Below are 57,171 nucleotides of genomic sequence, written 5' to 3'. Positions count from 1 at the left end.
GGGAATCCGGGAGTGACGCGGTATTCGCGGCGGACGGTTCGGGGCGGCCGCAGTATCTGGTCGGGGTGTGGCGGCGCGCGGCGCTGGAGACGGCGCTGGATCGACTCGACTCATTCGTCAATCGGCCGATGAAGGCATTGGTGCCGATCGACACCGCCATGGTGACACTCGACGGCGTACAGGACTGCGATACCCCGGATGATGTGCGGGAGGCGCGCACCGGGGCGGGGCGGACTGCTACGCCTATGGCCCTGGACGAGGCCCGGGATGAATTGCGCCGGAACATCTCCCGACTACCCGTGCGGCGCGTGGGTGTACGCGCGGCACGCGGTGCGGCCCTGGCCGAACCACTGTGCGCGGTCGAGGCGCTGCCGCGCTTCGATGTGAGTGCCATGGACGGCTATGCGGTGAGCGGGGACGGACCGTGGCAGCTGCGCCGCGATATCGGCTTCGCGGGGGGACAGCGGCCGGTGGGGCTGCTGCCCGGTGAAGCGGTGCGGATCGCCACCGGGGCGCATGTACCGGACGGCACCGACACGGTGGTTCGCGATGAATTCGTACGCGTCGATCCCGACGACCTGCTACATCGCCTGCCCGACAGCCCGATTCGCGATGACGTGCGGCGGCGCGGCGAGGACTGGCAGCCGGGCGCCGAACTCGCGCCCGCCGGTACCCCGGTGGGGACCGCGCTCAGCTCGGTGGCGGCCAGCGCCGAGGTGACCATGCTGGCGGTGCGCGGACCGGTGCGGGCGCGAATCGTCATGACCGGGGACGAGATTCGCAGCGAAGGCCCGCTGCACTCCGGACAGACCCGCGATTCGCTCGGGCCGATCCTGCCCGATCTGCTCGCCTGGTACGGCATCGCCACCGTGGACCGAGTCCACCTACGGGACACCGCGAATGCCTTCGACGAGGTCTTCGACGCCGCCGCGGACTGCGATCTGCTGGTCATCGTCGGCGCCACCGGCGGCGGCGCCGCCGATCAGCTGCGCGCCGCCCTGGATCGCGCACAGGCCCGGGTACTGCTCCGCCGCCTGCGCCTGCGCCCCGGCGGCTCTACGGTGGCGGCGCAATTGGCCTCGGGCCCAATGGTGCTCGGCCTGCCCGGTAATCCCTACGCCGCCGTGGCAACCCTGCTGGCGCTGGTGCACGCGGTCATCGAGGGGCTGACCGGCGCCGCTCCCGCGCGCACGATCACGGGCCCGCTGGCCAATGCCGCCCAAATCTCCGGGCCCGCACCGCGAATCGTCCCCGCGCGCACCAACCCCGGCGGCGGATGGATCGGCGACCCGGGTATCCGCACCGCTCACCTCGCGGGTCTGCTGGACCGCGACGGCCTGGTCATAGTCCCCGCCGACGCCGCCGACGACGACCGGGTGGAGTTCATCCCGCTCCCCCGCTGACACCTCCTTCGTCATCCCGGCATGTTCACCCTCCTTCGTCATCCCGGCATGCTTTTGGCCGGGATCCACACCGCATCAGTGGATCCCGGCCAAAAGAGCGCCGGGATGACGAGGTTGGGCCGTCGCCTAGGTCGGGATGGGTCGGCCGATACGGCCGAGTTCAGCCGTTCAAGCCGAAGGTCAGCCGTTCAGGCCGAGGATGGCGAGGAGGTGGCCGGGGTGCGGGCCGGTGTCTATACGGCCGGTTTGCGCATAGACCTTACGGCGCAGGCCGGTAACGGGATTGCGCAGATGCAGGGTCCACACGTGCGGGGCGAAGGCCACGCCGCCCTCGGCCCAGGCATGGCGGAATTTGGGAAATTCGCCGAGGTCGGCGAGCAATTCGGTGAAGCCGGTGACATCGCCGGAGCGGCCGATCAATCCGCGCATCCACCGAACCACTTGGCGCACATCATGTTCCCAATCGACCAGGACCCTGGCGGCCAGTTCATTGCCGAAGAACCAGCGCAACATATTTCCGTCTTCGCCCACACCCGGGAAGGCATCTTCCCAGCTGTCGTTCCAGGCGAGCACATTGGCGCGCACATCGAGATAGGCGGCGAGATTCGGGCGATGCAGGTCCAATACCCGGCGCATATCGGGGGTAATGGCCGCGCGCAACTGCTCCACGGCAGGCATCTCGCCCGTACCGAGTCCGGCGAGATCGGTCAATTGGCGATGGTCGGCGGAGCTGAGCGGATCGAGTCGATCAAGATAGCGAGTAAGCGCTTCCACAACTTCGCGAGTCGGATTTCCCCGCTCACCTTTCTCCAAATGCGTTATGTAACTAGCACTTACGCCCGCATTGAAGGCCAGCCGTTCGCGGGAGACCCCGCGGCCGTCGCGTAACCGGCGCAGCAGATTTCCGAAAGTGGGTGCTTCGAGCTCCCGAGATTCACGTCCGCAGGCCATATCGGCGACCACCGCATCTCCCTTCAGCTTTGCCCGGCGAACGGCGTCTCGTTCGAGATGCCGCCGGGTTGCCCCCACTGGTGGATGCTCGCACAAATCCGGTCGGCCACGCGTAGGCGCGACTATCCCTGTTTGTATATGTCACCGATCCTGATCGGAATTCCCGTCATGCCCCCAGCGCGAGACGCGGATGTTCCGGCGTGGATTCCACGCGGCGCGCGTGCACCGGATCCGATGCGGGCACGGCCGCCGGCAAACGGCGCGTGTAATCCTCTCCAGGATTACCGAAAACGTCAGTCACCGGGCCGCTTTCCACCACACTTCCCGCCTTCAGGACTACCACGCGATCGGCTATCGAGTTGATCACCGCGAGATCGTGACTGATGAATAGGCAGGCGAATCCGTATTCTGCGCGCAGATCGGTGCTCAGCTCCGGTACCTGCACCAGCGAATTCGACCGGGGCAGAACCGATTCCCGTTACCGGCTACGAAGGCCCCGGGAGGTTCAGCCGATCGGTGATCCCGTCGAGCAACGCCGCGAGGGTCCAGGCGACCGGATCGGCCGGGTCGGCGGGATCCGCGCGATTGGGGAGGGTGCGGTTGGTGAGCCAGCGGGCGAAGGCGGGGTGGGTGCCGGAGTCCAGGATGGGCTGGAGGAAGGGGGCGGCGGCCTCGCCGAGTTGGGCTTCGGTGTGCAGGCCGGTGCGCGAGCGCATGCGCATTTCCTCGGCCACTTGCAGGGCGGTGCCGATGAGGTGGCCGTCGATCGCCGCGGTAATGCGGGTCATATCGTCGGCCGAGATGCCGAGCGGCTCCAGGAGCGCGAAGCGGAAATTGAAGTAACGCAGCGCATTCGGGCCGAAGGGCGGGCGAGTGTGGACCAGGTGGCCGAACCACAGGTGACGCTGGATCACCGCCCACGTATCCAACGACAGGTGCTCCAGCGTCGGACGCCAGGATGCGGCATCGGAGGTCGAGCGGGGTACAGCGGCGCCCGCAGATTCCGGCTGTGCGTCGGAAGCGGTTGGCGGGAGCGGGATTTCGCCATACACGGCATCGATCATGAGGTCGACCAGACCGTCTTTGCTGCCCACGTAGCGGTAGAGGGACATCGGGGTCGACGCGCCCACCGCGGTTGCCACTCGGCGCATGGTGAGCGCTGCCGCACCTTCGGCGTCCGCGATCGCGAGAGCGGCGCGCAGGATATCGGCGCGGTTCAGCGTCGTGGTGGGGCGGCCCGGCGGTTCGGGCAGCGTCCAGATCAGCGGACCCGGCGGGGTCGTCTCCTCGGTCATGTCACCTCCTTGCGAGGAATTCAACCATTCGCGTACAACGTACACATGATGTACAACGTACACGAACCGCGAGTATTGGTGGTCGGCGGCGGCCTGGTCGGACTGTGCGCCGCACTGTTCCTACGCCGACAGGGGGTCGAGGTGACGGTGGTCGAGCGGCGCGTCACCACCTCGCCACAGCCCAAGGCGCGGCGAATCAATATCCGGACCATGGAGCTGTTCCGGCAGCTCGGGATCGCCGATCGAGTCCTGGAGGCCGCGCGCGATCTCGGAAAACGTTATCCTGCAGGCGCTTTCATCGACGATGGCAGGCCGCACACCATGGAGCGCCTGGATGTATCCGGTCAACCGGGTACGCGGCTGCCGCATACTTTCCTGACACCGGACCGTTCGACGCTCGATCTCATCGGTACCGAATTCGTTCTCTTCACCGGTCCCGCCGGTACCGCGTGGCGTGCGGCGGCCGACCAGGAAGGCATCGACAGCTACACGGTCGATGAAACCTACCGCAAAACAGTCGGTCTCAATGCCGACGGCGCGCTACTGGTGCGCCCCGATCAGATAATCGCCTGGCGCGCACCGGAATTGACCGCCGATCCGGGTGCGGCCCTGCGCACCGCGCTGGAGCTCACCCTTTACGCTCCCGTCCCGCATCCACCGCCCTCGCGATCCGCTTAGCCCGCGTCTCCGGTCGCCGCGATGATCCCGGCGGGAATGGGGATATACGCGCCACCGCCGGCGGCCGAGTGGATCACACCTTCCGATCGGCGCATGCCCGCCACCCCATTGGAGGGCTCGCGACGGACGCGGGATATTCACCAGCGATCTGACAGCAATCGGATTTCGGGTCGATCCCCTGTTAACAAATGTAAACCGCGAGAGAACCAGCCGTTTCCGAAGCATCACCGCGAGCGGCCGAAAACCCGCGCATAGCCTCGATATTTACCCTCTCGAAGCACATCCGCGCAGGTGAGGCCGGAACCTGCGACCCCGCGCCGCTATCGGACAGTGACCATAAGGTTGCGCCGACCTCACAGCTCACAACGACCCCCAGCGCACTGTGAGAGAACCGTTTTGCGACCCGCCCGCACGTCTTTACAGTCGAGCCAGCAGCCCGGTTCTTCGCACTCGATAGGGGCATCATGGCTAACTCGCACACCGGAACCTCCTCCGGCGATGCACTGCTCCGATTGGGTAAATACTTCCATCGCGGTGAGATCTCCGGCGATCAGCGCACCCTGCATCAGGTGGGTGGGCGCGAGGCCGACGAGTTCTATCGCGATCGCTGGTCGCACGACAAGGTGGTGCGCTCCACGCACGGGGTCAACTGCACCGGATCGTGTTCCTGGAAGATCTACGTCAAGGACGGCGTGATCACCTGGGAGTCACAGCAGACCGATTACCCGTCCGTCGGCGCGGACAAGCCCGAATACGAGCCGCGCGGCTGCCCGCGCGGCGCCTCGTTCTCCTGGTACACCTATTCGCCCGCCCGCATTCGGTATCCGTATGTGCGCGGTGTGCTGTTGGAGCTGTACCGCGAGGCCAAGACCCGGCTCAAGGATCCGGTGCTGGCGTGGGAATCGATCGTCGAGGATCCCGAGACGGCCAAGACCTACAAGTCCGCGCGCGGTAAGGGCGGCTTCGTCCGCGCCGAATGGTGGGAGGCCGCCGAGATCGCGGCCGCCGCGCATGTGCACACCATCAAGAAGTACGGGCCGGACCGGGTGGCCGGGTTCTCCCCCATTCCGGCCATGTCCATGGTCTCGCATGCCGTTGGCGCACGGTTCATTTCGCTGATCGGCGGCTCCATGCTGTCGTTCTACGACTGGTACGCGGACCTGCCGGTGGCCTCCCCGCAGGTATTCGGCGATCAAACCGATGTGCCCGAATCCGCCGACTGGTTCGATGCCGGATACCTCATCATGTGGGGCTCCAATGTCCCGGTCACCCGCACCCCGGACGCGCACTATATGACCGAGGCCCGCTATCGCGGTCAGAAGGTCGTGGTGGTCTCCCCCGACTACGCCGACAACACCAAGTTCGCCGACGAATGGGTGCCCGCGCGCCCCGGCACCGATGCCGCCCTGGCCATGGCCATGGGCCATGTGGTGCTGCGAGAGTTCTTCGTGGACAAGCGAACCGAGCGTTTCGACAACTACATCAAGCGCTACACCGACCTGCCGTACCTGATCGCGCTGGACGATAAGGACGGCGTCGCGGTACCCGGCAAGTTCCTGACCGCCGCCGACCTCGGAATCGCCGGGGAGAGTGTCGAATTCCAGCCGGTACTGCTGGACGCGGACGGAAATCCGCAGGTGCCCAATGGATCCCTCGGCCACCGCTTCACCGATGCGGGCGCGGGCCACTGGAACCTCGATCTCGGGGATGTCGATCCCCTGCTGACCCTGCACGGCCGCACCGATGATGCTGCGGCCGTGCAGTTCCCACGATTCGACGGGCCGTCAGCGGAGGTACTCACCCGCGGCGTGCCGACCACCGTCATCGCGGGTAAGCGGGTGACGACGGTGTTCGATCTGCTGCTGGCGCAGTACGGTGTCGCACGGCCGGGCCTGCCCGGCAGTTGGCCGACCGGATACGAAGATCCGAGCGAGCCGTACACCCCCGCCTGGCAGGAGACGATCACCGGCGTGCCCGCCCGGCAGTGCGAGCGCATCGCGCGCGAATTCGCCGATAACGCGGACCGTTCCGGCGGGCGTTCGATGATTCTGATGGGCGCCGGAACGAATCACTGGTTCCATTCGGATCAGATCTACCGTGCCTTCTTCACTTTGACCCTGCTCACCGGATGTCAGGGCGTGAACGGCGGCGGCTGGGCACATTACGTCGGCCAGGAGAAGTGCCGGCCCGTAACCGGCTGGTCCACATTGGCTTTCGCCTCCGACTGGCAGCGGCCGCCGCGTCAGATGCAGGGCACCGTGTTCTGGTACCTCACCAACGACCAGTGGCGCTACGACCCGTTCACCTCCGAAGCCTTCGCCTCACCGCTGGGCAGCGGCAAATTCGCGGGGCGCACCGCGGCCGACAATATCGCGCTCGCTTCCCGTTTGGGCTGGATGCCGTCCTACCCCACGCTCAACCGCAATCCCCTCGACCTCGCCGATGAGGCCGAGGCCGCGGGTAAGTCGGCCGCCGACTATGTGGTCGACGGATTGAAATCCGGTGATCTGCGTTTCGCCTGCGAGGATCCGGACGCGCCGGAGAACTTCCCGCGCGTGCTCACGGTGTGGCGGGCGAATCTGCTCGGCTCCTCCGGTAAGGGCAATGAGTACTTCCACAAGCATCTGCTGGGCGCGGACTCGAACCTGCAGACCGGTGAGGCCACCGGGGTGCGCCCGCAGGAGCTGGTGTGGCGCGAGGACGCACCCACCGGGAAGCTGGATCTGCTGCTGTCCCTGGACTTCCGGATGACGAGCACCACCCTGTTCTCCGATATCGTGCTGCCCGCCGCCACCTGGTACGAGAAGCACGACCTGTCCTCCACGGATATGCATCCGTTCGTGCACGCCTTCACCCCGGCCATCTCCCCGCCGTGGGAGGCGCGCACCGACTTCGAGGCGTTCCATCGCATCGCACGCGGATTCTCCTGGCTGGCCGAGAAGCACCTCGGTGTACGCAAGGACATTGTGGCCGTGCCACTTCAGCACGACACCGCCGACGCACTGGCCCAGGCCGGTGGCCGGGTGCTGGATTGGAAGAAGGGCGAATGCGAGCCCATTCCCGGTGTCACCATGCCCAAAATCGTTGTGGTCGAGCGGGATTACCCGAATGTCGCGGAGAAGATGGCCGCGCTCGGGCCGCTCGTGGAGCGGATGGGACTCACCACCAAGGGCGTCACCACCGTTCCCGATGCCGAGGTCGAGTACCTCAAAGGCATGAACGGCACGGTGATCTCCGGTGTGGCACAGGGGCGTCCGTCCCTGGCCAAGGATACGCACGCGGCCGAGGCCATTCTGGCGCTGTCTGGCACCACCAACGGCCGCCTCGCCGTGGAGGGCTTCCACGAGCTGGAGAAGCGCACCGGCACCCAACTCGCCGACCTCGCCGCGGAACACGAGGGTAAGCGAATCACCTTCGCGGACACCCAGGCTCGCCCGGTACCGGTCATCACCTCACCGGAGTGGTCCGGTAGTGAGACCGGCGGACGCAGGTACTCGCCGTTCACCATCAATACCGAGCGGCTCAAGCCGTGGCACACCCTCACCGGGCGGCAGCACTTCTACCTCGATCACGACTGGATGATCGAACTCGGTGAACAGCTGCCCATCTATCGGCCACCGCTCGATATGACGGCGCTGTTCAGCGAGCCCGGTATCGGCGCGGTGAACGAGAACGGTGTCACCGTGCGCTATCTGACACCGCACTCCAAATGGTCGATCCACTCGGCGTACCAGGACAACCTGCATATGCTGACGCTCTCGCGCGGCGGTCAGGCCATCTGGATGTCCGAGATCGACGCCGCCAAAATCGGTGTGGCCGACAATGATTGGATCGAGGCGGTCAACCGCAACGGTGTGGTGGTGGCGCGCGCCATCGTCTCGCACCGGATGCCCGAGGGCACCGTATTCATGTACCACGCCCAGGACCGCGCGGTGAATGTGCCGCGCATCGAAGGCCCCGCCGAGAACGCCGAGGGCGCGCAGGAGTTCAAGGGCCGGGGCAAGCGCGGCGGTATCCACAACGCGCTCACCCGGATCATGATCAAGCCCTCGCACCTCATCGGCGGCTACGCCCAGCAGTCCTTCGCGCTGAACTACCACGGCCCCACCGGAAATCAGCGCGATGAGGTAACCACCATCCGCAAGCGCAATCAAAAGGTGGAGTACTGAGATGAGCGCGATGAGGCCACACTGCACCGTCGGCAAGCGCAATCAAAAGGTGGAGTACTGAGATGAGCGCGATGAGGTCACACTGCACCGTCGGCGAGCGCAATCAAGAAGCGGAGTACTGATATGCGCGTCATGGCACAGCTGGCGATGGTCATGAACCTCGACAAATGCATCGGCTGCCACACCTGCTCGGTCACCTGCAAACAGGCGTGGACCAATCGCGCGGGCACCGAGTACGTGTGGTTCAACAATGTGGAAACCCGTCCGGGACAAGGCTATCCGCGCCGCTATGAGGATCAGGAGAAGTGGAAGGGCGGGTGGACGCTCAACAAGAAGGGCCGCCTCACCCTCAAATCCGGATCCCGGGTGATGCGGCTGCTCAACCTCTTCGCCAATCCGGATCTGCCGACGGTGTCGGACTATTACGACCCGTGGAGCTACGACTACGACAATCTGCTGTCCGCCCCGCAGATGGACACCACCCCCGTCGCCCGCCCCAAATCCCTTATTACGGGCGAGAATACGGATGTCACCTGGGGCGCGAACTGGGACGACTCCCTCGGGTCCGGACCCGAACAGGTCGGCAAGGACCCGCTGCTGGCCAAGCTGTCCGAGCAGGTGAAGCTCGAATTCGAGCAGACCTTCATGTTCTACCTGCCGCGCATCTGCGAACACTGCCTGAACCCGTCCTGTGCGGCGGCCTGCCCCTCCGGTGCGATCTACAAGCGCTCCGAGGACGGCATCGTGCTGGTCGACCAGGACAAATGCCGGGGCTGGCGGCAATGCATCAGCAGCTGCCCGTACAAGAAGATCTACTTCAACCACAAGACGGGTAAGGCGGAGAAGTGCACCTTCTGCTACCCGCGCGTGGAGGTCGGCATTCCCACGGTGTGCTCGGAGACGTGCGTCGGACGACTGCGGTACATCGGCGTCATGCTCTACGACGCGGACGCGGTGCTGGAGGCGGCCTCGATCGAGAACGACAGGGAGCTGTATCCGGCACAGCTCGGGGTGTTCCTCAATCCGCATGATCCGCGGGTGATCGCCGAGGCCGAGGCGGCCGGCATCTCCCCGGATTGGATTCAGGCGGCACAGGATTCACCGGTCTACAAACTCATCGTCGACTACAAGATCGCGCTGCCGCTGCATCCGGAGTACCGCACCATGCCGATGGTCTGGTACGTGCCGCCGCTCTCACCGGTGGTGGATACGCTCACCCAGACCGGACATGACGGTGAGGATGCCTCGAACCTGTTCGGCGCCATCGACGCACTGCGCATTCCGCTCGAGTATCTGGCCGAACTCTTCACCGCCGGTGATGTGGAACCGGTCCGGGACTCGCTGCAACGCCTGGCCGGTATGCGCTCGTTCATGCGGTCGATCAACCTCGGACAGGAACCCGATATGGGGATTCCGGACTCGGTGGGCCTCGAGCCCGAGGAGATCGAGGCCATGTACCGGCTGCTCGCCATCGCAAAGTACGAGCACCGCTACGTGATCCCCAATGGCGCGACTTCCCGTGCACACGAACTCGATTCACTCGCCACCGGATGTTCGCTGGATACCGACGGCGGACCGGGTATGACCGCGCTCGATGTGGTGGTCGAGAAGTTCCAGCTCTCGGACACCAATGGCGCCGCACCGGAGGAGAAGTCGAGCCGCATCAACCTGCTCAACTGGGACGGTAAGAGCGCCGACGGGCTGCTGCCGACCCGCACCGGTGACTCCACCGATGATGAAGCGGGCGAACCGATTTCGACGGGTGCGAGCCGATGAGCCTGCTGAAACTGCGCCGCCGCCCCGAACCGGTGGTCGCGCTCTCCGAACGAGACCGGCATCTGGTGTGGCGGCTCGCCGCCCTACTCCTGGACTACCCGCACGAACGCACCCTCGCCATGCTCGACGATTTGTCCAGCGCCACAGCGGAATTGCCCGATACCGTGCGCCCGCATATCGACGGTTTCCTGGACCATCTGCGCGCGAGCTCCCCCATCGCCCTGGCTCAGCAGTATGTCGAAACCTTCGATATGCGCCGCCGCGCCAGCCTGCACCTGACCTTCTACGCCTACGGCGACACCCGCAAACGCGGTATGGCGCTGCTGCGCTTCAAACACGCGTACCGGCAGGCGGGCGTCGAACTCGGCGACGAGGAACTCCCCGACCACCTGCCGGTACTGCTGGAATTCGCCGCCACCGTCGACCCCATCGGCGGCGAACGCCTGCTCGGTGAGCACGTCCCCGTGCTGGAGCTGCTGCGACTCTCGTTGTCCGACAGTGGATCTCCGTACGCGGGCATTCTCACCGCCGTCACCTCCACGCTGCCGCCGGTCACCACCGCCGACCGCCGTCGCATTGCCGAACTCGCCGCCCAGGGTCCGCCCGAGGAAGAGGTCGGCCTGGAACCCTTCGCCATGGACCCCCTGGCCTTCGCCGGATCGGAAGCCCGCCGATGACCCCCGCCCTCTGGCTGACGCTGCCCTACGTCGCCTTCACCTCATTCCTGCTCGGTCACCTGTGGCGCTACCGCAATGACCAATTCGGCTGGACCACCCGCTCCTCCCAGGTCTACGAATCCCGCCTGCTGCGCCTGGGCAGCCCGCTGTTCCACTTCGGCATGCTCGGCGTCATAGGCGGGCACGTGCTCGGCGTCCTCATCCCCGAGTCCTGGACCGATGCGGTCGGCATCTCCGAACACCTCTATCACGTGGTCGCCGTCTCGGCGGGCACCGTCGCGGGTATCGCGGTCATCGCCGGTATCGGCATCCTGCTCTACCGCCGTGTCACCGTGACCGCGGTCCGCAAGGCCACCACCCGCAATGACCAGCTCATGTACGTCCTGCTGGCGGGGGCGCTCATCACCGGCCTGCTCAACACGGTCGGCAGCAACCTGCTGTGGGGCACCTATAACTACCGCGAAACCGTCTCCCCCTGGTTCCGCAGCCTCTTCACCCTCCATCCCCACCCCGACCTCATGGTCGGCACCCCGTGGACCTTCCAGGCCCACGGCCTCATCGTGCTGACCCTCATCGGCATCTGGCCGTATACCCGCCTTGTCCACATGTTCAGCGCCCCCATCGGCTACCTGACCCGCCCCTACGTCGTCTACCGCAGCAAGGAAACCAACGCCGCCGACAAACGCCGCTTCGCCCGAGCCTGGGACGCCCCGGTGTTGCCACCCCGCTGACCGGGGCGAAGGGCGGTATCGGCGGATCTCATTTCGATAACCGGGGGCACACAGTAGGGTGAAGGTAGGCGGTGTTGACCCGAGTCATTCGGATACGGCAACCCGGCGCGGCCCGGGAAGTTGGCAAATGAACTCCACTAGACAGACCACACTGCGCGACGAGCAGAGTGAATTCGGTGCGGCGCGCGCGGCTGAGAAGGCCGCATGCGCCAAGCAGAACGCACTGGCTCGGCACACGGTCGCCGGCCATGCGCTCGATGCCGCCGACTGCGAGTACCTGCTGCAGATGCTCGGTCTGGATGCCGCGTCGATCAGCGAGGACGGGCTCGCCAGGGAGTGATCCCGCGGGCATCCGCCGAAACCGGTAGAGATTCTACCATTCGATACTAGAATGGTAGACAGCGCCTCGTGAAGCTGAGGCGAGCCCGGGAAGGCGGATGCCATGAGCTTGAACATCAAGAACGAACGCGTTCACGCCCTGGTTCGTGAGGCAGCCCAGCGGACCGGGATGTCCCAGACCAGCGTGGTGGAGGAGGCGTTGCGGCGTATGTTGCGAGACCTGGATGCCAAGCCCGAAATCCGGGTGGACCTGCAACGGGAGCAGATCGCGGTAATTCTCGCCGACCTGGATGCCCGGCTCACCCCCGAAACCCGGCTGCTACTTTCCACCGACGATCTCTACGACGATGCGGGGCTGCCGGCGTGATCGTCGACGCGTCGGCCCTGGTCGCCATTTTGCGGGGCGAACCGGAACGCGACGAATTCCTCGCGGCCATCACCTCGGCCGAGCGGCCACGCATGTCCGTGGTCAATCACCTCGAGATGGCGATCAAGGCGGACCGCCATCCCGACCCGGTGGTCGCACGCCGTGCCGACGAACTCGTCCGAACGCTCCGAATCGAGCTCGAGCCGGTATCGGTCGAACAAGCCGCGATCGCCCGCGCCGCCTACCGTGACTTCGGTAGGGGCAGCGGACATCCGGCTCAGCTGAACTTCGGAGATTGCTTCGCATACGCGCTGGCTTCCGATGCGGGCGAACCGCTGCTGTACAAGGGAAATGACTTCGGGCATACAGATATTCGCCCCGCACGGTGAATAAATCGGTGGCCGTGCGGAATTCCGCACGGCCACCGCTTTCACCTGCTACTCAGCCAGCCGCGAGCTTGGCCAGGTTGGGGAAGTTGCTGATCTCCCAGCCGCCGTCGACCACGAGTTCGGTGCCGGTGATGTAGGAGGCGTCGTCGCTGGCCAGGAACAGGCAGGGGGCGGCTATCTGCTCCGCGGTGGCGGCCGCGCCCATCGGGATGCGGTCCAGGAACATTTGTTTCGCGGGTTCGTAGCCCATGACCGCCGCGGTGAGCGGGGTATCGACCAAGCCGGGCAGGACCGAGTTCACGCGGATTCGGTGCTGCGCCAGCTCGAGGGCGGCGTTCTTGCCGAACATGACCACGCCCGCCTTACCCGTTGAGTACGGGCTGCCGCCTGGCATGGGGACGCGGCCGTCGAGGGACGAGACATTCACGATGGCGCCGCCACCGGTCTCACGCATGAGCCTGGCTTCATGTTTGGTGCAGAGGAAGACGCTCTTCTGCACCAGGTCGATTGTGAAATCCCAATCCGCTTCGTCGAGATCGGTGACGGCACCGATTCGGGAGCCGCCCGCCACATTGAAGGCCACGTCCAGGCGGCCGAAACGCGCTGCGGCAACGGCGATTCCGGCGGCGACCTGTGCCTCCACCGTCACATCCGCCAGCACCGGGACGAACGCGGCGCCGAGTTCGGCGACTTTCTTGTCCAGGCCCGGCTCATCGATATCGAGTCCGACCACCGAGGCGCCCTCGGCCACCAGCGCGGTGGCGATGGCCGCGGCGATACCGGATGCCGCGCCCGTCACGACGGCGACCTTGCCGTCGAATCTTGCTGTGCTCAAAGCGATCTCCCTGTTATCCGCGGCGACCGGCACGCAGGAATTCCCCGGTGCGCTGTGTGCCGAGTGCCGGGGACTTCTCGCCCAGCCCGAAGACGTACTCACCGTTCACCAGCACGGCGGTCACGGTGTTGTCATTGCGATTGACCATGCGAGAGAGGTTGTCGTACTCGGGAATCGGGTTCTCCGCGTACGCGTCCAGGCTCTCGTCCAGATACATCGGATCGATGATCAGCACATCGGCGCGATCACCCACCCGCAGGTGTCCGGCATCCAGGTCGTACCAGTCGGCCAGCTCACCGGTGACGCGGTGCACGGCGTGCTCGATGGTCATGAACGGCTTCCCTGCCTGCTGCGCCCGGTGTACCCGCTTGAGCAGGCGCAGTCCGAAGTTGTAGAAGGCCATATTGCGCAGATGCGCCCCCGCGTCCGAAAAACCCAGCTGCACACTGGGATCCGACGCCAGCTTGTCCAGGACCTCCGGGCGGTGATTGGAGATGGTGGTATGCCAGCGCACCTTGGGCCCGTACTCCACCACCAGGTCCAGGAAGGCGTCCACCGGGTGCACGCCGCCGCGATCCACGCCGACCTGACCGAAGGTCTTGCCGACCACGCTCTCGTCGGGGCATTCGGTGATCTCGGCATCGAAGAAGTCCCGGTGCCAGACCCGCGGACCCCACTTCTTGTCATAATCCTTGCGGAACCAGCGCCGGTACTCCTCATCGGCGAGCAGTGCGCGCCGCTCCTCGATCTGATTCGACAGGTGCAAAGCCGCCGCGCCGGAACCGAATTCCTCGAAGACCGGCAGATCGATACCGTCGGAGTACACCTCGAACGGCACCGGCAGATGCTGCCAGCGGAAGTCCCCGCCGAGCCGGTTCAGGATCTTGCCGATCAGCGGGAAGATCCGCACCACACCGGGAATGGCCTTGATATCGGCGGCCGAGAGCAGGCTCACCTTCAGATTCGGCCGGAAGATGCCCAGGCTGCTCGCCGCCATGGCGACCAGGCTCTGCGGGCGCGCCACATCGGGACCACCCTGCAGCGCCCGCTTGCGTTCGCGCAGAATGCGATTCAGCCGCCGCCGCTCCTTCTGCTTGGCATAGGTGGAGGGCAGTGTGCGCGACCGGCACACCTCACCGTCGAGCTTGTCGAAGAGCAACTGCTGCGAGGACATGCCCACGAACCCGGCGTCGAGGGCCTCGGTGAGCTTCTGCTCCATGGCCTTCAACTCCGACTCGGTCGGGGTCACATCCGGATCGGTGGAGCGCTCCAGCCCCATCTGCGCGGCCCGAATATCCGAATGCCCGATGAAGGCGGCGAGATTCGCGCCCAGCGGCAGCGACTCCAGCGCGGTCACATAGCTGTGCGCACTGTTCCAGGTCTTGAGCCCGTCCACCGCCGACACCACGAACTTATGCGGAATCGCCTCCACCCGGCCGAACAGGTCACCCGCGTCCGAACCGTCCACATGGATGGTGGAGAGCGAACAGGAGCCCAGCACAATGGTGGTGACGCCGTGCCGCAGCGACTCCGACAGCGTCGGGTCCAGCAGCACCTCCACGTCATAGTGCGTGTGGATATCCACCATGCCCGGCAGCACCCACCGCCCGGCCGCGTCGATCACACGGCCGCAATCGGTTTCGTCGAGCGGTTCGGCACTGACCGCGGCCACCCGGCCGTCGGTGATACCGATATTGCGAATGGCGGAGGGCGCGCCGGTGCCGTCGAACCAGCGCCCATTCTTGATTACGGTGTCGTACACGGTCTTCACTCCCCGAGGGATAGTTCGCGACGCAGCACCTTGCCGGTCGCGTTGCGCGGCAGGGCATCAGCGGTGATCAGCCAGCGCGCGGGCACCTTGAAGTAGGCGAGCCGCTGCGCCACATGGTCGCGCAGTTCATCCTCGGTGACCGAATCCGGTTCCGCCACAACGATAATAGCGGCGACCTCCTGACCGAGATCCTCGTGCGGAACACCGAGCACCGCGGATTCGCGCACCAGCGGATGTTCGTCGAGCGCGTTCTCGATCTCCGCCGGATACACGTTCTCGCCGCCACGCAGAATCAAATCCGAACGGCGACCTGCCATTTGCAGGCGTCCGTCGACCAGCATGCCGAAATCACCGGTACGCAGCCAGCGCTCGGCGTCGATGGAGGCGGCGGTGGCGGCCGGATCGTTGTAGTAGCCGAGCATGACGTACGGGCTGCGTACACAGATCTCGCCCTCGGTGCCGTCGGGCACCGGATTGCCGTCCGCGTCCCGAATCTGTACCGAGACACCGATGATCGGCCGCCCCACCGTCTCCGGATTCGCGGCCAGATCCGGCGGCGTCGCGACGGTGGCCGCGGTACCGCTCTCGGTGCAGCCGTAACTGGTGGTCAGCGCCACCTGCGCCACCGGCACCCGCTCACGCAACCGGTTGTGCAGGGCGGGCGAGGACGGCGCGGTATTGAGCGAGAGCGCCGCCATCGAGCTCAGATCGAAGCGCTCCACATCCACATCGAGCAGCCGACTGGCCATGGTCGGCACCGCCGCCCAGTTGGTGATGCGCTCGGATTCGATGAGCCCGAGAATCTTCTCGGCCTCGAAACCGCCGCTGTGGAAGATGACGGCGTCACCGGTGGTGAGCCGCGGAATCACCAGATTGTGCAGGCTCGCGATATGGAACAGCGGCGAGGTGTTGAGGTAGCGCCGATTCGTCGGCGACCCATCCCACTGCTGCCCGCGGAAACCCGCCGCCAGCGCATCGGTGAAGCGGTGATAGTCGCTGATGGCCACCATATTCCGCTGCGAATGCACCACGCCCTTGGGGCGACCGGTGGTGCCGCTGGTGTACAGGATGCAGGCCGGATCCTCTTCGCCCACTTCGGTACTCGGGTACTCGCCGGCGAATTCCTTGACCAGCGCCGGAAGGTCGTTCGCCATGGTGAGCACCGGCATCGACGCACCCGCCGCGGTCAGCAGCGCCGCCCGCTTGGCATCGGCGATCACCACACCCGGCGCGGTGTGCTCGAGACCGTAGGCGATCTCCTGCGGCGCCCACCAGGCGTTGTAGCCCACCGGAATAGCGCCCAGACGCTGTACCGCCCAGAAGCTCAGCACCCACTCGGGGGTATTCGCGGCCAGAATGCCGACGCGATCACCCCTGCCGATGCCGTAGCGCCGCGCCAGCGCCGCCGCCAGCGCACCCGCGGCCTCGTAATGTTCGGCGAAGGTCATGCGGGAGTCGGGGCCGACCAGATAATCACGGTCGCCCAGGGTCTTGGACGCCTCCAATACCCGCAGCAGTGAGCGATGCCGATTGCGGAACACCGGAATGGTCGCGCCCAGCACCGATTCCACGGTCATCTCGAACGGCCCGCCCGGACCGGTGAGCTTCCCGGCGATCTGGGCCGCGAGGGCCTGGAGGTCAACGGCGTTGGTCATGAATGCAGTCCTCGAATATCGTCGGGCAGTTGTTCCGGAAAAAGCGTTATCACGACTACCCTCGCACCGCGGCGAAAACCGCCTTCAGGTAGGCGTTGGCGCGATCGGAGCCGATCAGCCCCGGGGCCATCCGATTCATCGTGTAGGCGACGGTGACCCGGTTGTCCAGATCGTTCACGACCATGGACCCACCGAGCCCGCCCCACCAGCACACCCGGCCGTCCTGCGGCACCTCCGGCGCGGTGTGCGCCTGCGGCAGGCCATAGCCGATACCGAAGCGCAGCGGCATCAGGACGGCGAGGTCGATACCGTCGGCCTGCTCATCGAAGATCAGGTCGATGGTCCTGGGCGAGAGGAACTTCCGCCCGCCGAGCTCACCGCCATTGCTGATCACCGACTGCAAGCGGGCCACCGAGCGGGCATTGCCCTGACCGTTGATGCCACCGATCTCGGCATCCAGCCAACCGGGTGTGGCGCACAGCTCGAAGTCCAGCAGCGGCTGGAACAGCGTCTTGTACAGGACGCTGTCCTTGGGCAGCAGCCCCTGATCGAAGGTGCCGAAATCGGGCGGAACCAGCGTGGCGATGCGCTCGGAATACTGTGCGGCCCCGCCGATATGGAAATCCGCGCCGAGCGGTTCGGCGAACTCCTGCGCGAAGAACCGGCCGAGTGAACGACCGTCGATCCGCCGCACCAGTTCGCCGATCAGATGCCCGTAGTTGTTGGCGTGATATCCCGACGCGGTGCCCGGCTCCCAGAAGGGTTCCTGCTCAGCCAGCAGCGCGGCGGAGGAGACATTGTCGTAGATATCCGGGAACGGGAACTCGGTGGCCCAGCCCGACACCCCGGAGGTGTGCGAAAGCAGGTGCCGCACTTCGATATCGGCCTTGCCGTTGGCCGCGAACTCGGGCCAGTAGTGCGCTACCTTCCGATACACGTCCAGCGCACCGCGATCGACCAGCAGCAGTGCGCACAGCGCCGTCATGGTCTTGGTGATGGAGAAGGTGTTCACCAGGGTGTCCGCACCCCAGCGCCGGGTCCGCTCCGGATCGGCGTGGCCGCCCCACAGGTCGACCACCGGATCACCGTCGACGGTCACGCACAGGGCGGCGCCCAACTCGGCTCCCGACTCCACCTGTTCGGTGAAAGCGGCTCGTACTCCGGCGAATTCGTCGGCACAGAATCCAGCGACGTTGCTCATCTGTTCCGCCCCCTGCTCAGACTCTGGCGCTCGCGCGGGGCGGTACCGGCAGCGAATAGCCCTGTGCGGCAGCGCGCTTGGCGCCGCGTTCGATCTCACGCTTCAAATCGCGTACGTACGGCTCGAATTCGGTCTGGATGGTGTGCCGCGGCGAGTCGTAGTACTGCCCGCTGCGCTCCTGCTCCTTGGCCCGCATCACCTCGACCATCTCGACCTGCGAGGGCAGATGGTAGTTACCGGTCAGATAGGCGGCGACCAACTTCGACTGCTGTTCGGCGAAGTTGACCAGGGTCGGCATCGGTTGCGCCAGACCGAGATAGAACAGATTGTCCACGCCCGGCTTGATCATGTGCCGGTACAGCGGAATCATATTGCGCTCATCGGGGGTCAACTCCGGATCGGAGAAGAACGGGAAGCTGATGTGATATCCGGTGGCGCAGACCACCACATCGACCTCCTCCACACTGCCGTCGGCGAAGTGCACCTTGTCACCGTCGAGGCGGGTGATGGCGGGCTTGAAGACCATGTCACCGCAGCCGGCGCGATGCAGGAACTCCTCACTCGCGGACGGATGCGCCTCGAAGGGAAGGTGATCCGGCTTGGGCAGACCGTAATCCTCCATATAGCCGCGATTCTTGACCACGAAGCGCTGTTTCAGCTTGAGCCCCAGCTTCTTCGGCATCCAGGACGGCACCGACGCCTTATCGCCGACCTTGCCGTTCACATACTTGGGCAGCACCCAGACACCGCGGCGCGCGGAGAGGTAGAACTTCGAGGCGATGAAACGCTGCGAGAGTTCGCTGGCGATGTCCAGACCCGAATTGCCCATACCCACGACCACGATTCGCTTGCCGCGCATATCGACCGGATCGAAGGGATCGTTATAGGCGTGCGAATGCATGAGCACACCGTCGAATTCGCCCGGGTAGTCGGGCATGCGCGGATCCCAGTGGTGGCCGTTGCAGACCAGCAGCACGTCATAGGTTTCGGTGCGGCCGGTGTCGGTGGTGATCTGCCACAGGCCCTCGGCATCGCGTTTGGCGTCGGTCACCTTGGTGTTCAGGATGATTCGATCACCGAAGCCGAAGTGCTCGACATAATCCTTGAAGTACTGGTGCAGCTGGGTGTGATGCGGGAAGTCCGGCCAGTCGTCGGGGGCCGGGAAATCCTCGAAGGCGAGCCGGAATTTCGAGGTGTCGATATGCAGGCTCTGATAGCAGGCCGACATGCCGTTCGGGTTCTTGAAGTACCAATTGCCGCCGACCTGATCCGACGCCTCGTAGCAATCGAAGGGGATGCCGTATTCGGCGAGCCGCTTAGCGGCCGTGATACCGGACGGCCCCGCGCCGATGACGCACACCCTGGGCAACTCGCGTGTTTCCAATGCACTCTCCTGGCTTCGACCACAGGTCACATTCCCGGGCCGGACGTGATGTGACACACACGCTAGCATTCACTAGACACCATGTCTAGTGAATGAACATACGTCTACTATCGAGGTGGTGACCCGGACAGACGTAGACTCGAGCATCGGAAAAAGGCCGCCACACCGGCGGCTTCCGCACCTGACACACCAAGGCGGCCAGCACCCATGAACGGACCGGCGACAGACCTCCCGCAACCCGCGGGGGCGACCACCCGGCGCACCTCACTGCGCGATGAGCAGAAGCGGCTCACCCGCAGCCGGCTCATCGACGCGGCCAAGGCCCTGTTCACCACCCAGGGGTACGCGCCGGTGCGCGTGGACGATATCGCCGCGGCCGTCGGATGCAGTCGCGCCACCTTCTACCTGCACTTCACCGGTAAACCGGATGTGTTGCGCGCCATCGCCGAACAGGGCGCGCTGCCCAGCGTGCAGATCTTCTACGAGGATCTGGACCATGTGCTCGACACCGGATCACGCGAGGAGTTCGCGGCCTGGGTGCGGCGCTCCATCGACTGGTTCCAGGAGTACAAGGATCTGCTGCCCGCCTGGGATGAGGCGACGGCCCTGGAACCGGAGTTCCGGGAGGTGGCGCGCGAGGGCATCCTCGCGGTCCCAGGGGTGATGACCTCATATCTTTCGCGCTGGCCCGCGGCGCAACAGGATGAGGCGCGGCTGCGGATCGAACTACTGGTGGCGCAGCTGGAGCGGTTCTTCACACGCTGGGCCATGCAGGGCACCATCGATGTCTCGGCCGACCAGGCGGCCACCGTACTGACCGATATCTGGTTCCCGGCACTGCAAACACCCGGGGCCTGAACCGAATCGGCAAATACGCGGCGGCCTCAGTTGGAGACGATTGTGGTGCGCGCTTGTTTCAATTCCCAGAAGGCGCGCAGCGCAATGATTTTCCCGGCCTCGTTCACCCGATAGGTGAAGACGCCGTCCACCTCGGTAACACGCTCGGCACGGGCACTGCGAATGGTTCCGTGGAACGCCACCTCGGAACCACAGGCATAGGAATCGGCCATCCGGAAGTCGATGGCACTGGGCGCGATCGCCATATCCCAGAACGCCGCTATGGCGTCATGGCCGAAATGGCCGGCACCGGCCGGATCGTACGGGGAGATACCGATGGGGTCCTCGACCCGCGCGTCACTCGCGAAGAGTGCCAGCCAATCGGCCCGGCGATGTTCGCGCACCGCGGCCTGGGAGGCGAGACCGGCACGGCGGGCGGGATGTTCGGCATCGGACATGCCGTCATCCTCGGCCCGCCGCGGCGAATGGTCGAGCGGTGATTCCGGTCAGCGGGCGGCCGCGGAACCCGTCCAGCCGAAGCCCGCACCCGGGGTGGTCGCCGGATCATTGGCGTTGACCTGCTGACTGCACGCCTCATCGGACAGGCCCGAGGCCTTGCACGCCGTCCACGGGTCGTACATCGGGGCGGCCGACGCAGGGGCGAAAGCTCCTGCGGCACAACCGACAATCAGACCTGCGGTGACAATCAGCTTCTTCACCAGAAAACCCTCCGAGCGAAATGGAATTTCCCCGCACATTGCCACGGCAATGCGGGAAGTGCCAAACAAACGGAGATTTCGGCGATTCGGTCAGGCGGCGCGAACGGTACTCAAGGTACCGGCCGCGATGCGATAGCGATCGACCAGCAAACGCACGATCGCGGGGTGCACGCCGATGGGCTCGGCGACCCCGTCCGCGCCCGCCGCGTGCAGGCGCTCATGGAAGAGCCCGTGCGCCAGCAGATACGAGGCGATGAACACCCGCCGCGCACCCTGCTCCCGCAGTGCCGCAACCACTTCCGGCACCCTGGGCTCGCCGGTGGCGATATAGGCCACCCGCACCGGAGCCGCGATCTGCTCGGCCAGCAATCCGGCGGCCCGGCGCACATCCTGACGCGCCCGCGCATCCGAGGATCCGGCGGCAGCGAACACCACCGCATCCCCCGGCCGCCACCCGGCGGCCCGCAGCCGCATCCGCATCACCGCGGCCAAAGCCGGATCCGGACCCATCGCCTGGGTGACCGCGACCGCACCGTGCGCACTCGCGGCCACCTCTCGCGGCACATCCTGATACACGTGATAGCCCGATGCCAGGAACGCCGGAACCACCACGGCGGGAACATCTTCCAGATCCCGCAGCACCTCGGCCGGGGACGGGCCCAGCACATCCACGAACGCCGTCCGCACCTGCGGCACTCCCCCGGACAGCCGCCCGAGGTCCGCCGCTCCCGGCGTGGTCGACGATGCCGATGCCACCCCGAACGCGGCACCGGCACCTGCCTCTGCGGGCAGCGCGGTCATGAGATCCGCTGCGCCGGTCCCACCTTCGCGAGCCCGCGCGGCGAGTTCGCCCGCCACGGCCTCGGCGAGGGCGGCGATCATCTCCACCCCGCGCGTACTCCTGGTGCCGTGGGCCACCAGCACCAGCGCCGGGGTGTTCATCGGACCTCCACGGTCGGACGCGGGCCCGAAACTGCTCGCGAGCCATCTCGCACGGCACATGCGCCGCGTCCGGGAATCGGCGAACCGGCTTCGCGCGCAACCACCTTCGTCAGCGCCGCGATCATCGCCATAGCGTGCGCATTACGCGCGGCGGCGCTCACCACGCCTCCGCGACCGGCGCGGGACGGATGGGGCGGACCGGAGCGCCGGAGCCGGTGACGGCCGGACGCTGCGGAAAGGAGGAGTGGACCGCACCGTTCAGCGCGGCATCGGCCGGTCGGGGACCCGCCGGGCCGCGCTGCGGCGGATCCTGGCGAGCCGGGAATCCCGCCGAGCGTGCCGGGAACTGTTGGCGCGCAACGGGAGTCGCCACCACCGGGCGCGGGTTGTCGATGCATTCGGCCGGATCGAGCGCGAGGCGGTAGCCGCGCTTGACCACGGTTTGAATCGCCTTGGGGGTGCCCAGACCCGCGCGCAGGCGAGCGATGGCGGTCTCCACGGCATGGGTGTCGTCACCGCCGCCGGGCAGGGCGGCGAGCAGGTCCTCACGGGAGACGACACGCCCCGGCTGGCGAGCCAGTGAGCGCATCAAAGCCATTGGGGCGGGAGCCAATTGACGGACCTGACCGTCGACCACGACACAGCCGCCGCGCACACTGAGGATATGACCGGCCGCCTGGATGCGGTTGGCGCGACGCGGCAGCTCTTCCGCCACATGGCGGGCCAGCGCGCCGAGGCGGGCGCGGCCGGGTGAGGTGGTGGCCACGCCCAGCTCTTCCAAGGGTGCGGCGGTGATGGGTCCGACGCAGGCGGCCAGGACTCGGCCGCGGAAGGCGTGCAGGATGGCTTCGAGCAGCCCGGTCTCCTTGGCGCGCATGAGCAGTGAGGCCACCGCGGGCGCGCTGGTGAAGGTCACGCAGTCCAATCCGCCGGTGACGATGCCCTCGATGAGACGATCCATCGGGGTGCGGTCCTCGGGCGGAATCCAGCGGTAGACCGGAACCGGCACCACATCGGCTCCGGCACAACGCAATACCTCGCAGAAGTCCGGTACCGGCTCCCATTCGGTGGTAGCCCCGTGCAGCTGCACGGCGATCCGCATGCCCTCGACGCCTTGTGCGAGCAGATGATCCAGCACCTCCGCGGAGGATTCCGAAGCGGGCGACCACTCCTCACGCAGCTCGGCCGCGCGAATCGCGCCCTTGGCCTTGGGCCCGCGCGCCATGATGCGGGTCGAGGCCAGCGTGGCGCACAACTCCTCGGCCAGTCCCCAGCCCTCGGCGGCCTCCATCCAGCCCCGGAAACCGATACCGGTGGTGGCGACGGTCAGCTGCGGCGGCTCGGCGACGAGCTGACGGGTGACCCGCTCCAGCTCGGTGTCATCGGCCAGGGGAATGATTCGAATTGCCGGGGCGGCAACGACATTCGCGCCACGCCGGGTGAGCAGCGTGCCGAGTTCATCGGCCCGGCGCGCCGCCGTGATACCGACCGTGAATCCGGACAGCGGGGTACCTGCGTCAACCTCGGTCATGCGGTACCACCGTCGATAGGTCCAGGTCCCCCCGGAAAGAGCATGGGCTCATTGGCGAGAACGACCACACCGTCCTGCACCCGCACCGCGTGAACCGGCAGCGCGACCGTCTCATCGTCCAGGCAGCGTCCGTCGATGAGCGAGAACGCCTGCTTGAGCAGCGGCGACGCCACCACGGGCACACCGCCGCGATCACCGACGATGCCGCGCGACATGACCGCCGCCCGGCCGAACGGGTCGATATTGCCGACGGCGTACAACGTGCCGTCGGTGGCGCCCGCCGCCTCCCCGGGGACCCAGAAGAGCGCCGCCTGCCGGCCGCCCTTCAACAGCACCGCAACGCCGCGGCCGGGAATCAGATAGTCCAGTCGGCATGCCGGGGTCCAACCATGAAGGCTGGTGGCAGTGCCTGGTGTCTCGATCACGGTGGTCATCGGTAACTCTCCTCCGAACGCCTCACCTATTGGTACCGACGTCCTGTTTCCGTGCGGTTAAGCAGTCATTTCCCGTGCGTGGCCGGAATGGAGTCGCTGGTCACAGCGGCGTGCCGACCGGATTGCCCGGCGCGCCGTCAACCGGGATGGCCGGAATGCCCAGCAGTACGGGCACCTTGCGCTCCCCGGACTCGTCGAAGGCGATGGTGGGATCGGCCTCCTCCGGTGCGTTCACGAAGGAGACGAAGCGGGACAGCTTCTCCTCGTCGTCCAGGACCGCGGCCCATTCGTCCCGGTAGCCCGCGACATGGCGTTGCATGGCCGCTTCCAGATCATCGGCGATACCCAGGCTGTCCTCGCACACGACCGCCTTCAGGTAGTCCAGGCCACCTTCCAGGGCCTCCTGCCAGGGCGCGGTGCGCTGCAGGCGATCGGCGGTGCGGATGTAGAACATCAGGTAGCGGTCGATGTAGCGGATCAGCGTCTCGTCATCGAGGTCACCGGCCAGCAGTACCGCGTGCTTGGGGGTGAGACCGCCGTTGCCGCCGACGTACAGGTTCCAGCCGTGCTCGGTGGCGATGACGCCGACATCCTTGCCACGCGCCTCCGCGCACTCACGCGCGCAACCCGAGACGGCCAGCTTCAGCTTGTGCGGGGAACGCAAACCGCGGTAACGCTTTTCGAGCAGCACCGCCATCCCGACCGAATCCTGCTGACCGTAACGGCACCAGGTGGAGCCGACGCAGGACTTGACCGTGCGCAGCGATTTGCCGTACGCGTGCCCGGACTCCATACCCACATCGACCAGGCGCTTCCAGATCAGCGGCAACTGCTCCACCCGCGCGCCGAACAGGTCGATGCGCTGGCCGCCGGTGACCTTCACATACAGGTCGAACTCCTTGGCGATCTGACCGATGGTGATGAGCTGTTCGGCGGTCACCTCACCGCCGGGCATGCGCGGCACCACCGAGTAGGTGCCGTTCTTCTGCAGATTCGCCAGGAAGTGGTCATTGGTGTCCTGCAGCGCCGCCTGCTCACCGTCGAGAATGTGATCGCTCGAGGTCGAGGCCAGAATCGAGGCCACGGTCGGCTTGCAGATATCGCAGCCGGTTCCGGTGCCGTACTTGGCGATCAGCGCCGAGAAGGTGCGCACGCCGGTCGACTGGATGATGTGGAACAGCTCGGCACGCGACTGGGTGAAGTGCTCGCACAGCGATTTGGAGACCGCCACACCCGACTGCTCCAACAGCTTCTTGAGCATGGGAACGCAACCGCCGCAAGAGGTTCCGGCATTGGTGCAGCTCTTGATGCCCGGGACGTCGCAGGCCCCGTCCGCGATCGCACCGCAGATCGAACCCTTGGAAACGTTGTTGCAGGAGCAGATCTGGGCGTCATCGGGCAGGGCGTCCGCACCCAGTTCGGCACCGGCGGGCGAGATCAGCGCGGCCGGATCCGCGGGCAGCGGGCGGCCGACCAGCGGGCGCAGCGCCGAATACGCGGTGGCATCGCCGACCAGCACACCACCGAGCAGCGTCTTGGCGTCATCGGAGACAACGAGTTTGGCGTAGGTGCCCTTGGCTGCATCGTGCAGCACCACCGAGAGCGCGCCCTCGGTGCGACCGTGCGCGTCACCGAAGCTGGCCACATCCACGCCGAGCAGCTTGAGCTTGGTGGACAGGTCCGCGCCCGGGAACTCGCCCTCGCCGCCGAGCAGTCGATCCGCGACCACCTCGGCGGTGCTGTAACCGGGGGCGACCAGGCCGTAGCAGACACCCTCGACCGCGGCGACCTCGCCGATGGCGTAGATGTTCGGGTCCGAGGTCCGCAGGCTCAGATCGGTGATGACACCACCGCGCGGGCCGACGTCGAGCCCGGCGGTGCGGGCGATCTCGTCACGCGGGCGGACACCGGCGGCGAAGACCACCAGTGCGGCCCGCAGCTGCGTCTCATCCGAGAAGGTGACGTTCAGTCTCTCCGAAACCGGTGCGTCGGCAATGGTTTCGATGGTCGAGGTGCCGACGCCGGTGTGCACGTGCAGACCCAGCTCGGTGACCAGCTTGGCCAGGATCGCGCCGCCGCCCTCGTCGATCTGAGCGGGCATCAGCCACTTGTTGAACTCCACCACGTGCGGGGTCATACCCAGCAGGCGCAGCGCGTTGGCCGCCTCCAGGCCGAGCAGACCACCGCCGACCACCACACCGACTGCGCCGGGACCGGCGGCCTCGGCGGTGGCGCGGATACCGTCCAGATCCTCCAGGGTGCGGTACACGAAGCATTCGGGGGCGTCGTGGCCCGGCACCGGCGGCACGAAAGCGTACGAGCCGGTCGCGAGAACCAGTGCGTCATAACCGATCACGTCACCGGTGGAGGTGGTGACCTTGCGCGCGGCCCGGTCCACCTCGTCGGCGCGCACGCCCAGGCGCACCTGCACCAGGTCGTCACCCTCGTAGCCGTTACCGGGCAGCGCCAGCGCCGAGGTCTCCCAGATGCCCACGTAGGACGAGAGTCCGACCCGGTCGTAGGCGGCCAGCCGCTCCTCGCTCAAAACGATGACCTGCCAGTCACCGGCCTCGTCGCGAGAGCGCAGCGCCTCCACGAAGCGGTGTCCCACCATGCCGTGGCCGATGACCACCGCGGTCTTGCGTTCGACTGAGTTCGTCATGACAACAGGTCCTTTCGGGACGACGTGCGGGTCAGGCCCGGGCCGACGTGGTGGACGGGGAATCGGATTCGGCGGCGAGGACCAACGCCTCGGCCTCGACGACCACCTCGGAGTCGGTGGGCGGGGTCGACGGGCTCGGGCGGCGCATGAAGACCACCCAGCACACGGCGGCGCAGACCACATAGAAGGCCATGAACACCCAGAAAGCGGTGGTGGCGGATTGGGTGGAGGAGTACGAGGAGCGCAACACCAGGTTGATGCCGACGCCGCCCAGTGCGCCGATGGCACCGACGAATCCGATGAGCGCACCGGAGGTGTTCTGCGCCCACACCGCGCGAGCGGACGAATCACCAGGCAGGCTGCGGGATTTCGCTTCGAAGACGGACGGGATGATCTTGGTGACCGCTCCGTTGGCGAAGCCGGAGATGACGAACAGGGCGGTGAAGCCGATGATCAGCGCCACCAGCACGCCGCCCTTCGGGCTGCCGGTGCGGTCACCCAGGGTGCTGGCCGCCGCCACCACCGCGGCCGCGGCGGTCATACCGCCGAACATGTACAGCGTGACCCGGCTGCCGCCGATCCGATCCGCCCACTTACCGCCGTACGGACGGGCCAGTGAGCCCAGCAGCGGACCCATGAAGGCGATCTGCGCCGCGTGCAGCGCCGCCGTGGCAGCGGTCGCCCCGCCGGCCTTGAAGCTGATCTGCAACACCTGACCGAAGGCGAAGCTGTAACCGATGAAGGAGCCGAAAGTTCCGATGTACAGGAACGCGATCGCCCAGGACTGCGGCACTTTCAGCGCCTTCAGCATGTAAGACAGGTCCGCCTGCTGGTTCTTGACGTTGTCCATGTTCAGCGCCGCACCCATCGCCGCGACCACGACGAGCGCCAAGTACACCAGGCACACCACCGAGGCGTTGCCGTAGGCGTTGCCCAGTGTCGCGATGACCGCCAGCCCCACCAACTGAATGACCGGCACGCCGATATTGCCGCCGCCCGCGTTCATGCCCAGCGCCCAGCCCTTGAGCCGCTGCGGGTAGAAGACATTGATATTGGACATCGACGAGGAGAAGTTGCCGCCGCCCAGACCCGCGAAGGCCGCGATCACCAGGAAGGTCGTGTACGAAGTACCCGGCTTGTTGATGAAGTACAGCGTCAGCAGCACCGGAATCAGCAGGGCCAGCGCGCTGAAGATGGTCCAGTTCCGGCCGCCGAACTTGGCGGTGGCGACGGTGTACGGAATCCGCATGAATCCACCGACCAGCGTCGGCACCGCACCCAGGAAGAACTTCCCGGCGGTATCGATGTGGAAGACATCGGTCGGCATGAAAAGCACCATGACCGACCAGATCGACCACACCGAGAATCCGATGTGCTCGGCGAAGACCGACCAGATCAGATTGCGCCGGGCGATGTCCTTACCACCGGCCTCCCAGGCAACTACGTCCTCGGCATCCCAGTGTTCGATGTCGCGATTGCGCGTCAGCATGTTCAACCCGGCCCTCCTGAAATCTGGATGACCTAAAGGTAGAAAGCCGGTATTGCCGCAATGCTGCGCGAAATGACCTTCAAATCAACGGTTGCTCACGCATACCGGGTACCGAAGGTGAGATCGAATGGTTTGTTTCGGCCGTGTGACACAACGGTTTCCGCGTGTCACGAAACACCGAAAACCGCCGCTACGGACCGTGAGATGAGAGCCCTGCCACAAAGCATGGCGAATACCTCACGGTCCGGCAACTCGAACGGTGAATTAATTCCAGGAATCCTCGAGCATGCGCGGCTTGCACGCCAGCCACGCACCGCCGACCAGAACCAGCACCGCCACCGAAAGGAAGGCGAACGGCGCCAGCCAACCTCCGGTCATCGTGTGCAGCGCGCCGAACAGCACCGGGCCGATGCATGCCACGGCGTAGCCGACACCCTGGGTGAAGCCCGACAGCGCGGCCGAACCGGCGGAGGTACGGGTACGCAGATTGATCAGCGTCAGCGCCATCGGGAAGGTCGACGGGCCCAGACCCAGCAGCAGCACCCATACCAGCGGTGCGCTCATGGGCGCGATCAGCAGGCCCGCGAACCCCGCGAAAAAGAAGGCGGCACAGGCGATCACGACCGGGAAGGGATTACGCATGCGCCCCACCACAATCGGGGCGCTCAGCGCCGCGACCAAGCCGATGAGCGCGAAAACGCCCACCATGCTGCCGCCGAACGAGGCGCTCGCCCCGGCATCGGAGAAGATCGTCGGCATCCAGGTGAACATGGAGTAGGTGGTCAGCGAGGTCATGCCGAACATCAGCGCCATACCCCAGGCCAGCGGTGAACGCCACGCCTTACCGGTCGCCTCCATCGGCTCGGGCGGCAGTTCGGTGCTGTCCAGGCGGGCGTGATCGCGGCGGATGCGTAGTACGCCCAGCCACGGCAGCACCGCGGCCAGCGGCAGGATCGCCCACATGCCCAGCGACACCCGCCAGCCGTGCGAGTCCGCGACCGGCACCGCGATCAGCGCGGGAATGACCGTACCCAGCTGCACCAGCACGATGTAGACCGAGCTCAGCAGCGCCAGTCGATCGGAGAAGTAGCGCTTCACCAGCGGCGGGATCACCACATTGCCGATACCCATACCGGTCAGCGCGAGCGCCGAGAAGACCAGCAGCTCCCAGGTTTCCGGCACCAGCGCGCGCACGGCGGTACCCGCGGCGGTCATGAGCATGGCGATCAGCGCGGTGGCCTCCAGGCCGAAACGACGCGACATGATCGGGGTCAGCAGGCCCGCGACGGCGAACATGGCGGTCGGGATCATGCCGAAGACGCCGACGATGGCGGTGGAGTACCGCAGGTCATCACCGATGCGGGCGGCCAGCGGGGTGAAGGCGGTGACCGCGATACGCAGCGTGAGCGCGGACATGAGGATCGCGGCGAGGACGAGGAGTCGCCCCTCGAGCAGAGATCGTTTGCGCTCGACGATCGAATGGGACTGCTTCGGTGCTACGGCGGTGCTCGGCCGGTCGACAGAAGTAAGGCCCCGCTCGGGGGCCGTCGTCTCATTCAAGGTCACAGTCACCACGAAATCATAGGATGACCCGATGATGTGATGCAACGAATGTGAGGCACGGTACGCTGTGCAACGTGCAACCAGTCCGGCGCACCAGCCTCATCGCCCAGGTGACCGAGCAGCTGCGTGCCGAAATCCGTTCCGGCCGTTGGCCCGTCGGCTCCCGTATCCCCACCGAACCGGAGCTCACCGAGCTCACCGGTACCGGCCGCAATACCGTGCGCGAGGCCGTCCAGGCGCTCGTGCACGCGGGCATGGTCGAACGTCGGCAGGGCTCCGGGACCTATGTGATCTCCACCTCCACCCTCGGCGGCACCCTCACCGAGTTCTTCGCCGACGCCCAGCAGCGCGACATCCTCGAACTCCGGCAGGCCCTGGACACCACGGCCGCCGCCCTGGCCGCGCAGCGCCGCGATGACATCGATATCGCGAACCTGGAGCGACTCCTCGCCGAACGCCGCACCGCTTGGGACGACGACCACGAGACCGCTATCGACGCCGATGTGCAACTACACCGCGCCATCGTGGTCGCCAGCCACAACGCGGTATATCTGGAGTTCTACGATTCGCTGCTGCCCGTCATCGCGGCCGGCATGCGCTCACACTCGGAGAAGGCCGCCGACGCGTACCACGCCGAACACGAGGACCTGGTGCGCGCGGTCATCGACGGCGATCCGGAACGCGCGGCCCGCACCGCCAACTGCTTCCTCGGCTCACTCATCGCCGAATACCCGGAGGCTCGATAGATCCTCGGGGTAACCGAAATGTCACCGCGCACACTGTCGGAAAGTGAGCCGGAATTACCGTCGGCGTCATCGAAAGCCATGTCGGCGTAATCACACCTTCGTACGGTTGATCCGACCGCAGGGACCTTCTCCGAGAACACATTCCGGAGGACAACGATGAGGGCGGTCGACGTGCGAGAGGAACACTGCTGATGACGACCACCACGGAAATGAAACCTGCCTTCAGTTTTCAGAAACGCGGACGGTGGATAGACCACTGGGAACCGGACAATAGTGACTTCTGGGAAAACGGCGGCAAACAGACGGCCCGTAAGAATCTGATCTTCTCGGTATTCGCGGAAAACCTCGGATTCAGCATCTGGGTCATCTGGGGCAGCATCGTCACCGCCATGGGCGCGGCCGGATTCGACTTCCTCGCCGGGCTCGGCAAGGGCAACCCCGCAGCGGTGAGCAATGCCCTGCTGCTCACCTCGACGCCCACCCTGGTCGGCGCGGCCCTGCGGGTGCCGTATACCTTCGCCATTCCCAAATTCGGTGGGCGCAACTTCACCATCTTCAGCGCGGGGATGCTGCTGTTCCCCACCCTCGGCCTGGTCTACTTCGTGAACCAGCCCGGCACCCCCATGTGGGTCTTCATGCTGCTGGCCGCGCTGGCCGGCGTCGGCGGCGGCAACTTCTCGTCGTCGATGGCCAACATCAACTTCTTCTACCCCGAGGGGAAGAAGGGCGCGGCCCTGGGCATCAATGCCGCCGGCGGCAATATGGGTGTGGCACAGACCCAGTTGATCGTTCCGCTGATCATCACCCTCGGCACCCACATCATGGCCAAGGACGCCGCCGGATACCGCTTCGGCATCACGCTGGCGGTCCTGGTGTGGATTCCGTTCGTGCTCATTGCGATCGTGGGCGCGCTGCGCTACATGGACAGCCTCAGTGCCGCCAAATCCGATGGCGAGTCCTACCGGCTGGCCCTGCGCAATCGGCACACCTGGGTGGTGGCGTTCCTGTATATCGGCACCTTCGGCTCGTTCATCGGCTTCTCGTTCGCCTTCCCGACCCTGCTGAAGGCCAACTTCCCGGATCTGGCCAAGATCAGTTGGATGGGCACGCTGGGCAATCTCGCCTTCCTCGGCGCCTTCGTCGGCTCGTTCAGCCGTCCCCTCGGCGGCTGGATCGGCGATAAGGTCGGCGGCGCGAAGATCACGGTGTACGTGTTCCTCGGCATGGCCGTCGGGATCGCGCTCATCATGGCCTCGCTGTCCGCGAAGAACTTCCCGCTCTATCTGCTGTCGTTCCTGCTGCTGTTCGTGCTCACCGGGATCGGCAACGGCTCGGTCTACCGCATGATCCCGATGATCTTCAGCGCCGAAGCCCGACGGCGCGCAAGCGAACTCGGCCAGGACCCGGCAGCCGCCGCCATCTCGGCCAAGCGCCAGGCCGGTGCCGCCATCGGCGTGATCGGCGCGGTAGGAGCGGCCGGCGGGTGGGTGCTGCAGCAGGCTCTGCGCCTGTCCAATATCCACCTCGGCAGCATGGCGCCGGCGTTCTGGGGCTACGCCGTTGCCTTCCTGGTCATGGGCGGAGTCACCTGGTGGTTCTACCTGCGTTCCTCCTTCGCGACCGGCCGCACACCGTCACTCGCACACGCCAACGTGTAGCCCCAACTCTGCGGGGCTCCCTGAACCCCATCTCGGAGGAGTCCGAAAATGACTGTCGCGCCGAGCGATTCGCTCGGCGCGACAGTTGTTTCACCGGTATTCGGTTACAGGGTCAGGCGGATCATGTCCGCGGTGCGCGCGAGGCCGGGGAAGGCTTCGGGCGTCGATCTCGGATGCAGGGCGTGCACGGCGAGCCGGAACATGACCGCGCGCACCAGCATCTGCGGCCACTCCGGCAGTCCCGCCCAGCGCTCCAGCAGCCCGTCATCGGCCCCACCCCAGGAGAGGGCGTCGACCACGATCACCGCGGCGGCCCACGGCGCGGGCCGCCAATACGGGGTGATATCGGTGAGCCCCGGGGCGGCACCGGTATGGAACAACACGGTGCCGAACAGGTCCCCGTGCACCAGTTGCGCCGGTGTGGCGATCGGCTTGCGCAGGGTCGACAGCTGGGTGATCAGCATCAGACTGCGATCCCCATCCGGCGAGGTCGCGGGCAACAACCCGCCCACCTTCAAACTCCGCAGCGGCACCGCCTCCCAGGCAGCCCGATCGGCGGCGGCGAACACATCCACATCCACCCACGGCGCGACCGGAGCCTGCGCCAGGAACCGCGGCCGCTCCAGCTTCGCCGTCATCTCATGTAGTCGCAGCGACAGCGAAACCACCTCATCGTGCCGAGGCTCGGGAATCCCCTCGAGATAGGTATCCGCCCGCCACCCCGATACGACATACCGCCCATCGGTGGCCCGTACCGGCCGGGCCAGCCGAACCCCGTCCACCCGCAACGTCTCTCGCACCTTGGCCGACCACGCGGCCCGCGCATGATCGGTCACCGGACTCAACACCACATCCGCGCACCGCCACCCGCCATCCCAGTTCCCCAGCGGAACCGGCGCGGCTTCGCGCAACCCGAAGGTTGAGCGCACGTGCTCGGGAGGTTCCACAGCAGTCATGGTCACGCGCGTACGCTACCGCCGCAACACAACCCGAATCAGATGCCGCGCCGAAAACCGGGCGGTCCGAAACGAGGCGACGGGGATGTACCCGGGGCCTTCGTAGCCGAGTGCCCTACGGGACATTACGTTCCAGCGGAGTTCGGAAGATGGCCACGAATTTTCGGAGTGGGAACCTCGCCTACCGTCCCCGGCTTTCACCACCGGTCAGGCGCGAATACTCGCGCCCCAGCCCGGCTGGGTGGCCGGGGGAACCTTTAGAAGCTGGACGATCGATCAGGGGGTACTCACGCAGGGGAAACCGGACAAAATCCTGCACCAGTACCCCCTCAACGCAAGGGCACCTCGCAAAGACCTCGACACACCACCCGACACATCGGGAACCGTCCTGGACGTGCGATCACCAGGAACTGAGGGCGGGATTTTGGGCGTAGTGCCACCATGAGTTCCTGGTGATCGCACGTCCAGGTTCTTGGGGGGTGGGGGTGGGCGAAGTGTTGTGAGCTTTGGTCAATTCAGGTGGACAGTGTGGGATTCGATGGCGTCTTCGACTGGGCGGCGGGCGTTTGCGGGATCGGGGGGTCGAGGCCGTCGAAGATCGCGTCGAGGATGGCGGCGTGGTCCAGAGTGGCGGGGATGCGGTGGGATTCGCGGGCGCTGACTATGACCGCGAGCAGGACCGCGGCGTAGATGTGGGTGCGGGGGGCGGTGAGATGCCAGCCGTGGGTTTCGCTGTCGCGCAGGCGAGCGTCGATTACGTCGAGGACGTCTCGGATTACCTGGAGTTCGATTTGATTGGTGTCGTCACAGGGCATGGCGACCGTCGAGAAACAGTGTGGTGTAACCGAACAGCGCGGTGCGCAGGAGAGTCAGCAGGGATCTCGCGGGGGTCGACGGAGTTCGGGCGGCGCGCGAATCGAGGACCATACGGCCCGCCGCGACCAGTGCGGTGCGCGCCCGCGATCGCACCCGGCAAGTAGCCACTCCGCATTCGAGATGCCACTGCATCGCCGTATGTGCCTGTGCGGCAGTCAATATGCCGGGATCGGCGTAGCACGACCACAGCCCACGCACCGAGTAGCCGACCTTGGTCGTGGCGTACTCGGCCTCCCGCTTCTCGCGTTCGATGCGCGCGATGATCGCCTGCACCGACCACTGCTTGTTGCTGGACATCGTTGACCCCCTTGGTCATCGGCGGAAGGACTCGGATTCGGCTTCAGCCGGGCGTCTGATCAGCACACCATTGGAGGCGAAAACCGGCAATATCGGAATGACAAATTCACAAAACGACTGCAAAACGCCAGGAAGAATGTCATTCTGGCCGTGCATCATTGCCAGCTTGAACAAATCTGGGGAGATGATCACGGCGCAGGTCGGATCGGGTTCATCACTGCCACGGCGTCAACTTGGACGGTACCTACGCAGGGGACGCTTCGACGCGAACCTCACGCTGGAACAGGTTGCGCCCCTGATGGAGTGGAGCATCTCCAAGCTGGGGCGGATTGAACGCGGGGAAACGGGCAAACTCACCGCTCGCGATATCGAAGCACTGTGTGGCGTACTGGGTTTCAACGCCGAGACCACTGCCGCCATGGTCGGCCTCAATCGGCAGGCGGCCGCGAAGAGCTGGTGGCACTCCTTCGGTGATTTGATCCCAGAAGGCTTCAATGTGTATGTGGGACTTGAGACTTCGGCAACCCAAATGGATATCTACCGCCCTGACATTGTTCCCGGACTGCTCCAAACCGCCGACTACGCCCGTGCGCTCGATCGCGTCTACTTTCCGAACGACTCCGAGGAGGAGCAGGCTCGCCGCGTCGAGTTGCGCATGAATCGGCAGACGATCATCACCCGGAAATCGAGTCCCACGAAAGTCAGTGTGGTGCTACAGGAGTCCGTGCTGCACACCATGGTCGGCGGGCCCGCGATCATGGCGGGCCAGTTGCCGGCACCTCGCTGACATCGGCACCCGGCCGAACGTCAGTGTCCGAGTACTTCCGTTCAAAGCCGGTCTGCCCGTAGGCACTCCAGTCGGCCCCTACGTCATCCTCGACTTCGCCGCCGTTCGAAGCGGCGACCAAGAGCCAACCGTAATTTACATCGAGAACTACACCGGCGACATGTACCTTGAGGGAGAAACGGACATTCAGCAGTACCGCGACGCGTGGACGATTTTCCAACGCGCCGCACTGGACGCCGTGACCAGTAGAAGCCTGCTACGTCAGGTGGCAAGGAAGGACGACCAAGGATGAACGTTGACCTTTCTCGCGCCCAATGGTTCAAGAGCAGTCGTAGCTCCGCGGGCAAGGAATGCGTGGAAGTCGCCTTCCTTGATGGAGGTCTGGTCGGGGTTCGAGACTCGAAGAACTCCACCGGCCCGGCACTGGTCTGCACGCCGAGCGAGTGGGACGCATTCATCACCGGCGTCACCGGGGGCGCTTTCGACCGCTTCTAGGCCGAGACCTGCTGCGTCGGCAAGCAAAGGAGTATGAGCATGAGCGTCGACCTGTCCAGGGCTCGGTGGTTCAAGAGCAGTCGCAGCGGGGGCAGCCAGGAATGCGTGGAAGTCGCTTTCCTCGATGCGGGTCTGGTCGGGGTTCGCGATTCCAAGAACCCGACCGGACCGGCGCTGATCTTCAGCCCAGGTGAGTGGGACGCGTTCACCGCCGGGGTCACCGGCGGTGAGTTCGGTTCCGCGACTTAGTAAACCGGCAGGGACGGGTCAATCTGGTTGGCCCAGGCGATGATTCCGCCCTGGAGGTGGGTGGCGTCGGAGAAGCCCGCGTTCTTCAGTGCCGCCAGTGCTTCCGCAGAACGGATACCTGTCTTGCAGTGCAACACGATCGGGGTGTTCTGTGGCAGCTCGGCCAGTGCCTCACCGGTGAGGATGCGGTCCTTGGGAATCAAGGTTGCGCCCTCGATACGCACGATGTCCCATTCGACTGGTTCACGCACGTCGATGATGGCTACGTCCTTGCCCGCGTCGAGCATCTCCTTCAGCTCGCGGGCGGTGACGGTGGAGCCGATGGCCGCGGCTTGGCCTTCCTCGGAGACCACGCCGCAGAAGGCGTCGTAGTCGATGAGTTCGATGATGGGCTCACGCTCCGGATCGCGGCGGAGCTTGATGGTGCGGTAGGTCATGTCGAGTGCGTCGTAGACCATGAGGCGGCCCAGCAGCGGGTCGCCGATGCCGGTGATCAGTTTGATCGCCTCGTTGACCATGATCGAACCGATCGACGCGCACAGCACGCCCAGGACGCCGCCCTCGGCGCAGGAGGGGACCATGCCCGGCGGCGGGGCCTCGGGGTAGAGGTCGCGGTAGTTGATGCCGCGGCCGTCGGGGGCGTCTTCCCAGAAGACCGAGACCTGGCCCTCGAAGCGGTAGATCGAACCCCACACGTACGGCTTGCCCGCCAGCACGGCGGCATCGTTGACCAGGTAGCGGGTGGCGAAGTTGTCGGTGCCGTCGACGATCAGGTCGTACCGGGAGAACAGCTCGATCGCGTTATCGGGTTCCAGGCGAATCTTGTGCAGCTCCACATTGATTCCGGAGTTGATCTCCAGAATCGAGTCGCGGGCGCTGTCCGCCTTGGAACGGCCGATATCGGATTCACCGTGAATGATCTGGCGTTGCAGGTTCGAGGCGTCGACCTCGTCGAACTCGACGATGCCGAGCGTGCCCACACCGGCCGCGGCCAGATAGAGCAGCGCCGGGGAACCCAGTCCACCGGCGCCGATCACCAGGACGCGGGCATTCTTCAAACGTTTCTGTCCCACCACACCGAGATCGGGAATGATCAGGTGGCGGCTGTAGCGGGCGACCTCGTCCTTGGTCAGCTCCGCGGCCGGCTCCACCAGGGGCGGCAGGGACTGATGCGATGCTGTCACGCTTGCGGACTCCTCAATCGACTTCACCGGTACTCGCGGCCACACGTGCAACACCGCGGCTCGGGCCGTTCTTCCCCAAGCCTAGGTGGCGGTCACCGAGCAGCTAGGCGCGGGGATACGGCCACGAATTGAAGCGGCACTTCTTCCCGTCCATCGGCACCACACCGGTCGGATCGAGGGTCGCGATGTCGTTATTGCGGGTGCCGAAGGTCTGCTGCATCATCACCGGCGCGAGCCCGCCGTCCACATCACACGGCTGATGTTCGTGATAGCCGATGGCATGGCCGACTTCATGATTGATCTGGTACTGCCGGTACGAGCCGATATCGCCCTCGAAGGCCAGCGCCCCGCGCACCCAGCGCACCTCCGACAACACCACGCGACCGAGATCGGCGTTGAAGCAGGACGAGTCGATCGGAATCTCGAACCCGCACGATTTGTGCGTGGTGTCCCGCGAGGTCAGCGAGATACGGAAATCGGGGGTCCCGCCGTCGATGCGGCGGAAGCCGAATCGCGAATCATGGGTCCAGCTCTTGGGATTGGCGAGGGTGGCATCGACCATCCGCCCCACCGAGGTGTCCCCACCGAGCCCGGAAGTGTCCACCCCGTCCTCGATTTCGACGGTATAGGTGAACACGTGCTCGGAGCCCATCCCGATCTGCGCGCTGGTGCCCGGCACGATATGCCAGGCGCCAGTACCGATATCGGTGAACGGGCCGCCGCCCGGCACCGCACCGGTGGGCAGGTCCGCGGCGAATTTGCCGTCACCCTTGGGCGGTGCGCCGATGATGCCGGTCTTATCGGTGTGCTCACTCAACCGCCCGAATCCGGGCACGCCGGCGACGCTGTCACCGCCGCCGCGGAAGGCGTCCACCGCCACCAGCACGGTCACCACGAGCAACACCGGCAGTGCGTACGCACGCCAGCCGTAGGTGGAGACGAAGCGGCCCAGCCCGCTCTGTTTCTTGGTCTCGCGGTCGGGACGCTGGCGTCGCGCGTCGTCGGGTTGTGCGGTCGGATCCCAGCTGGCGCGGAGCGGTTGATGCGGAAGCGGCAGGCGCTCCTCGGCGAGAACGGATAGTCCAGACTGCCCGAGAGGTTCCGTTTGTCCGGTTTGCTCCGGCTGTGCCGGCGCGCCCTCGGTGTACAGCCCGAGCGGATCATAGATCGGGCCGGTCGGCCGGCCCTTCCGCTTGGAGTCTCTGCCCCCGTCGTCGGTCACCCTCACAGACTCTCACAGAGCGTGCGAACGCACTCGGGTGCCGTCATCGGGACAGCGACGGATCTCACAAATCGGCACATGTGCTACACAGTTGTGACCGGCCTCGCATAATCGAGGCGGCAAGCGCGCTCGCCGAATACACGAGCCGCATCCACAAAGCCTTGTGCGGATCGACAAACATCCAGCACATCAATATTCGGAACCTGGATCGGCACCGACCCCTCGAGCGAGTATCGTTCGGGTGATACCCGGTGACATCCTTTCCGCCGGGAATCGACTGGGAGATCGGAAAATGACTGACCTCGTGGACCGGATGACCGCGCACCGCAGTTCATCCGAGGCCATGGCGCCGACAAAGCGCGGCACCCGCCTGCCCCGCGAGGCACGTCGCGCACAGCTGCTCGCCGCCGCCGGAGAAGTTTTCGTACTGCGCGGCTATCACGCCGCCGGGATGGACGAGATCTCGCAATGCGCGGGCGTCAGCAAACCCGTCCTGTACCAGCACTTTTCGAGCAAGCTCGAGCTGTACCTGGCGGTCCTGCAGAACTATGTCGACGCCCTGGTCTCGAGTGTGCGCCAGGCGCTGCGCTCCACCACCGACAACAAGCATCGTGTGCGCGCCGCCGTGCAGGCGTACTTCGACTTCGTCGATCACGAAACCCAGGGCTTCCGACTGGTTTTCGAGTCCGACCTGACCAATGAGCCGCAGGTGCAGCGCCGCGTCGAACAGGCCACCGAATCCTGCGTGGACGCGGTCTTCGACCTCGTCGCCCACGACTCCGGCCTCGACCCGTACCGGGCGCGCATCCTCGCCGTCGGCCTGGTCGGCGCGAGTCAGATCAGCGCCCGCTACTGGCTCGAGGCCGACCGCCCGATTCCGAAGGAGGAGGCCGTCGACACCGCGGTCTCGCTCTGCTGGGGCGGCCTGTCCCGCGTCCCGCTGCATCCGATCGATTGAAATAAGACCAAAAGCAATTGCCCCGTTGAGAATTCTCAACGGGGCAATTGCTTTTGGTGCTTGTGCGGTCTTTAGACAGCCGCGAATCCGACGCGGCCCGCGGACGGCGCACCGATCTCCACGTAGGCGACCTTGTTGGCCTGGATCAGGTACTTGCGGCCCTTCTCGTCGGTCAGCGCCACGACGCCGCTCGCACCCTCGAGCGCACCGGTGACCAGCGCCTCCACCTCGGCGGGAGTCTGCGCGCTGTTGATGATCAGCTCACGCGGGCTATCCGAAATACCGATCTTGACCTCCACGGCCAACCTCCGAACCTAGAGTCCTGTGCTGTCTTCGCCAAGGCTAGTGCAGGGGGCGCGCCCACCGGCAGCGACCGCCCTGCGCTGAGAGCGAACTAGCCCGGTTAACCCAGCCCGAGCACCCGCATCCGCTCGGCATGACTGTCCTGCATGTGCTCGAAGAGCGTCGCGATACCGTTCAGATCACCGGTGGCGGTGAGCACCAGTTCGGTCAGCTCATCGCGCTGCGCCATCACATACTGCGCCTGCGTGATCGCCTCACCCAGCAGGCGGCGACCCCACAGCGTCAGCCGATCCCGCTCGGAACGGTTCTGCGCGACCGCGGTCCGCACCTCCTCGATGACGAACTCCGAATGCGAGGTCTCGGCCAGCACATCACGCACCACCGCGGCGACCTCGGGAGCCAGAGCGCCGGCGATCTCGGTGTAGAAGTCGGCGGCGATGCCGTCACCGACGTAGAACTTCACCATCGACTCCAACCAGGTGGAGGGGTCGGTGGAGGCGTGATAGGCGTCCAGTGCGCGCACGAACGGGGCCATGGCGTCGAAGACATCCGCACCGCGTTCGGCGAGCGCTTTCTCGAGGGTCTCGAAATGACCCATCTCATTGGCCGCCATCTTGGCGACGGCGACCTTGCCGCGCAGCGACGGCGACAATTTGGCCTCTTCGGCCAGACGGTAGAAGGCGGAGATCTCACCGTAGGCGAGGACCGCGAAGAGGTCGGCGACCCCGGGATGTGTGGCGGCGATCCGCGCGTCGGCAGATTCCGATGCGTCGCCCAGCGCGGTAGACGAATTTGCTCCCATGAACCACACCCTAGTCCGCGCGGATGAACGCCATTCACCCATCGGTGACACATCACCCGGCGTACTCTCGAATAGCTCGGAAAGTACTGTGCCACAACAATTTTCATGATCACACCGATGCCTTGCCCGATAAGATGCGGGGCTACCGGTACGGAACACCGGCGGAGAACTCACATGCCCACAGCAATTCAGAATCTCATCGTCCTGGGCGACAGCCTGTCCGATATCGGCATCAAGCGCGAAGCGCCCGCGGGAATGTTCGCCCGCGCCGCCGGCATGATGCGCACCAATGAGGTCGGTCGCTACAGCGACGGCAAGAACTGGGCCGACTACCTCGTCGAATGGATGGGCGGGGAACCACTCATCCGCGGCGATAAGAAGAACACCGAGTACGCCACCGCACCACATCGCACGCTGACCACCGATTCACTGATCCTGCGCACCGACTTCGGCGATCTCGCACCGGTGAAATACGCCAACTACGCCGAGGGCGGCGCCATCGCGGCCTCGGACTGGAAGCCCAAGGCCGGTGCGCTCGGATATCTGAAGGATCAGGTCTCGACCTACATCAATGCCCGCCGCAAGCTGATCGAACAGAATCAGTTCGTCACCGGGCACACCCTGCACATCATCTGGATCGGGCTCAACGATCTCATCACCGCCAAGCGCGAGGTCCCGGACAATCCGGGAACGACCGATAGACCCGGCACCGGCGTGCGGCCACTGGTGCGCGAGATCAATGAACTGGTCAACGAGATCTGCGATTCGTTCCCGACCAACCCGTCCTTCGAGCACTTCGTCCTGATCGATCTGCCCAGTCCGCTGGTCTCGATCCGCTTCCAGGACAAGGCCGCCGACAAAGGCGAGGACTCGGTGGCCAAGGCGGTGCGCAATGTCGAGGCGTTCAACGCCGCCCTGCGCCAGCTGGCCGCGCATTGGGTACCGCCCAAAGACGGACTCGGCGCGTTCGCACCGAATATCTCCTTCGTGCCCATGTCCGAATGGATGCAGGTCGTCTCGAACAATCCGAAGCAGTTCAACCTCACGCCGCTGGCTCAGGATCACGGACCGGTGCTGTACCTCGGCATGACCGATCCGACTCCGCCCGCCATCCGCAGGGCGCTCACCACCAGCGATCTCGCACACCCCACCCAGGCGGTGTACGAACTCATCGGCCGCGAGATCGCCGACGTCCTGGTGCCCAAGTACCGGCTGGGCACCCTGACCCAGGAGTCATGGCCCGAAAGACGGCCGTTCCCAACGATTCCCGGGATTTAGGCGAAATCCCGCAGGAATTTGTCCAGGTACGACCAGGTGGTTTCCCGGGCGATCAGAATGCCGAGGTGAGAACCGGGTGCGGTCTCGTACCGCACCTGCGGTGATCCGGTCAGCGTGACCGTGCCGTGCTCCACCGCGGCGGCCGCGGTAATCGCATCGGTGGGCCCGCCGACCAGCAGCACCGGAACAGTGACATCGGCGAGCGCGATTTCGCGATCGCCGAAACGCACCACACCCTTGCCGATGTCATTGTTCAACATGAACCGGCCCCACAGCTGGTTGTAGAAACGCCCCGGATATCCGGGCAGCGAGTTCTGGAAACGGTCGATCGTCTCCATCCGCTCCAGCGTGGCGGTATCGGTCAGATTGCTCGCAATGAAGAAGGGGCGCTTGAGTTCTCGATCCCATGCGGTGGCGCGATAGGCGATCCGGGTCAGCTGCGCCGAGACGCCGCCGACAGCGCGAATCGCGGCCGTCGCGGTACGGCCGCCGTCGAGGCGAGCCAGTGCGCGCAATTCCCGCACGCCCACCATGTGGTTGTAGCTCAGCGGGGCCCCGACCGCGGTGATGGAGCGGATCGGCAGCGTCGGATCGGCGGCCGCGGTCAGCAGCGCCAGCACGCCGCCGATGGACCAGCCCACCAGATCCACCGGTTGACCGCCGCGATCGGCGGAGACCTGGCGAATCGCCTCGGGCAGGATGTCGTCGATCCAATCCTCGAAGCCCATACGGCGATCGTCGAAGGTGATGTCGCCGTAGTCGACCAGGTAGGGCGCACGGCCGGACTCCAACAGGAACCGGGCCATGCTCTGCTCCGGGCTCAGATCGAAACAGAATGCCGGTGCGGCCAGCGGCGGCACCAGCAGCACCGCCGGATCGCCCGCCGCGGCGCCGTCATAGCGGCGCAATTCCCGGTGCGGCGCATCGGAAAGGACCGTTGACGGCGTGGGTTCGGGTACCCCGATTCCGGCGCCGAAGGTCAGGGCCCACGCATTGCGCGCGGCGGTGCTCACGGTGTCTGCCAAGCTCACCCGCACAACTTCGCACATACTGCTACATCTTGTAACACCTATGTGAGCAATCCAACTTCCGACCTGGTGGACTCGACCCCCGGCCGAGCCAATCCCGGTGCGGCACAATCCTTAACGCGGCTGCGAAGACCGGCGGCACGAACCGGGTAAACCGTACAATCACGCGAATCGGCACAATATCGCGGGCAATTGCGGTGGCAGGAAAATGGTGGAAGACCGTATCACGCTACAATCTCCGCAGACAACGGAAATTTTCGCCCGATCGAGTTTGCCGGATACACCGTGAACCGGTGCTCGGGCGGCCGTAGTCCACGGAAAATGTGCGCGCACTCCGATCCGCGACTTTGTCCGCCGCGCCAGGTCGATGCCCGAAAGGGTATCCCGCAGCGGCGACAGGATGAGCGGCTCGAGTGGCAGCGCGGACCGACCGGTCCGCCCCACACCTCGTGCGCGCGAGACGCGATAAAACGAGGAAGGCACGTACCCTGAGCAAGATCACCGTAGAGCAGGAACCCGGAGTGGCCGACACGCTGCTGACCGCGGAGCTCGACGAAACCCACACCGCCCCCACCTTCGCCGAACTGGGCGTGAACCCCGAGATCGTGCGCGCGCTCGGCGAAATCGGCATCGAACGCACCTTCGCGATTCAGGAACTCACCCTGCCGCTCGCGCTGGCCGGTGAAGACCTCATCGGTCAGGCCCGCACCGGTATGGGCAAGACCTTCGGCTTCGGTGTGCCACTGCTGCACCGCATCGCCTCACAGACCTCGGGAACCATTCCGCTGGACGGCACTCCGCGCGCACTGGTCATCGTGCCGACGCGTGAGCTGTGCATGCAGGTCACCTCCGATCTCGAGAACGCCAGCAAGCACGTCAAGACCCATGAGGGCCGACCGCTGCGCGTCACCTCCATCTACGGCGGACGGCCGTACGACACCCAGATCGCCGCGCTGCGCGACGGCGTCGATGTCGTGGTCGGCACCCCCGGACGCCTGCTCGACCTGGCCGAACAGGGACATCTGATCCTGGGCAAGGTCCAGGTGCTGGTGCTCGACGAGGCCGACGAGATGCTCGACCTGGGCTTCCTGCCCGATATCGAGCGCATTCTGAACATGGTCCCGGACCAGCGTCAGACCATGCTGTTCTCGGCCACCATGCCGGGACCGATCATCACGCTGGCGCGTACGTTCCTGAACCGGCCCACGCACATTCGGGCCGAGGAGCCGCACGACTCCACCATCACCGACCGCATCACCCAGTTCGCCTACCGCGCACACGCTTTGGACAAGAGCGAGGTCGTCGCCCGCATTCTGCAGGCCGAAACCCGTGGCGCGACAATGATTTTCGCGCGCACCAAGCGCACCGCGCAGAAGGTCGCCGACGATCTGGCCGAACGCGGCTTCTCCGTCGGCGCGGTACACGGCGACCTCGGGCAGATCGCCCGCGAGAAGGCACTCAAGAAGTTCCGTGAGGGCAAGATCGACGTGCTCGTCGCCACCGATGTCGCCGCGCGCGGTATCGATATCGACGATGTCACGCACGTCATCAACTACCAGTGCACCGAGGACGAGAAGACCTACGTGCACCGCATCGGCCGCACCGGTCGCGCGGGCCGCACCGGCGTCGCGGTCACGCTGGTCGACTGGGATGAGCTCAAGCGCTGGGCCTCCATCGACCAGGCGCTGAAGCTCGGTATGCCCGAACCGGTCGAGACGTACTCCAGCTCCGCACACCTGTTCGCCGACCTCGGCATCCCCGCCGGATCCACCGGCCAGGTGCGCAAGCGCCCGGCCGTCCGCGATGAGGAAGCGGTCGTCGTCGAGCGCGAAGCCCGCGCCCCGCGTAACCGCAACCGCAAGCGCACCCGTGGCGCTCGCACCGGCGATGCGGTGGAGACGACCTCGAATTCGACTGCCACCAACGGAAATTCGGTCAACGGCAGCACCGTCAACGGCACCGCGCTGCACAGCGGCACCGCCGATGGCACGCCCGTGAACGGCAATGCCGCCAATGGCAATGGCAGCGCGTCGAACGCCGAGGGCTCCGACAAGCCCGGCCGTCGCCGCCGTCGCCGCCGCGGTCGTGGCGGCTCCGACAATGCCACCGCCACAACGGTTTCCACCGAGACCACCGGCGACACCGCCTCGGCCGTCGAAGCCAACCCGGCCGAAGCGACCGACACCGCGGCGCAGCCGAACAACACCGCCGCGTCGACCGACGCCCCGGTGCGCGAGGGCCGTCGCCGCAACCGCAACCGCCGTAACCGTGGCTCCGCCGACATCAATGGTGCGAGCAACAACGGCGAGTTCGCGAACGGCAGCACCACGGATTCGGTAACCACCGCCGAGGTTTCGACCGGCACCAACGAAGGTTCGATTGCCGCCGAGGTGTCGGCCGCCACCCCGATCGCCGAGGCTCCGGCCGCCGTCACCTTCAGCCACGCCGCTGAAACCGGTACCCCGGCAGCCGCTTTCGCCGAACCGGCCGAGGCAACAGCGAATTCCGCCGCTGCCGTGGCAGATTCGGCCGAGACCGGCGCACCCGCCAAGCGCACCCGCACCCGCCGGGTCCGCTCGAGCGAGAGCACCAACGGTTCGGCACCCGCCATCGACACCCCGGCCACGGATTCCGCAGCCCCCGAATCGGATTCGGCGGCTGCCGGAACCGAGACGGCTCCGGCCACCGCACCGGCGAAGCGCACCCGCGCCCGCCGCGCCGACAAGCCCGCCGCCGAACCGGTGAACGGCAACCCCGTCGAAGCGGTGACTCCGGTCGCCACCGATACGGCGGTCGCCGCCACCAACGGCACCGGCACCCCGGCCGCGCAGGGCGCCGAGGCGGAGGCCACCAGTGCCGCGCCCGCCAGGGCGACCGGCCGCCGCCGGGCCAGCCGCCCGGCATTGGCACCCGGTGACGTGGCGAACGAATCCACCACTGCCGCGGGAGTTTCCGGCGATCCGGTCGCAGCGAACGCCACCGCGGAGGGCGCGGCTGCCCCCGTGAAGAGCACGGGCCGTCGCCGGGCCAGCCGCCCGGTGGCCAGCCCCGATGTCACGGTGAACGGCTCCGCCACCGCCGCAACGGCCTCCGGCGACCCGGTCACCGCCGCGACGGAGACCACAGAGCCGGTCAAGGCTCCCGCGCGCAAGCGGGCCGCCAAAGCCGCCGCGGCTCCGGAGGCCGCCGTGGCCGAGCCGGTGAAGGCTCCGGCGCGCAAGCGCGCCACCAAGGCCGCCACCGAATCGGCCGCTGAATCGGCAACCGCCGACACCGCCGCCAAGCCGGTCAAGGCCGCTCGCAAGGCCGCCGCCAAGACCGCCGCGGTGGCCGAGGTCCCGGCCGAGCCGGTCAAGAGCGTTCGCAAGCGGGCCACCAAGGCCGCCGCCAACGGTTCGGCCGCCGCCGAGGTTGTCGCCGAACCGGTGAAGACCGCTCGGAAGGCCGCCGCCAAGAAGGCCGCGGCAGTCGAGGTTCCGGCCGAGCCGGTCAAGGCTCCGGCGCGCAAGCGCGCCACCAAGGCCGCGGCCGAGGTTGTCGCCGAACCGGTGAAGGCGACCCGCAAGGGCGCCAAGGCTGCTCCGGCGGCCGAGGTCACGGCTGAACCGGTCAAGGCTCCGGCCAAGAAGAAGGCCGCCAAGGCGTCCACCAACGGTTCGGCTGCCGCCGTGGCCGCCGAGCCGGTCAAGGCCGCTCGTAAGCGCACTGCCAAGACCGCTGCGGCGGTTGAGGTTTCGGCTGAGCCCGGCAAGGCTCCCGCACGCAAGAAGGCCGGCAAGGCCGCCGAGGTCGAGGCTCCCGCCAAGAAGTCACGGGCCAAGAGCGGCAAGACCGAGGTTGTCGAGGTCGAGGCTCCGAAGGCAGCCGCCAAGAAGCGGACCCGGAAGGTAGCCGCCTCGGCGTAACCGTCCGGATCGGCTACTCTCGCTGTCGTGCTCGCACCCGAGCGGCGAACGCGCGCCGATATTCTCACCGCTGTCGCGATCGCCATTCTGCTGGTGATCGCGACAGCGGTGATTTGTTGGACCAGTGATGCGCGGGGCACCGAATCGGTGACCACCGATCAGACGCTCTCCGCGCCACCGACTCCCGAGCAGTTGCCCGCCACCCTGCGCGAGCTGTGGAATTCGCCCGATACCGCGAGTGCGCGGGCGATCACCAACGGCGGGGTGGCGGTCACCGCGGACGGGGGCACCGTCACCGGACGCGATCCGCGCACCGGTGAACAGGTGTGGAAGTACCAGCGGGATATGCCGCTGTGCGGTATCGAATCCCAATTCGGCACCATCATCGCCACCTACCGCGATCAGCGCGGCTGCAGCCAGACCACGCTGCTCAATGCCGAGACCGGGGCGCGCATCACCGCCCGCTCCAGCTATATGGACGACACCGTCGAACTCTCGGTGGACGGCACCTACACCCTCGCGCAGGGCCCGGACCGGCTCGAGGTGTGGCGTTCGGATCTGGTGCGCACCCTGGAGTACGGCAAGGTCGACGCCCCGGTGAATCCGCGCACCCAGCCGCGTACCGACTGCCGCCTGCTGTCGGCGGCCTCGGCCCCCAGCCGGATCGCGGTACTGGAGCGCTGCCCCAAGGACACCGCCGACCGCCTGACCGTGCTGAATCCGGCTCCGAAGGACGGCACCACCCCCGAGGAGTACAGCACCCATGTACTCACCGAATCCGGCGGCGCCTCCGAGAGCGCACGGGTAATCGCGGTGTCGGACAGTCGAATCGCACTCTACCTGCCCGGAATGGGCACCAGCCCACCGCAATTCGCGGTTTATGATATCTCCGGCAATCCCCTTGCCATTCACCAGCTTGCGGCCCCACTGCCGGACAACGCCCTGGTGAGTCATTTGAGCTCGGAGTGGTTCGTCTTCACCGGCAACACCCTGATCGCCTTGAACGCCACCACCTTCGACGTCATGTGGGTCGCCGGGAATGTGCTCGGCACCCCCACCCTGATGTCCGGCCAACTGCTGGTCCCCTCCCCCGACGGTCTGCGCGCCCTGGACCCCACCACCGGTGCGGCCACCGGGCGAATCACGTTGCAGCGCAGCGACTATCACAATGAGCCGATCTCCCTCGCGGCCATCGGCGGCTCCGTGCTGGAATTGCGCGGCGGCAAGCTCTACGCCCTCGGTACGGGATAACCGCGCCATCCCATACGGCCACGACCGCTTTCACGCGCGATCGTTCCGGCGGTCCAGCTTTTCCACCGGGTCGATTTCCGTGCGCCGCCGCCCGGGTCGAGCGGATTGTCGGGCATGATCGAGTACGTGTCCGCACCCGAAAAACGGCTGATATTGCTACGACACGGTGAGACGGAGTGGTCGGCCGCGCGCCGCCATACCGGGCGCACCGATATTCCACTGACCCCCAACGGGGAGGAGCAGGCCCTCGCCGCCGGGAAATTGCTGGCAGGGCTCGGCCTGCGCGATCCACTGGTATTCAGCAGTCCCCGCCGCCGCGCCCTGCGCACCGCCGAATTGGCCGGTTTGACCGACGTCCATATCGACGACGATCTGGTCGAATGGGATTACGGCGAATACGAGGGGCTCACCACCCTGGAAATCCAGCGCATGTCCCCCGACTGGACTGTCTGGACCGGTGTCACCCCCGAGGGCGAGACCGCCGGGCAGGTCCGCAAACGCGCCGATCATGTGCTGGCAACGGTCATTCCCGAACTCGCCACCCGCGATGTGGTGCTGGTCGGGCACGGTCACTTCTCCCGGGTGCTGATCGCGCGCTGGGCCGAGTTCGACGTGGTCGAGGGGCGGCGATTCTTCCTGTCCACCGCCGCCGTTACCGTGCTGGGGTACGACTACCAGGCTCGAACCGTGCTCGCGCACAACCTGGTTCCGCAGCTCGAAGGGACTGATCGATGATTCGCCGCGCCACGCCCGCCGATATCCCGGCCCTGGTGGGCCTGGTCTACGACCTCGCCGAATACGAGAAGCTGCGCAGCGAGTGCACGCTCACCGAAGAGCAGTTGGAGACCGCGCTGTTCGGCCCGAACCCGGCGGTCTTCGCGCATGTGGCCGAGGGCCCCGGCGATTCGGGTGTGGTCGGCTGCGCCATCTGGTTCCTGAACTACAGCACCTGGACCGGTGTGCACGGGATCTATCTGGAGGACCTGTACGTCAAGCCGGAGACCCGCGGGCTCGGCTTCGGCCGCGATCTGCTCGCGGCGCTGGCGCGCGAGGCGGTCGAACAGGGGTACTCCCGGGTCGACTGGTCGGTGCTGGATTGGAATGAGCCGTCCATCAACTTCTACCGCTCGATCGGCGCGGTGGCGCAGGACGAGTGGACCGGCTACCGCCTGGCGGGTGGCGCACTCGCCCGATTGGCCGCGCACGCGGACGACTGACCCGATCCGGTTTCCCCTGGATAGGTCAAGCGTCCAAAAGCGCTCTACGAGGCATTCAGCCGGGAATTACGCCCGGCTGAGGACGCCTACTCCGGCGCGATGTCGTACCCGGCCGCCATCCAGCGATTGGAGGCCGGGGCGAACAGCAACACCAGGGTTCCCAGCGACACCGCACCGAACGGCACCGCCAGATCCCAGCGGTCCGAGGTGATCATGTACCAGGCCACGCCGAGCAACAGCAGCTGCGTGATCACCGCGATGGCCCGGCCCCAACGCCGCCCGCGCAGCAGCCCGATACCCGCCGCCAGCACCGCACCGCCGACGATCACCCCGTAACCCGCGGTGAGATAACTGTTCTTGGCGCTCTGCGCGGACCCGTTCAGGCCCATCACCAGCAGAACCACCACGGCGACCATGCCCAGCGCGCCCTCGAGCGTCACCAGCGCACCCGCCCCGCGCACCGTATTCGGCGCCGCCTCGCCGGTATTCGCCGCGTTCTTCTCGCCGGGTTTCTGCTCAGCCACCCGCCCAGCCTACTGTGACCATCTTGCGCCGCTCCTTCGTCGCGGCGCGGTTCGCGGCCCCCGCAGGCTCGCTTCTTCACTCCTCCGTTCAGTCGCTGCGCTCCTTCTCTCCGTCGCTCCAGAAGCGAGCCGGGCCGCGAACGAACTGGTGTGTGTCTCTGGATCATCCGATGGCTCTAGGCTGCATGTGTGCGGACGCTGCTGATCGTGAATCCCAATGCCACCTCCACCACCCCGGCCACGCGCGATCTGCTCGCACACGCATTGGAGAGCCGCACCCAGCTGACCGTCGTGCACACCGAACGTCGTGGCCACGCCGCCGAGCTCGCGCGCTGGGCCGCGGATACCCGGATGGATCTGATCGTGGTGCACGGCGGCGACGGCACCGTGAACGAGACCGTCAACGGTTTTCTACCGCTACCGCATGAACCGCAGCGCGAATGGCTGCCGCGACTCGGCGTGATTCCCGGTGGTTCGGCCAATGTGTTCGCGCGCTCGCTCGGTATCGAACAGGATCCGGTGACCGCCACCAATCAGTTGATCGATCTGCTGACCGCGGAGGCGGATCGGCGCATCGGACTCGGCCTGGCCGACGATCGCTGGTTCTGCTTCAGCGCGGGCGTGGGTCTGGACGCCGATGTGTGCGAGGCCATCGACGCCAAGCGCGCGAACGGCAAAGCCGCTACTCCCGCACGGTATCTGCGCACCACGGTCAAACAGTTCTTCAAGGCCGCTCGCAGTCTTCCCCAGGTGCGCTTGGAGATTCCGGGTCACGAACCGGTCACGGATGTCCATTACGCATTCGTGACCAACACCAGTCCGTGGACGTATCTCGACAACACGCCCGTCCGGACCAACCCCGGCACCACCTTCGAATCCGGTCTCGGGGTGTTTGCCATGCGAACCATGGGCATCGTGCCCACCCTCCTGATTGCCCGTCAGTTGCTGGCGAACGATGGAAATCCCAAGGGACACAAATTGTTTCGCGAAGACGACGTCCCCTCCGTCCGCGTCGAGGCCACCGAGCCCATCGGACTGCAAATCGATGGTGACTTCATTGGTCGGCGCAACATGGTGAATTTCACAGCCGCACCGGATATCCTCGATGTGGTCGCGCCGAAGCCCTAACCGGCTCGACACAACTGAGAAACCTTGCGGTTGCGCTGCGAAAACCCGCTCGACCGAGTAGAAATGGTTCGGCAGGCCCGCCAAGTAGGGGCCTTACAGCGTGAGCTTCCCCACGGTGCACTAGGTATCTATTGACATCTACGGTGTTCGTGAAAGCATTCACAAGCAACCGTGCGGAAACATTCGAGTCGCACAAGTGAACGGACCACAAACCCGAGGGGCAGAGCCATGCGCTCGCCCTAGCAAAGGAGCAGAGGAATGGACTGGCGCCACAAGGCCATCTGTCGCGACGAGGACCCCGAGCTGTTCTTCCCGGTGGGTAACAGTGGTCCTGCGCTCGCGCAGATTGCCGATGCCAAGCTGGTCTGCGCTCGCTGCCCTGTCACCGCCGATTGCCTGTCCTGGGCCCTGAAGTCCGGTCAGGATGCGGGCGTGTGGGGTGGTATGAGCGAAGACGAACGTCGTGCGCTGAAGCGTCGCAACGCTCGCACGCGTACCCGCACCGTCGTCTAACAGCACGTAGACGACTTAAGCGCTAAGGCCGCAGGCTTTACAGGCCGTAGCGCAATTCAGCCCGGCACCGTATGGTGCCGGGCTTCAGTGTGTAAAGGGCTCCCCCGCCTCCCGGCGACTTTGGCGCACGCTGAGTGCCGTTGACCGAATGCACGCGTAGCGCCGGTTGGGTGGGGGACCGATTTTGGACGTACCCGGCGAGTTACCCCGAACGTACGAGATCAGTCGTCGCCTCCTCGATCAAGAACAATGCCCACAGAGCGGGAATCGCTATTGCCAGAAATGACATGAGGGCCCCACCGCGAATGGCGAGACCCTCATAGAAATGGTGCGGGCGTGCGGTTTCAGCGGGCTGAACGGCGGCCGAGCGGTACACGGAGAACGGCGTCCGTACCGATGTCGGCGCCGGGGTGCAGGCCGATGGAGCCGCCCAATTCGGCGGTGACCAGGGTGCGGACGATTTGTAGGCCGAGGCGGTCGGAGGCTTCGAGGCTGAAGCCGTCGGGGAGGCCGCGGCCGTCATCGCTGATGATCACGTCGAGCCAGCGGGCGGAGCGCTCGGAGCGGATGGTGACCGTTCCGTTCTCACCGGCGTCGAAGGCGTGTTCGATTGCGTTCTGGACCAATTCGGTGAGAACCATGACAAGGGGGGTCGCACGTTCGGCGGAGAAAACGCCCAAAGAGCCTGCGCGGCGGACCTTTATGCGAGCGGTGTGCACCGTAGCGACATCGGCCATTATCGGCAAGAGGCGATCCACGACCTCATCGAGATCGACCTCCTCGTCCACGGACATCGAAAGCATTTCATGCACCGACGCAATAGAAGTCACGCGGCGAACCGATTCGGTGAGCGCCAATCTGGCCTCTTCGTTCTCGGTACGACGGGCCTGCAACCGCAACAGCGCAGCAACCGTTTGCAGGTTGTTCTTGACCCGATGATGGATCTCGCGAATGGTCGCGTCCTTGGACAGCAGCGCGCGATCGCGGCGCTTCACCTCGGTCACATCGCGCACCAGTACGGCCGCACCGGCGAGTTCACCATTGGGGCGCAGCACCAGCGTGCGCAGCAGTACGGTCGCGCCGCGCGCCTCGACTTCCATTCTGCGCCCGGCCTTTCCGGCCAGCGCGGCTTGGATATCGCCGACAACCTCTTGCGCGTCAAAAGGATCGGTGATGAGTGACCGGGTGGTCAAAGCCAGATCCTGACCGACCAGATCGTTCTGCAAACCCATCCGATGGTAGGCGGAGAGCGCATTCGGGCTGGCGTACACCACGATTCCGTCGGTATCGAGGCGAATGAAACCGTCACCCGCGCGCGGACTGGAGTGCGCGCCGGTGCGATCCTCCAGCGCCGGGAAGGTGCCGTCGGCGACCATCTGGCAGAGATCATCGGCGCAGGCCATGTACGCGATCTCCAAACTGGAGCGCATCTTCCGGCGCTGCACATCGGTATCGCGACCGAGAATGGCGATCACATCGTCGCCGACGCGGACCGGAATGGCCTCGCGAATCGCGTGCACCGGATGCGGATGGTAGACGCCCGCCACCTCGGCATCGGTGTCCACGCGCACGATATCGCTGGTGAGCAACGCCTCGAAGATCTGCGGGAAGGCATCCTTATTGGCCAGCGAACCGACCAGATCCTCCGGATGCACCGTGGGCGCGGTGGTGGGGCGGCACTGCGCGACACACACCACATCCGCGCCATCGGTGATCGGACCGGTACCCACCCACAGGTGCAGGTCCGCGAAGGACAGGTCCGCCAGCAGCTGCCAGTCCCCCACCACCCGCTGCAGATGATCGACGGCCGCACCCGGTAGATCGGTGTGCTCAGCCAGTAGATCGCTCAGTGTCGACAATATTTTCTGCCCTCCGCTTCGCTCCGGGCGGTTCGCGGCCCCCGAAGTCTCACTTCTTCCCTCCCTCCGCTCCTCCGCTGCGCTCCTCCGCTCCAAGGCGCAGGTCTATGGAGCCGCAGTCCAGAAGCGAGACGGGCCGCGAACTTCGAGGTGGGGCGATGAGGACGGTGGGAGCGGTGGATGGGGCGGTGGGGGACTTGTTGCCCATGCTAGGGGGGAATCAGGCGATGACGGCGATCAGGTCGTCCTTCTGAATCACATCGCCGGGCTTGACGTTGATGGACGCCACGGTGCCGTCGGCCTCGGCCACCACCGGGATCTCCATCTTCATCGACTCGAGGATCACCAGGGTGTCGCCCTCCTTCACCTGATCGCCCACGCTGGCGACGATCTGGTAGACGGTGGACACCATCTCCGCGAGCACTTCCTCGGCCATGAGACTCCTTGCTTGGGTTGAGCCATATCGGCGACCTGTATCCGATGAAGGTACAGCCAACCACACATGAAAGAATGGTCTTCAATCAGAAGGGAGACCACCATGGGTAAGCGTGGACGTAAGAAGCGCGGCCGTAAGAAGAACGCAGCCAACCACGGCAAGCGTCCGAACGCCTGAGCTGGCTTACTAGCTCGAAATGCACTGAGCGGCACCACTTCTCAACGAAGTGTGCCGCTCATGCTATTTCTGTCCCGCCTCTCCGCGACTTCGGCACGCGGCTTGGGAGCCGTTGACCGCTGGGGACGCGTAGTGCGGGTTGGGCGGGACACCGATTTTGGGGGTACCCCGGGAGTTACCCCGAAGCTCACGAGATCAGTTGTCCCGCCCGAAGGCGCGAGTACTCTACTGCGGTTCGATTTTGGTCTCGACCTGGGTGAAGGTTGTCCGGATCTCCATCGTGAGGCGGGCGCGCAGGGAGTCGGGGGCACGTTCGCCGCCGCATTTGCGGTTCAGTAGCGACTTGAGCTTCTCCTCGAGGCCGTAGGCCTCGATACACGGCGAGCAGCGGTTGATGTGCTCCTGCAGCCGCGCCTTGATGGTCTCATCGCATTCGTTGTCCAGGAGCAGCCAGACGTCGGCGAGTACCGCCGTGCAGTCCATATCCATCTCGTCGCTCACTGGGTGACCTCCTGACGCGCGTCATTGCCCGACCGGTTGAATCCGCGTTCCCGCGCCACATCCGCGAGCAGCCCCTTGAGCTGCTTGCGGCCGCGGTGCAGGCGGGACATGACGGTGCCGATGGGGGTTCCCATGATCTCGGCGATTTCCTTGTAGGGGAAGCCCTCTACGTCGGCGTAGTACACCGCCATCCGGAATTCCTCGGGAAGTTCCTGTAGAGCGCGCTTGATGTCGTCGTCCGGCAGCGCTTCCAGGGCCTCCATCTCGGCCGAGCGCAAGCCCTGCGAGGTGTGTTCGGCGGTGGCGGCGAGCTGCCAGTCGGTGATCTCGTCCGTCGGATACTGCGCGGGCTGGCGCTGCTTCTTCCGATACGAGTTGATGTAGGTGTTGGTGAGGATGCGGTACAACCACGCCCGCAGGTTGGTGCCCTCGCGGAAGGAACGGAAACCCTGATACGCCTTGGCGAAGGTCTCCTGCACCAGATCCTCGGCATCGGCCGGATTACGGGTCATGCGCAGGGCAGCGCCGTAGAGCTGGTCGAGCAGCGGCAGTGCGTCGCGCTCGAACCGGCGGCTGAGTTCCTCGGTGGTTTCCGTGCTGCGCACACGGGTCTCGCCGTCGTTGGTGTCGCCGCCGTCGATGGCCTCGTCAGTTTCCGAGTCGTCATCGGGCAGGCGATCGACCTTTTCGTCGTCGCTCGTCACGCTGTTCCCTTCGATCGCCGTAGCAATTGAATCTACCGCGAGCGGGACAAGCGCCGGGAAACCGGCAGGGCGAGCGACGTCCACGGGGACGCCCGCGAGATCAGCGGGGATGTGCATCAGCATCCGCACCGGGCGTTCTTCGACCAGAACGGTCACCGACTCCTCCTTCGTGATGATTACCTCAGCGCACCGCGAGCTTTCAGCTTTCGAGTGACGCGTATGGCGTGCAACAGGCCGGGAGATCGGCATGTTCCCGAGGGCTGCGAAATCCGGTGTCGCGTCATGATGACGGCTGTTTAGGGTGTGCGCATGGCTTCCGCATCCACTCCGGCGATCAAGGCACTGGTGCAGGCGAAAGTGGAGCATCGGGTGCACGCGTATTCGCATGACCCGCACAGTGCTTCCTACGGCGCGGAGGCGGTCGACGCGCTCGCCGGGGAGCTGGGCCTGGTCGCCGGGCAGATCTTCAAGACGCTGGTGATCGAACTGGCCTCGGGCGGGCTGGCGGTGGCGGTGCTGCCGGTTCCGGCGAAGCTCTCGCTCAAGGCGGCGGCGGGTGCGCTGGGTGGCGGGAAGGCCGCGATGGCGGACAAGGCCAAAGCCGAGCGCACGACAGGCTATGTGCTGGGCGGGATTTCACCGCTCGGGCAGAAGAAGCGGTTGCCGACGGTGCTCGACGAATCGGCGCTGGAGTTCGATCGGGTGCTGTGCAGTGCGGGTAAGCGCGGCCTGGAGATCGAGCTGGCGCCCGCCGATCTGGTGCGGCTCACCGGTGCGGTGACGGCCGCGGTCACCGCGGGCTGAGGACCGTTCGAACCGTGAGCTGAGACACCCTCCCGGAAATAACTTGCCAAGACACAACTATCTCCACATACTTGCTGAGTACAACTAGTTGACTGATACAAGCAGTTGCCCGATGCAAGGAGGTGTGACGTGGCTGAAGACCCCGCGCAACCCGGCTGCCCCGTCACAGACGACGTGACGGACGCCGTCGCCAACCAGATCATTCGACTCAGCCGGCTGCGCGACCGCACCAATGCCCAGATCGCCGCCGCCACCAACGGTGAGGTCGAGCCCGCGGCATTCGCCATCCTGTTCAAGCTGATCCACAACGGACCCATGCGCTCCGGGGCACTCGCCGAGGCACTCTATTCCGACGCCTCGACCATCAGCAGGCAGGCCGCGAACCTGGTGAAACGCGGTTTCATCGAGCGCCGCGCCGATCCGTCCGACGGTCGCGCCAGCGTCCTGGCCGTCACCGACCGGGGGCGCGAGGTCGCCGCCGAGATCCGGGTACGCCGCAATGACACGCTGCGCGAGATCATGGCCGACTGGGCCCCCGGCGAACAGGACCTCTTCGCGACCCTGCTGACCCGGTTCGTCGACGGCTACGAGCACACCCGCAGCACCAAGGTCGCCGCCCTCTATCCCAAGGGCGGCTCCAGAATTCTTCCGAAAATCGATTCCGCAGAAGGTAATTCGTGACCACAACAGTCGAGCAGGAGAACGCCTCACCCGCGGGCTTCACTCACAAACAGATCATGGTCGTGCTCAGCGGCCTGCTGCTCGGCATGCTGCTGGGCGCACTCGATCAGACCATCGTCTCCACCTCGATCCGCACCATCGCCGATGACCTGCAGGGTTATTCGATGCAGGCGTGGGTCACCACGGCGTACCTGATCACCGCAACCCTGTCCACTCCGCTGTACGGCAAGCTCTCGGATATGTACGGCCGCAAGCCGTTCTACCTCGCGGCCATCACGATCTTCGTGGCCGGATCGCTGCTGTGCGCGTTCTCCACCTCCATGTACGAGCTGGCGACCTTCCGGGCCTTCCAGGGTCTGGGCGCGGGCGGTCTGATGTCGCTGGCGCTGACCATCCTCGGCGATATGGTCGGACCGCGGGAGCGGGCCCGCTACCAGGGTTACTTCCTGGCCGTATTCGGTACCTCCAGCGTGGCCGGCCCGGTGCTGGGCGGCATCATCTCGGGTCAGAACGAGATCCTGGGCATCACCGGCTGGCGCTGGGTTTTCCTGGTGAACGTGCCGCTGGGCATCATCGCCCTGGCCGTGGTGTCCCGGGTGCTGAAGCTGCCCAGGGTGGAGCGGTCCAAGGCGACCGTCGACTGGTTCGGCGTACTCACCATGGCCATCGGCCTGGTGCCGCTGCTGGTCGTCGCCGAACAGGGCCGCATCTGGGGCTGGAGCAGCACGAACTCCATCATCTGCTACGTCGTCGGCGTGCTCGGCCTGATCGGCTTCGTCGCGGTCCAGGCCAAACTCGGTGACGCGGCGCTGATTCCACTGCGCATGTTCAAGA

General features: G+C 65.8%; 56 protein-coding genes and 1 pseudogene (2 of these 57 cut by a window edge). 28 read left to right on the top strand and 29 right to left on the bottom strand.

Features of this window, described 5'->3' with window-relative positions; genetic code table 11:
• Positions 1-1,403, top strand: the 3' portion of a protein-coding gene (locus tag OHB26_RS18510; protein WP_330185388.1) for an NTP transferase domain-containing protein. It extends 346 nt beyond the left edge of the window; 1,403 of the gene's 1,749 nt are visible here — the last part of the coding sequence; its start codon lies beyond the left edge, outside the window; its stop codon occupies positions 1,401-1,403.
• A gap of 180 nt (positions 1,404-1,583) precedes the next feature.
• Here OHB26_RS18510 and OHB26_RS18505 read toward each other — a convergent pair whose 3' ends face one another.
• From OHB26_RS18505 to OHB26_RS18495, 3 genes are all read right to left on the bottom strand, one after another.
• Positions 1,584-2,366 carry a helix-turn-helix domain-containing protein gene (locus tag OHB26_RS18505; RefSeq protein ID WP_330185387.1) on the bottom strand — a complete coding sequence of 261 codons (783 nt, stop codon included), beginning with the start codon at positions 2,364-2,366 and terminating at the stop codon, positions 1,584-1,586.
• Positions 2,367-2,520: 154 nt separating this feature from the next.
• Positions 2,521-2,799 (bottom strand): hypothetical protein, encoded by a 279-nt coding sequence (locus OHB26_RS18500; RefSeq protein ID WP_330185386.1) that lies wholly within the window; start codon positions 2,797-2,799, stop codon positions 2,521-2,523.
• Positions 2,800-2,839: 40 nt separating this feature from the next.
• Positions 2,840-3,649 carry a TetR/AcrR family transcriptional regulator gene (locus OHB26_RS18495; protein WP_330185385.1) on the bottom strand — a complete coding sequence of 270 codons (810 nt, stop codon included), beginning with the start codon at positions 3,647-3,649 and terminating at the stop codon, positions 2,840-2,842.
• 45 nt (positions 3,650-3,694) lie between these two features.
• On the opposite strand from OHB26_RS18495, the gene OHB26_RS18490 reads away from it, so the two are divergent.
• The 8 genes from OHB26_RS18490 to OHB26_RS18455 all read left to right on the top strand — a co-directional run bounded on the left by OHB26_RS18490 (position 3,695) and on the right by OHB26_RS18455 (position 12,775).
• Complete coding sequence (locus OHB26_RS18490) at positions 3,695-4,327, top strand: FAD-dependent oxidoreductase (protein ID WP_330185384.1); 633 nt, start codon at positions 3,695-3,697, stop codon at positions 4,325-4,327.
• A 464-nt stretch (positions 4,328-4,791) separates the two neighbouring features.
• Entirely contained in the window at positions 4,792-8,496 is a 3,705-nt protein-coding gene (locus OHB26_RS18485; RefSeq protein ID WP_330185383.1) for a nitrate reductase subunit alpha, read from the top strand.
• 132 nt (positions 8,497-8,628) lie between these two features.
• The gene (gene narH, locus OHB26_RS18480) at positions 8,629-10,272 is read left to right on the top strand and encodes a nitrate reductase subunit beta (RefSeq protein ID WP_330185702.1); all 1,644 of its coding nucleotides are present in this window, start codon (positions 8,629-8,631) and stop codon (positions 10,270-10,272) included.
• Positions 10,269-10,949 (top strand): nitrate reductase molybdenum cofactor assembly chaperone, encoded by a 681-nt coding sequence (narJ, locus tag OHB26_RS18475; protein WP_330185382.1) that lies wholly within the window; start codon positions 10,269-10,271, stop codon positions 10,947-10,949. Before narH ends, narJ begins: the two co-directional genes overlap by 4 nt.
• Positions 10,946-11,680, top strand: a complete 735-nt coding sequence (gene narI, locus OHB26_RS18470; protein ID WP_330185381.1) for a respiratory nitrate reductase subunit gamma — start codon at positions 10,946-10,948, stop codon at positions 11,678-11,680. The genes narJ and narI overlap by 4 nt, the downstream gene beginning before the upstream one ends.
• 127 nt (positions 11,681-11,807) lie before the next feature.
• On the top strand, positions 11,808-12,020 hold the full coding sequence (locus tag OHB26_RS18465; protein WP_330185380.1) for a hypothetical protein: 213 nt from the start codon (positions 11,808-11,810) through the stop codon (positions 12,018-12,020).
• A 102-nt stretch (positions 12,021-12,122) separates the two neighbouring features.
• On the top strand, positions 12,123-12,386 hold the full coding sequence (locus OHB26_RS18460; protein WP_330185379.1) for a type II toxin-antitoxin system VapB family antitoxin: 264 nt from the start codon (positions 12,123-12,125) through the stop codon (positions 12,384-12,386).
• Positions 12,383-12,775 carry a type II toxin-antitoxin system VapC family toxin gene (locus OHB26_RS18455; RefSeq protein WP_330185378.1) on the top strand — a complete coding sequence of 131 codons (393 nt, stop codon included), beginning with the start codon at positions 12,383-12,385 and terminating at the stop codon, positions 12,773-12,775. The genes OHB26_RS18460 and OHB26_RS18455 overlap by 4 nt, the downstream gene beginning before the upstream one ends.
• Positions 12,776-12,827: 52 nt before the next feature.
• Here OHB26_RS18455 and OHB26_RS18450 read toward each other — a convergent pair whose 3' ends face one another.
• The 5 genes from OHB26_RS18450 to OHB26_RS18430 are packed head-to-tail and all read right to left on the bottom strand — an operon-like array spanning position 12,828 to position 19,621.
• Positions 12,828-13,610 carry an SDR family NAD(P)-dependent oxidoreductase gene (locus OHB26_RS18450; RefSeq protein WP_330185377.1) on the bottom strand — a complete coding sequence of 261 codons (783 nt, stop codon included), beginning with the start codon at positions 13,608-13,610 and terminating at the stop codon, positions 12,828-12,830.
• A 13-nt stretch (positions 13,611-13,623) separates the two neighbouring features.
• Complete coding sequence (locus OHB26_RS18445) at positions 13,624-15,372, bottom strand: N-acyl-D-amino-acid deacylase family protein (protein WP_330185376.1); 1,749 nt, start codon at positions 15,370-15,372, stop codon at positions 13,624-13,626.
• 5 nt (positions 15,373-15,377) lie between these two features.
• Positions 15,378-17,036 carry a class I adenylate-forming enzyme family protein gene (locus tag OHB26_RS18440; protein ID WP_330185375.1) on the bottom strand — a complete coding sequence of 553 codons (1,659 nt, stop codon included), beginning with the start codon at positions 17,034-17,036 and terminating at the stop codon, positions 15,378-15,380.
• 55 nt (positions 17,037-17,091) lie between these two features.
• Positions 17,092-18,237, bottom strand: a complete 1,146-nt coding sequence (locus OHB26_RS18435; RefSeq protein WP_330185374.1) for a serine hydrolase domain-containing protein — start codon at positions 18,235-18,237, stop codon at positions 17,092-17,094.
• Between the two features lie 16 nt (positions 18,238-18,253).
• The gene (locus OHB26_RS18430; protein WP_330185373.1) at positions 18,254-19,621 is read right to left on the bottom strand and encodes a flavin-containing monooxygenase; all 1,368 of its coding nucleotides are present in this window, start codon (positions 19,619-19,621) and stop codon (positions 18,254-18,256) included.
• 207 nt (positions 19,622-19,828) lie between these two features.
• Between OHB26_RS18430 and OHB26_RS18425 the strand changes: the two genes are divergently transcribed.
• Positions 19,829-20,479 carry a TetR/AcrR family transcriptional regulator gene (locus OHB26_RS18425; protein WP_330185372.1) on the top strand — a complete coding sequence of 217 codons (651 nt, stop codon included), beginning with the start codon at positions 19,829-19,831 and terminating at the stop codon, positions 20,477-20,479.
• A 26-nt stretch (positions 20,480-20,505) separates the two neighbouring features.
• Here OHB26_RS18425 and OHB26_RS18420 read toward each other — a convergent pair whose 3' ends face one another.
• From OHB26_RS18420 to OHB26_RS18385, 8 genes are all read right to left on the bottom strand, one after another.
• Positions 20,506-20,916 (bottom strand): nuclear transport factor 2 family protein, encoded by a 411-nt coding sequence (locus OHB26_RS18420; protein ID WP_330185371.1) that lies wholly within the window; start codon positions 20,914-20,916, stop codon positions 20,506-20,508.
• A gap of 48 nt (positions 20,917-20,964) precedes the next feature.
• Entirely contained in the window at positions 20,965-21,177 is a 213-nt protein-coding gene (locus OHB26_RS18415; RefSeq protein WP_067572502.1) for a hypothetical protein, read from the bottom strand.
• 90 nt (positions 21,178-21,267) lie between these two features.
• Positions 21,268-22,119 (bottom strand): sirohydrochlorin chelatase, encoded by an 852-nt coding sequence (locus tag OHB26_RS18410; protein ID WP_330185370.1) that lies wholly within the window; start codon positions 22,117-22,119, stop codon positions 21,268-21,270.
• 157 nt (positions 22,120-22,276) lie between these two features.
• Positions 22,277-23,650: a uroporphyrinogen-III synthase gene (locus tag OHB26_RS18405; protein WP_330185369.1), complete on the bottom strand. Its 1,374-nt coding sequence runs from the start codon at positions 23,648-23,650 to the stop codon at positions 22,277-22,279.
• Positions 23,647-24,084 carry a nitrite reductase small subunit NirD gene (gene nirD, locus OHB26_RS18400; protein WP_330185368.1) on the bottom strand — a complete coding sequence of 146 codons (438 nt, stop codon included), beginning with the start codon at positions 24,082-24,084 and terminating at the stop codon, positions 23,647-23,649. Before nirD ends, OHB26_RS18405 begins: the two co-directional genes overlap by 4 nt.
• 100 nt (positions 24,085-24,184) lie before the next feature.
• A complete protein-coding gene (gene nirB / locus OHB26_RS18395) occupies positions 24,185-26,746 on the bottom strand; it encodes a nitrite reductase large subunit NirB (protein WP_330185367.1) in 2,562 nt (853 codons plus the stop codon).
• A 31-nt stretch (positions 26,747-26,777) separates the two neighbouring features.
• Positions 26,778-28,235 carry a nitrate/nitrite transporter gene (locus tag OHB26_RS18390; protein ID WP_330185701.1) on the bottom strand — a complete coding sequence of 486 codons (1,458 nt, stop codon included), beginning with the start codon at positions 28,233-28,235 and terminating at the stop codon, positions 26,778-26,780.
• 264 nt (positions 28,236-28,499) lie between these two features.
• The gene (locus tag OHB26_RS18385) at positions 28,500-29,651 is read right to left on the bottom strand and encodes an MFS transporter (RefSeq protein WP_330185700.1); all 1,152 of its coding nucleotides are present in this window, start codon (positions 29,649-29,651) and stop codon (positions 28,500-28,502) included.
• Positions 29,652-29,872: 221 nt separating this feature from the next.
• Here OHB26_RS18385 and OHB26_RS18380 point away from each other — a divergent pair, with 221 nt between their 5' ends.
• Together OHB26_RS18380 and OHB26_RS18375 are read left to right on the top strand one after the other, a co-directional pair.
• Positions 29,873-30,544: a FadR/GntR family transcriptional regulator gene (locus OHB26_RS18380; RefSeq protein ID WP_330185366.1), complete on the top strand. Its 672-nt coding sequence runs from the start codon at positions 29,873-29,875 to the stop codon at positions 30,542-30,544.
• Between the two features lie 191 nt (positions 30,545-30,735).
• Positions 30,736-32,202: an MFS transporter gene (locus tag OHB26_RS18375; RefSeq protein ID WP_330185365.1), complete on the top strand. Its 1,467-nt coding sequence runs from the start codon at positions 30,736-30,738 to the stop codon at positions 32,200-32,202.
• 104 nt (positions 32,203-32,306) lie between these two features.
• Here OHB26_RS18375 and OHB26_RS18370 read toward each other — a convergent pair whose 3' ends face one another.
• The 3 genes from OHB26_RS18370 to OHB26_RS18360 form a co-directional block, all read right to left on the bottom strand.
• On the bottom strand, positions 32,307-33,158 hold the full coding sequence (locus OHB26_RS18370; protein WP_330185699.1) for a TIGR02569 family protein: 852 nt from the start codon (positions 33,156-33,158) through the stop codon (positions 32,307-32,309).
• Between the two features lie 515 nt (positions 33,159-33,673).
• Complete coding sequence (locus OHB26_RS18365; protein ID WP_330185364.1) at positions 33,674-33,973, bottom strand: hypothetical protein; 300 nt, start codon at positions 33,971-33,973, stop codon at positions 33,674-33,676.
• Complete coding sequence (locus tag OHB26_RS18360) at positions 33,963-34,331, bottom strand: hypothetical protein (RefSeq protein ID WP_330185363.1); 369 nt, start codon at positions 34,329-34,331, stop codon at positions 33,963-33,965. Before OHB26_RS18360 ends, OHB26_RS18365 begins: the two co-directional genes overlap by 11 nt.
• On the opposite strand from OHB26_RS18360, the gene OHB26_RS18355 reads away from it, so the two are divergent.
• The 4 genes from OHB26_RS18355 to OHB26_RS18340 are packed head-to-tail and all read left to right on the top strand — an operon-like array spanning position 34,318 to position 35,862.
• On the top strand, positions 34,318-35,118 hold the full coding sequence (locus OHB26_RS18355; protein ID WP_330185362.1) for a helix-turn-helix domain-containing protein: 801 nt from the start codon (positions 34,318-34,320) through the stop codon (positions 35,116-35,118). The genes OHB26_RS18360 and OHB26_RS18355 overlap by 14 nt on opposite strands.
• Complete coding sequence (locus OHB26_RS18350; RefSeq protein ID WP_330185361.1) at positions 35,036-35,410, top strand: Scr1 family TA system antitoxin-like transcriptional regulator; 375 nt, start codon at positions 35,036-35,038, stop codon at positions 35,408-35,410. The genes OHB26_RS18355 and OHB26_RS18350 overlap by 83 nt, the downstream gene beginning before the upstream one ends.
• Positions 35,407-35,613: a DUF397 domain-containing protein gene (locus OHB26_RS18345; protein ID WP_330185360.1), complete on the top strand. Its 207-nt coding sequence runs from the start codon at positions 35,407-35,409 to the stop codon at positions 35,611-35,613. Before OHB26_RS18350 ends, OHB26_RS18345 begins: the two co-directional genes overlap by 4 nt.
• Positions 35,614-35,652: 39 nt before the next feature.
• A complete protein-coding gene (locus OHB26_RS18340; RefSeq protein ID WP_330185359.1) occupies positions 35,653-35,862 on the top strand; it encodes a DUF397 domain-containing protein in 210 nt (69 codons plus the stop codon).
• Here OHB26_RS18340 and moeZ read toward each other — a convergent pair.
• Both moeZ and OHB26_RS18330 read right to left on the bottom strand, forming a co-directional pair.
• The gene (gene moeZ / locus OHB26_RS18335) at positions 35,859-37,046 is read right to left on the bottom strand and encodes an adenylyltransferase/sulfurtransferase MoeZ (protein WP_330185358.1); all 1,188 of its coding nucleotides are present in this window, start codon (positions 37,044-37,046) and stop codon (positions 35,859-35,861) included. The two genes, OHB26_RS18340 and moeZ, sit on opposite strands and share 4 nt — an antisense overlap.
• 103 nt (positions 37,047-37,149) lie before the next feature.
• Complete coding sequence (locus tag OHB26_RS18330) at positions 37,150-38,268, bottom strand: DUF3152 domain-containing protein (protein ID WP_442942971.1); 1,119 nt, start codon at positions 38,266-38,268, stop codon at positions 37,150-37,152.
• A gap of 292 nt (positions 38,269-38,560) precedes the next feature.
• Here OHB26_RS18330 and OHB26_RS18325 point away from each other — a divergent pair, with 292 nt between their 5' ends.
• Positions 38,561-39,226 carry a TetR/AcrR family transcriptional regulator gene (locus tag OHB26_RS18325; RefSeq protein ID WP_330185357.1) on the top strand — a complete coding sequence of 222 codons (666 nt, stop codon included), beginning with the start codon at positions 38,561-38,563 and terminating at the stop codon, positions 39,224-39,226.
• Between the two features lie 71 nt (positions 39,227-39,297).
• On the opposite strand, the gene OHB26_RS18320 is transcribed toward OHB26_RS18325, so the two are convergent.
• Positions 39,298-39,525: a DUF3107 domain-containing protein gene (locus tag OHB26_RS18320; RefSeq protein ID WP_330185697.1), complete on the bottom strand. Its 228-nt coding sequence runs from the start codon at positions 39,523-39,525 to the stop codon at positions 39,298-39,300.
• Positions 39,526-39,629: 104 nt separating this feature from the next.
• Entirely contained in the window at positions 39,630-40,331 is a 702-nt protein-coding gene (locus OHB26_RS18315) for a ferritin-like fold-containing protein (protein ID WP_330185356.1), read from the bottom strand.
• A gap of 174 nt (positions 40,332-40,505) precedes the next feature.
• Here OHB26_RS18315 and OHB26_RS18310 point away from each other — a divergent pair, with 174 nt between their 5' ends.
• Positions 40,506-41,609, top strand: a complete 1,104-nt coding sequence (locus tag OHB26_RS18310) for an SGNH/GDSL hydrolase family protein (protein WP_330185355.1) — start codon at positions 40,506-40,508, stop codon at positions 41,607-41,609.
• On the opposite strand, the gene OHB26_RS18305 is transcribed toward OHB26_RS18310, so the two are convergent.
• A complete protein-coding gene (locus OHB26_RS18305; protein ID WP_330185354.1) occupies positions 41,606-42,640 on the bottom strand; it encodes an alpha/beta fold hydrolase in 1,035 nt (344 codons plus the stop codon). The two genes, OHB26_RS18310 and OHB26_RS18305, sit on opposite strands and share 4 nt — an antisense overlap.
• A 485-nt stretch (positions 42,641-43,125) precedes the next feature.
• Here OHB26_RS18305 and OHB26_RS18300 point away from each other — a divergent pair.
• From OHB26_RS18300 to OHB26_RS18285, 4 genes and pseudogenes are all read left to right on the top strand, one after another.
• Positions 43,126-44,790, top strand: a pseudogene (locus tag OHB26_RS18300) (DEAD/DEAH box helicase); the annotation flags it as partial.
• 1,779 nt (positions 44,791-46,569) lie between these two features.
• Positions 46,570-47,793, top strand: coding sequence for an Rv3212 family protein (locus OHB26_RS18295; RefSeq protein ID WP_330185353.1), 1,224 nt, complete (start codon positions 46,570-46,572; stop codon positions 47,791-47,793).
• A gap of 114 nt (positions 47,794-47,907) precedes the next feature.
• Complete coding sequence (locus OHB26_RS18290; RefSeq protein ID WP_330185352.1) at positions 47,908-48,528, top strand: acid phosphatase; 621 nt, start codon at positions 47,908-47,910, stop codon at positions 48,526-48,528.
• Positions 48,525-49,010: a GNAT family N-acetyltransferase gene (locus OHB26_RS18285; protein WP_330185351.1), complete on the top strand. Its 486-nt coding sequence runs from the start codon at positions 48,525-48,527 to the stop codon at positions 49,008-49,010. Before OHB26_RS18290 ends, OHB26_RS18285 begins: the two co-directional genes overlap by 4 nt.
• Before the next feature lie 86 nt (positions 49,011-49,096).
• Here the strand turns inward: OHB26_RS18285 and OHB26_RS18280 are convergent, their stop codons facing one another.
• Positions 49,097-49,534, bottom strand: coding sequence for a hypothetical protein (locus OHB26_RS18280; protein WP_442942970.1), 438 nt, complete (start codon positions 49,532-49,534; stop codon positions 49,097-49,099).
• A gap of 189 nt (positions 49,535-49,723) precedes the next feature.
• Between OHB26_RS18280 and OHB26_RS18275 the strand changes: the two genes are divergently transcribed.
• Together OHB26_RS18275 and OHB26_RS18270 are read left to right on the top strand one after the other, a co-directional pair.
• Complete coding sequence (locus OHB26_RS18275; RefSeq protein ID WP_330185350.1) at positions 49,724-50,662, top strand: diacylglycerol/lipid kinase family protein; 939 nt, start codon at positions 49,724-49,726, stop codon at positions 50,660-50,662.
• Positions 50,663-50,920: 258 nt separating this feature from the next.
• Complete coding sequence (locus OHB26_RS18270) at positions 50,921-51,175, top strand: WhiB family transcriptional regulator (protein ID WP_011211115.1); 255 nt, start codon at positions 50,921-50,923, stop codon at positions 51,173-51,175.
• A 344-nt stretch (positions 51,176-51,519) separates the two neighbouring features.
• Here OHB26_RS18270 and OHB26_RS18265 read toward each other — a convergent pair whose 3' ends face one another.
• Positions 51,520-53,034 carry a sensor histidine kinase gene (locus tag OHB26_RS18265; protein ID WP_330185349.1) on the bottom strand — a complete coding sequence of 505 codons (1,515 nt, stop codon included), beginning with the start codon at positions 53,032-53,034 and terminating at the stop codon, positions 51,520-51,522.
• A 220-nt stretch (positions 53,035-53,254) separates the two neighbouring features.
• The gene (locus OHB26_RS18260) at positions 53,255-53,470 is read right to left on the bottom strand and encodes a biotin/lipoyl-binding carrier protein (protein WP_330185348.1); all 216 of its coding nucleotides are present in this window, start codon (positions 53,468-53,470) and stop codon (positions 53,255-53,257) included.
• Positions 53,471-53,572: 102 nt separating this feature from the next.
• On the opposite strand from OHB26_RS18260, the gene OHB26_RS39715 reads away from it, so the two are divergent.
• Positions 53,573-53,647, top strand: a complete 75-nt coding sequence (locus OHB26_RS39715) for a 50S ribosomal protein bL37 (RefSeq protein WP_153805149.1) — start codon at positions 53,573-53,575, stop codon at positions 53,645-53,647.
• Positions 53,648-53,872: 225 nt separating this feature from the next.
• Here OHB26_RS39715 and rsrA read toward each other — a convergent pair whose 3' ends face one another.
• Both rsrA and OHB26_RS18250 read right to left on the bottom strand, forming a co-directional pair.
• Positions 53,873-54,136 (bottom strand): mycothiol system anti-sigma-R factor, encoded by a 264-nt coding sequence (gene rsrA, locus OHB26_RS18255; protein ID WP_330185695.1) that lies wholly within the window; start codon positions 54,134-54,136, stop codon positions 53,873-53,875.
• Between the two features lie 8 nt (positions 54,137-54,144).
• Positions 54,145-55,008, bottom strand: a complete 864-nt coding sequence (locus tag OHB26_RS18250; RefSeq protein WP_442942969.1) for a sigma-70 family RNA polymerase sigma factor — start codon at positions 55,006-55,008, stop codon at positions 54,145-54,147.
• 153 nt (positions 55,009-55,161) lie between these two features.
• Here OHB26_RS18250 and ybaK point away from each other — a divergent pair, with 153 nt between their 5' ends.
• The 3 genes from ybaK to OHB26_RS18235 form a co-directional block, all read left to right on the top strand.
• Positions 55,162-55,656 carry a Cys-tRNA(Pro) deacylase gene (ybaK, locus tag OHB26_RS18245; RefSeq protein ID WP_330185347.1) on the top strand — a complete coding sequence of 165 codons (495 nt, stop codon included), beginning with the start codon at positions 55,162-55,164 and terminating at the stop codon, positions 55,654-55,656.
• 129 nt (positions 55,657-55,785) lie between these two features.
• Positions 55,786-56,337, top strand: a complete 552-nt coding sequence (locus OHB26_RS18240) for a MarR family winged helix-turn-helix transcriptional regulator (RefSeq protein ID WP_330185346.1) — start codon at positions 55,786-55,788, stop codon at positions 56,335-56,337.
• 56 nt (positions 56,338-56,393) lie between these two features.
• A protein-coding gene (locus tag OHB26_RS18235) for an MDR family MFS transporter (protein ID WP_442943026.1) crosses the window boundary here: on the top strand, positions 56,394-57,171 show its start. Its footprint extends 851 nt past the window's final position; 778 of the gene's 1,629 nt are visible here — the first part of the coding sequence; the start codon lies at positions 56,394-56,396; its stop codon lies beyond the right edge, outside the window.

It is taken from the genome of Nocardia sp. NBC_01503 (assembly GCF_036327755.1).
In the GTDB taxonomy this organism is placed as follows: domain Bacteria; phylum Actinomycetota; class Actinomycetes; order Mycobacteriales; family Mycobacteriaceae; genus Nocardia.
Note: the sequence above shows the minus strand (reverse complement) of the source record. Positions and strands in the feature narration are given on the sequence as shown.

What these genes read in the sequence shown, in the direction of transcription:
- OHB26_RS18425 (WP_330185372.1), top strand. Translation starts at nt 19,829, where the DNA reads ATGAACGGACCGGCGACAGACCTCCCGCAACCCGCGGGGGCGACCACC.
- OHB26_RS18260 (WP_330185348.1), bottom strand. Translation starts at nt 53,470, where the DNA reads ATGGCCGAGGAAGTGCTCGCGGAGATGGTGTCCACCGTCTACCAGATC.
- OHB26_RS18390 (WP_330185701.1), bottom strand. Translation starts at nt 28,235, where the DNA reads ATGCTGACGCGCAATCGCGACATCGAACACTGGGATGCCGAGGACGTA.
- OHB26_RS18285 (WP_330185351.1), top strand. Translation starts at nt 48,525, where the DNA reads ATGATTCGCCGCGCCACGCCCGCCGATATCCCGGCCCTGGTGGGCCTG.
- OHB26_RS18325 (WP_330185357.1), top strand. Translation starts at nt 38,561, where the DNA reads ATGACTGACCTCGTGGACCGGATGACCGCGCACCGCAGTTCATCCGAG.
- OHB26_RS18420 (WP_330185371.1), bottom strand. Translation starts at nt 20,916, where the DNA reads ATGTCCGATGCCGAACATCCCGCCCGCCGTGCCGGTCTCGCCTCCCAG.
- nirB (WP_330185367.1), bottom strand. Translation starts at nt 26,746, where the DNA reads ATGACGAACTCAGTCGAACGCAAGACCGCGGTGGTCATCGGCCACGGC.
- OHB26_RS18490 (WP_330185384.1), top strand. Translation starts at nt 3,695, where the DNA reads ATGATGTACAACGTACACGAACCGCGAGTATTGGTGGTCGGCGGCGGC.
- OHB26_RS18410 (WP_330185370.1), bottom strand. Translation starts at nt 22,119, where the DNA reads ATGAACACCCCGGCGCTGGTGCTGGTGGCCCACGGCACCAGGAGTACG.
- OHB26_RS18460 (WP_330185379.1), top strand. Translation starts at nt 12,123, where the DNA reads ATGAGCTTGAACATCAAGAACGAACGCGTTCACGCCCTGGTTCGTGAG.
- OHB26_RS18440 (WP_330185375.1), bottom strand. Translation starts at nt 17,036, where the DNA reads ATGACCAACGCCGTTGACCTCCAGGCCCTCGCGGCCCAGATCGCCGGG.
- narH (WP_330185702.1), top strand. Translation starts at nt 8,629, where the DNA reads ATGGCACAGCTGGCGATGGTCATGAACCTCGACAAATGCATCGGCTGC.
- ybaK (WP_330185347.1), top strand. Translation starts at nt 55,162, where the DNA reads ATGGCTTCCGCATCCACTCCGGCGATCAAGGCACTGGTGCAGGCGAAA.
- OHB26_RS18405 (WP_330185369.1), bottom strand. Translation starts at nt 23,650, where the DNA reads ATGACCGAGGTTGACGCAGGTACCCCGCTGTCCGGATTCACGGTCGGT.
- OHB26_RS18345 (WP_330185360.1), top strand. Translation starts at nt 35,407, where the DNA reads ATGAACGTTGACCTTTCTCGCGCCCAATGGTTCAAGAGCAGTCGTAGC.
- OHB26_RS18370 (WP_330185699.1), bottom strand. Translation starts at nt 33,158, where the DNA reads ATGACTGCTGTGGAACCTCCCGAGCACGTGCGCTCAACCTTCGGGTTG.
- OHB26_RS18375 (WP_330185365.1), top strand. Translation starts at nt 30,736, where the DNA reads ATGACGACCACCACGGAAATGAAACCTGCCTTCAGTTTTCAGAAACGC.
- OHB26_RS18365 (WP_330185364.1), bottom strand. Translation starts at nt 33,973, where the DNA reads ATGCCCTGTGACGACACCAATCAAATCGAACTCCAGGTAATCCGAGAC.
- narJ (WP_330185382.1), top strand. Translation starts at nt 10,269, where the DNA reads ATGAGCCTGCTGAAACTGCGCCGCCGCCCCGAACCGGTGGTCGCGCTC.
- OHB26_RS18290 (WP_330185352.1), top strand. Translation starts at nt 47,908, where the DNA reads ATGATCGAGTACGTGTCCGCACCCGAAAAACGGCTGATATTGCTACGA.
- narI (WP_330185381.1), top strand. Translation starts at nt 10,946, where the DNA reads ATGACCCCCGCCCTCTGGCTGACGCTGCCCTACGTCGCCTTCACCTCA.
- OHB26_RS18495 (WP_330185385.1), bottom strand. Translation starts at nt 3,649, where the DNA reads ATGACCGAGGAGACGACCCCGCCGGGTCCGCTGATCTGGACGCTGCCC.
- OHB26_RS18315 (WP_330185356.1), bottom strand. Translation starts at nt 40,331, where the DNA reads ATGGGAGCAAATTCGTCTACCGCGCTGGGCGACGCATCGGAATCTGCC.
- OHB26_RS18270 (WP_011211115.1), top strand. Translation starts at nt 50,921, where the DNA reads ATGGACTGGCGCCACAAGGCCATCTGTCGCGACGAGGACCCCGAGCTG.
- nirD (WP_330185368.1), bottom strand. Translation starts at nt 24,084, where the DNA reads ATGACCACCGTGATCGAGACACCAGGCACTGCCACCAGCCTTCATGGT.
- OHB26_RS18435 (WP_330185374.1), bottom strand. Translation starts at nt 18,237, where the DNA reads ATGAGCAACGTCGCTGGATTCTGTGCCGACGAATTCGCCGGAGTACGA.
- OHB26_RS18465 (WP_330185380.1), top strand. Translation starts at nt 11,808, where the DNA reads ATGAACTCCACTAGACAGACCACACTGCGCGACGAGCAGAGTGAATTC.
- OHB26_RS18310 (WP_330185355.1), top strand. Translation starts at nt 40,506, where the DNA reads ATGCCCACAGCAATTCAGAATCTCATCGTCCTGGGCGACAGCCTGTCC.
- OHB26_RS18340 (WP_330185359.1), top strand. Translation starts at nt 35,653, where the DNA reads ATGAGCGTCGACCTGTCCAGGGCTCGGTGGTTCAAGAGCAGTCGCAGC.
- OHB26_RS18385 (WP_330185700.1), bottom strand. Translation starts at nt 29,651, where the DNA reads ATGTCCGCGCTCACGCTGCGTATCGCGGTCACCGCCTTCACCCCGCTG.
- OHB26_RS18485 (WP_330185383.1), top strand. Translation starts at nt 4,792, where the DNA reads ATGGCTAACTCGCACACCGGAACCTCCTCCGGCGATGCACTGCTCCGA.
- rsrA (WP_330185695.1), bottom strand. Translation starts at nt 54,136, where the DNA reads ATGGATATGGACTGCACGGCGGTACTCGCCGACGTCTGGCTGCTCCTG.
- OHB26_RS18360 (WP_330185363.1), bottom strand. Translation starts at nt 34,331, where the DNA reads ATGTCCAGCAACAAGCAGTGGTCGGTGCAGGCGATCATCGCGCGCATC.